47 protein-coding genes and 9 pseudogenes (2 of these 56 cut by a window edge) are annotated in these 54877 nt (G+C 70.4%); 20 read left to right on the top strand and 36 right to left on the bottom strand.

Features of this window, described 5'->3' with window-relative positions:
* The 3 genes and pseudogenes from ACFJGX_RS02080 to ACFJGX_RS02070 all read right to left on the bottom strand — a co-directional run.
* Positions 1–263, bottom strand: partial view of a hypothetical protein gene (locus ACFJGX_RS02080; protein WP_382322878.1) — the 5' portion only. Its footprint begins 616 nt before the window's first position; 263 of the gene's 879 nt are visible here — the first part of the coding sequence; the start codon lies at positions 261–263; the stop codon falls past the left edge of the window.
* 129 nt (positions 264–392) lie between these two features.
* A complete protein-coding gene (locus ACFJGX_RS02075) occupies positions 393–905 on the bottom strand; it encodes an NAD(P)/FAD-dependent oxidoreductase (RefSeq protein ID WP_382325914.1) in 513 nt (170 codons plus the stop codon).
* 133 nt (positions 906–1038) lie between these two features.
* Positions 1039–1731: pseudogene (locus ACFJGX_RS02070) on the bottom strand (NAD(P)/FAD-dependent oxidoreductase); the annotation flags it as partial.
* A gap of 155 nt (positions 1732–1886) precedes the next feature.
* On the opposite strand from ACFJGX_RS02070, the gene ACFJGX_RS02065 reads away from it, so the two are divergent.
* Positions 1887–2330: a hypothetical protein gene (locus ACFJGX_RS02065; RefSeq protein WP_382322879.1), complete on the top strand. Its 444-nt coding sequence runs from the start codon at positions 1887–1889 to the stop codon at positions 2328–2330.
* Between the two features lie 209 nt (positions 2331–2539).
* Positions 2540–4003, top strand: a complete 1464-nt coding sequence (locus tag ACFJGX_RS02060) for a rhodanese-like domain-containing protein (protein WP_382327639.1) — start codon at positions 2540–2542, stop codon at positions 4001–4003.
* A 10-nt stretch (positions 4004–4013) separates the two neighbouring features.
* Here ACFJGX_RS02060 and ACFJGX_RS02055 read toward each other — a convergent pair whose 3' ends face one another.
* The 5 genes and pseudogenes from ACFJGX_RS02055 to ACFJGX_RS02035 form a co-directional block, all read right to left on the bottom strand.
* On the bottom strand, positions 4014–4841 hold the full coding sequence (locus ACFJGX_RS02055; RefSeq protein WP_382322881.1) for an ABC transporter permease: 828 nt from the start codon (positions 4839–4841) through the stop codon (positions 4014–4016).
* Between the two features lie 4 nt (positions 4842–4845).
* Positions 4846–5661, bottom strand: coding sequence for an ABC transporter ATP-binding protein (locus tag ACFJGX_RS02050; protein WP_382322882.1), 816 nt, complete (start codon positions 5659–5661; stop codon positions 4846–4848).
* Between the two features lies 1 nt (position 5662).
* Positions 5663–6688, bottom strand: coding sequence for an ABC transporter substrate-binding protein (locus ACFJGX_RS02045; RefSeq protein WP_382322883.1), 1026 nt, complete (start codon positions 6686–6688; stop codon positions 5663–5665).
* A 106-nt stretch (positions 6689–6794) separates the two neighbouring features.
* On the bottom strand, positions 6795–7559 hold the full coding sequence (locus ACFJGX_RS02040; RefSeq protein WP_291117293.1) for a class II glutamine amidotransferase: 765 nt from the start codon (positions 7557–7559) through the stop codon (positions 6795–6797).
* Between the two features lie 5 nt (positions 7560–7564).
* Positions 7565–9071: pseudogene (locus ACFJGX_RS02035) on the bottom strand (DHA2 family efflux MFS transporter permease subunit).
* A 139-nt stretch (positions 9072–9210) separates the two neighbouring features.
* Here ACFJGX_RS02035 and ACFJGX_RS02030 point away from each other — a divergent pair.
* Positions 9211–10320 (top strand): AI-2E family transporter, encoded by a 1110-nt coding sequence (locus ACFJGX_RS02030; protein WP_382322884.1) that lies wholly within the window; start codon positions 9211–9213, stop codon positions 10318–10320.
* Here the strand turns inward: ACFJGX_RS02030 and ACFJGX_RS02025 are convergent.
* From ACFJGX_RS02025 to ACFJGX_RS02005, 5 genes are all read right to left on the bottom strand, one after another.
* Positions 10317–10550, bottom strand: coding sequence for a cysteine-rich CWC family protein (locus ACFJGX_RS02025; protein WP_382322885.1), 234 nt, complete (start codon positions 10548–10550; stop codon positions 10317–10319). The genes ACFJGX_RS02030 and ACFJGX_RS02025 overlap by 4 nt on opposite strands.
* Positions 10551–10582: 32 nt before the next feature.
* Positions 10583–11827: a PepSY-associated TM helix domain-containing protein gene (locus ACFJGX_RS02020; protein WP_382322886.1), complete on the bottom strand. Its 1245-nt coding sequence runs from the start codon at positions 11825–11827 to the stop codon at positions 10583–10585.
* Positions 11827–14106, bottom strand: coding sequence for a TonB-dependent receptor domain-containing protein (locus ACFJGX_RS02015; RefSeq protein ID WP_382327637.1), 2280 nt, complete (start codon positions 14104–14106; stop codon positions 11827–11829). Before ACFJGX_RS02015 ends, ACFJGX_RS02020 begins: the two co-directional genes overlap by 1 nt.
* 71 nt (positions 14107–14177) lie before the next feature.
* Positions 14178–15212 carry a FecR family protein gene (locus tag ACFJGX_RS02010; RefSeq protein ID WP_382327635.1) on the bottom strand — a complete coding sequence of 345 codons (1035 nt, stop codon included), beginning with the start codon at positions 15210–15212 and terminating at the stop codon, positions 14178–14180.
* Between the two features lie 4 nt (positions 15213–15216).
* Positions 15217–15729, bottom strand: a complete 513-nt coding sequence (locus ACFJGX_RS02005) for a sigma-70 family RNA polymerase sigma factor (RefSeq protein ID WP_382327633.1) — start codon at positions 15727–15729, stop codon at positions 15217–15219.
* A 67-nt stretch (positions 15730–15796) separates the two neighbouring features.
* Here ACFJGX_RS02005 and ACFJGX_RS02000 point away from each other — a divergent pair.
* Positions 15797–16608, top strand: a pseudogene (locus ACFJGX_RS02000) (crotonase/enoyl-CoA hydratase family protein).
* On the opposite strand, the gene ACFJGX_RS01995 reads toward ACFJGX_RS02000, so the two are convergent.
* Both ACFJGX_RS01995 and ACFJGX_RS01990 read right to left on the bottom strand, forming a co-directional pair.
* Positions 16595–17662: an acyltransferase family protein gene (locus ACFJGX_RS01995; protein WP_382322889.1), complete on the bottom strand. Its 1068-nt coding sequence runs from the start codon at positions 17660–17662 to the stop codon at positions 16595–16597. The pseudogene ACFJGX_RS02000 and the gene ACFJGX_RS01995 sit on opposite strands and share 14 nt — an antisense overlap.
* A gap of 35 nt (positions 17663–17697) precedes the next feature.
* A complete protein-coding gene (locus tag ACFJGX_RS01990) occupies positions 17698–19284 on the bottom strand; it encodes a gamma-glutamyltransferase family protein (protein WP_382327631.1) in 1587 nt (528 codons plus the stop codon).
* A 123-nt stretch (positions 19285–19407) separates the two neighbouring features.
* Here ACFJGX_RS01990 and ACFJGX_RS01985 point away from each other — a divergent pair, with 123 nt between their 5' ends.
* A complete protein-coding gene (locus ACFJGX_RS01985) occupies positions 19408–20157 on the top strand; it encodes an SGNH/GDSL hydrolase family protein (RefSeq protein ID WP_382322890.1) in 750 nt (249 codons plus the stop codon).
* Between the two features lie 13 nt (positions 20158–20170).
* On the opposite strand, the gene ACFJGX_RS01980 is transcribed toward ACFJGX_RS01985, so the two are convergent.
* Positions 20171–20473 (bottom strand): hypothetical protein, encoded by a 303-nt coding sequence (locus ACFJGX_RS01980; protein WP_382322891.1) that lies wholly within the window; start codon positions 20471–20473, stop codon positions 20171–20173.
* Positions 20474–20620: 147 nt separating this feature from the next.
* Here ACFJGX_RS01980 and ACFJGX_RS01975 point away from each other — a divergent pair, with 147 nt between their 5' ends.
* From ACFJGX_RS01975 to ACFJGX_RS01940, 8 genes are read left to right on the top strand one after another with little or no spacing between them, the layout of a single operon-like run.
* The gene (locus ACFJGX_RS01975; protein WP_291117322.1) at positions 20621–21799 is read left to right on the top strand and encodes an ABC transporter substrate-binding protein; all 1179 of its coding nucleotides are present in this window, start codon (positions 20621–20623) and stop codon (positions 21797–21799) included.
* Between the two features lie 25 nt (positions 21800–21824).
* Positions 21825–22682 carry a branched-chain amino acid ABC transporter permease gene (locus ACFJGX_RS01970; RefSeq protein ID WP_382162870.1) on the top strand — a complete coding sequence of 286 codons (858 nt, stop codon included), beginning with the start codon at positions 21825–21827 and terminating at the stop codon, positions 22680–22682.
* Positions 22679–23686, top strand: coding sequence for a branched-chain amino acid ABC transporter permease (locus ACFJGX_RS01965; protein WP_382327629.1), 1008 nt, complete (start codon positions 22679–22681; stop codon positions 23684–23686). Before ACFJGX_RS01970 ends, ACFJGX_RS01965 begins: the two co-directional genes overlap by 4 nt.
* Positions 23683–24444 carry an ABC transporter ATP-binding protein gene (locus ACFJGX_RS01960; protein WP_291117329.1) on the top strand — a complete coding sequence of 254 codons (762 nt, stop codon included), beginning with the start codon at positions 23683–23685 and terminating at the stop codon, positions 24442–24444. Before ACFJGX_RS01965 ends, ACFJGX_RS01960 begins: the two co-directional genes overlap by 4 nt.
* The gene (locus ACFJGX_RS01955) at positions 24437–25138 is read left to right on the top strand and encodes an ABC transporter ATP-binding protein (RefSeq protein ID WP_382322894.1); all 702 of its coding nucleotides are present in this window, start codon (positions 24437–24439) and stop codon (positions 25136–25138) included. The genes ACFJGX_RS01960 and ACFJGX_RS01955 overlap by 8 nt, the downstream gene beginning before the upstream one ends.
* Before the next feature lie 22 nt (positions 25139–25160).
* Positions 25161–25721 carry a MarR family winged helix-turn-helix transcriptional regulator gene (locus ACFJGX_RS01950; protein ID WP_291117335.1) on the top strand — a complete coding sequence of 187 codons (561 nt, stop codon included), beginning with the start codon at positions 25161–25163 and terminating at the stop codon, positions 25719–25721.
* A 3-nt stretch (positions 25722–25724) separates the two neighbouring features.
* Positions 25725–26681, top strand: a complete 957-nt coding sequence (locus tag ACFJGX_RS01945) for a PDR/VanB family oxidoreductase (RefSeq protein ID WP_382327627.1) — start codon at positions 25725–25727, stop codon at positions 26679–26681.
* 35 nt (positions 26682–26716) lie between these two features.
* On the top strand, positions 26717–27811 hold the full coding sequence (locus tag ACFJGX_RS01940) for a Rieske 2Fe-2S domain-containing protein (protein WP_382322895.1): 1095 nt from the start codon (positions 26717–26719) through the stop codon (positions 27809–27811).
* Positions 27812–27853: 42 nt separating this feature from the next.
* Here ACFJGX_RS01940 and ACFJGX_RS01935 read toward each other — a convergent pair whose 3' ends face one another.
* Positions 27854–30067 carry a malate synthase G gene (locus tag ACFJGX_RS01935; RefSeq protein ID WP_382322896.1) on the bottom strand — a complete coding sequence of 738 codons (2214 nt, stop codon included), beginning with the start codon at positions 30065–30067 and terminating at the stop codon, positions 27854–27856.
* A 379-nt stretch (positions 30068–30446) separates the two neighbouring features.
* Between ACFJGX_RS01935 and ACFJGX_RS01930 the strand changes: the two genes are divergently transcribed.
* Complete coding sequence (locus tag ACFJGX_RS01930; protein ID WP_382322897.1) at positions 30447–31532, top strand: porin; 1086 nt, start codon at positions 30447–30449, stop codon at positions 31530–31532.
* A 117-nt stretch (positions 31533–31649) separates the two neighbouring features.
* Here ACFJGX_RS01930 and ACFJGX_RS01925 read toward each other — a convergent pair whose 3' ends face one another.
* On the bottom strand, positions 31650–32396 hold the full coding sequence (locus tag ACFJGX_RS01925; protein WP_382322898.1) for an IclR family transcriptional regulator: 747 nt from the start codon (positions 32394–32396) through the stop codon (positions 31650–31652).
* A gap of 107 nt (positions 32397–32503) precedes the next feature.
* On the opposite strand from ACFJGX_RS01925, the gene ACFJGX_RS01920 reads away from it, so the two are divergent.
* The 4 genes and pseudogenes from ACFJGX_RS01920 to ACFJGX_RS01905 all read left to right on the top strand — a co-directional run bounded on the left by ACFJGX_RS01920 (position 32504) and on the right by ACFJGX_RS01905 (position 36228).
* Positions 32504–33427: a hydroxymethylglutaryl-CoA lyase gene (locus ACFJGX_RS01920; RefSeq protein WP_382327625.1), complete on the top strand. Its 924-nt coding sequence runs from the start codon at positions 32504–32506 to the stop codon at positions 33425–33427.
* A gap of 18 nt (positions 33428–33445) precedes the next feature.
* Positions 33446–34657 carry a CaiB/BaiF CoA transferase family protein gene (locus tag ACFJGX_RS01915; RefSeq protein ID WP_382322900.1) on the top strand — a complete coding sequence of 404 codons (1212 nt, stop codon included), beginning with the start codon at positions 33446–33448 and terminating at the stop codon, positions 34655–34657.
* Between the two features lie 63 nt (positions 34658–34720).
* Positions 34721–35648: pseudogene (locus tag ACFJGX_RS01910) on the top strand (LysR family transcriptional regulator).
* A 13-nt stretch (positions 35649–35661) separates the two neighbouring features.
* Positions 35662–36228 carry an NADPH-dependent FMN reductase gene (locus ACFJGX_RS01905; protein WP_382162834.1) on the top strand — a complete coding sequence of 189 codons (567 nt, stop codon included), beginning with the start codon at positions 35662–35664 and terminating at the stop codon, positions 36226–36228.
* Positions 36229–36243: 15 nt separating this feature from the next.
* On the opposite strand, the gene ACFJGX_RS01900 is transcribed toward ACFJGX_RS01905, so the two are convergent.
* From ACFJGX_RS01900 to ACFJGX_RS01840, 13 genes and pseudogenes are all read right to left on the bottom strand, one after another.
* On the bottom strand, positions 36244–36699 hold the full coding sequence (locus ACFJGX_RS01900) for an SRPBCC family protein (RefSeq protein ID WP_382322901.1): 456 nt from the start codon (positions 36697–36699) through the stop codon (positions 36244–36246).
* Between the two features lie 206 nt (positions 36700–36905).
* Positions 36906–37406 (bottom strand): hypothetical protein, encoded by a 501-nt coding sequence (locus ACFJGX_RS01895; protein ID WP_382327623.1) that lies wholly within the window; start codon positions 37404–37406, stop codon positions 36906–36908.
* A 148-nt stretch (positions 37407–37554) separates the two neighbouring features.
* The gene (locus tag ACFJGX_RS01890; protein WP_382322903.1) at positions 37555–38211 is read right to left on the bottom strand and encodes a hypothetical protein; all 657 of its coding nucleotides are present in this window, start codon (positions 38209–38211) and stop codon (positions 37555–37557) included.
* Positions 38212–38259: 48 nt separating this feature from the next.
* On the bottom strand, positions 38260–39480 hold the full coding sequence (locus tag ACFJGX_RS01885; protein WP_382322904.1) for a helix-turn-helix domain-containing protein: 1221 nt from the start codon (positions 39478–39480) through the stop codon (positions 38260–38262).
* A gap of 43 nt (positions 39481–39523) precedes the next feature.
* Positions 39524–40339: an ABC transporter substrate-binding protein gene (locus tag ACFJGX_RS01880; protein WP_382322905.1), complete on the bottom strand. Its 816-nt coding sequence runs from the start codon at positions 40337–40339 to the stop codon at positions 39524–39526.
* A 1-nt stretch (position 40340) separates the two neighbouring features.
* Positions 40341–41315: a Bug family tripartite tricarboxylate transporter substrate binding protein gene (locus tag ACFJGX_RS01875; protein ID WP_382322906.1), complete on the bottom strand. Its 975-nt coding sequence runs from the start codon at positions 41313–41315 to the stop codon at positions 40341–40343.
* Positions 41316–41343: 28 nt separating this feature from the next.
* Positions 41344–41487, bottom strand: coding sequence for a zinc-binding dehydrogenase (locus ACFJGX_RS01870; protein WP_382327621.1), 144 nt, complete (start codon positions 41485–41487; stop codon positions 41344–41346).
* Between the two features lie 190 nt (positions 41488–41677).
* A pseudogene (locus ACFJGX_RS01865) lies at positions 41678–41803 on the bottom strand (zinc-binding alcohol dehydrogenase); the annotation flags it as partial.
* 271 nt (positions 41804–42074) lie between these two features.
* A pseudogene (locus tag ACFJGX_RS01860) lies at positions 42075–42236 on the bottom strand (alcohol dehydrogenase catalytic domain-containing protein); the annotation flags it as partial.
* Between the two features lie 121 nt (positions 42237–42357).
* A complete protein-coding gene (locus tag ACFJGX_RS01855) occupies positions 42358–43167 on the bottom strand; it encodes an enoyl-CoA hydratase (RefSeq protein WP_382322907.1) in 810 nt (269 codons plus the stop codon).
* Positions 43167–44357: a CaiB/BaiF CoA transferase family protein gene (locus ACFJGX_RS01850; RefSeq protein ID WP_382322908.1), complete on the bottom strand. Its 1191-nt coding sequence runs from the start codon at positions 44355–44357 to the stop codon at positions 43167–43169. The genes ACFJGX_RS01855 and ACFJGX_RS01850 overlap by 1 nt, the downstream gene beginning before the upstream one ends.
* 13 nt (positions 44358–44370) lie before the next feature.
* Entirely contained in the window at positions 44371–45744 is a 1374-nt protein-coding gene (locus tag ACFJGX_RS01845; protein ID WP_382322909.1) for an MmgE/PrpD family protein, read from the bottom strand.
* 52 nt (positions 45745–45796) lie between these two features.
* Positions 45797–46510 (bottom strand): annotated as a pseudogene (locus ACFJGX_RS01840) (Bug family tripartite tricarboxylate transporter substrate binding protein); the annotation flags it as partial.
* A 367-nt stretch (positions 46511–46877) separates the two neighbouring features.
* Between ACFJGX_RS01840 and ACFJGX_RS01835 the strand changes: the two are divergent.
* Complete coding sequence (locus tag ACFJGX_RS01835; protein ID WP_382327619.1) at positions 46878–47810, top strand: LysR family transcriptional regulator; 933 nt, start codon at positions 46878–46880, stop codon at positions 47808–47810.
* 44 nt (positions 47811–47854) lie between these two features.
* Here the strand turns inward: ACFJGX_RS01835 and ACFJGX_RS01830 are convergent, their stop codons facing one another.
* The 4 genes and pseudogenes from ACFJGX_RS01830 to ACFJGX_RS01815 form a co-directional block, all read right to left on the bottom strand.
* Positions 47855–48454: a hypothetical protein gene (locus tag ACFJGX_RS01830; RefSeq protein WP_382322912.1), complete on the bottom strand. Its 600-nt coding sequence runs from the start codon at positions 48452–48454 to the stop codon at positions 47855–47857.
* Positions 48455–48518: 64 nt separating this feature from the next.
* A pseudogene (locus ACFJGX_RS01825) lies at positions 48519–49289 on the bottom strand (carbon-nitrogen hydrolase family protein); the annotation flags it as partial.
* A gap of 32 nt (positions 49290–49321) precedes the next feature.
* Positions 49322–50816 (bottom strand): annotated as a pseudogene (locus ACFJGX_RS01820) (flavin monoamine oxidase family protein).
* Positions 50817–51015: 199 nt separating this feature from the next.
* On the bottom strand, positions 51016–51645 hold the full coding sequence (locus ACFJGX_RS01815) for a LysE/ArgO family amino acid transporter (protein WP_382322914.1): 630 nt from the start codon (positions 51643–51645) through the stop codon (positions 51016–51018).
* Between the two features lie 112 nt (positions 51646–51757).
* Between ACFJGX_RS01815 and argP the strand changes: the two genes are divergently transcribed.
* Positions 51758–52663 carry an HTH-type transcriptional regulator ArgP gene (argP, locus tag ACFJGX_RS01810; protein ID WP_382322915.1) on the top strand — a complete coding sequence of 302 codons (906 nt, stop codon included), beginning with the start codon at positions 51758–51760 and terminating at the stop codon, positions 52661–52663.
* Positions 52664–52684: 21 nt separating this feature from the next.
* Here the strand turns inward: argP and ACFJGX_RS01805 are convergent, their stop codons facing one another.
* On the bottom strand, positions 52685–54877 hold the 3' portion of the coding sequence (locus ACFJGX_RS01805) for a molybdopterin guanine dinucleotide-containing S/N-oxide reductase (protein ID WP_382322916.1). Its footprint extends 114 nt past the window's final position; 2193 of the gene's 2307 nt are visible here — the last part of the coding sequence; its start codon lies beyond the right edge, outside the window; its stop codon occupies positions 52685–52687.

Below are 54877 nucleotides of genomic sequence, written 5' to 3'. Positions count from 1 at the left end.
CTCATGTAGTTCCAGACCCGCCACAGGTGCGGCGTGCCCTGCGCGCGCAGCAGGCGGAACAGGCGCTCGTAGAGCACTCGGCTCGCCGTCTGCAGCGGCGAGCCGCCCTCGGCCGTGGGGGCCTGTTCGGTCTCATTCAGCTCGATCACGCCATAGAGCAGTTCAGCGTTTCGGCACCAGTGGATGCCCTCGTCGCGGCCTTGGCGCAGTGGGCCGTCCACGCGCCAGTGCTCGTGCACCGCTGGCGCGCCCGCGGGCAGCACGGGCGCGCGCAGGGGCTGGTGTCGGCCAGGCCATCGGGCCCAGGTCCTTCGGTTCCCCGATCGACATGCCGCCCAGCACCTCGCCGTCGGCGGGCGCGGCGAACACGCGGCTGATGGTGTGTTGCAAGCTCACGGCGTGCGGGCCAGGGCGGCTTCGTCCGCGGGCCGGATGTTGAAGCGGCGCTTGCGCCAGGCGTTGAACGCGCGGCGCGGCTGGGTGAGGTTGGCCAGCAGGTACAGGGTCTTGAAGGCCAGCATCGACCGCCCGATCGGCGCGCCGCCATACACGTCGCCCGCCAGCGTGGACAGCAGGGCTTCTTTCACGCGGAAGATGTTGCGTGGGCCCATGAAGAAGTCGCGCATGATGGGGTTGGTCACGCGGTAGATGAACCACGAGAACGCCTTCGGTCCGTGGCGGCTGTGGCGGTCGAAACGCCTGAGCGCCGCGCGCGCCTGCGCGGGCTGGCGCAGGCAGGTGTCGATCGTCTGCGCGCCCAGCTCGCCGCCGTTCATGGCCAGCCACACGCCCGAGGAGAACACCGGGTCGATGAAGGTGTAGGCGTCGCCCAGCATCAGGTAGTTGTCGCCGTGGTTGCGCTGCGCGGCATAGGAAAAATTGCCGGTGGCCTCCACCGGCGCCACCCGGTGCGCGTCCTTCAGGCGCTCGGCCAGGCCCGCGCAGGTGCGCAGCGTTGTCCATCAGGAACTGCTCCACGCTGCGGCCGGCGCGCGTCTTCATGTGGTACGGCCAGGTCACCATGCCCACGCTGGTGACGCCGCCCGTGAGCGGGATGAACCAGAACCAGCCGTGGTCGAACCAGAAGATGGTGATGTTGCCCTCGGCCTCGCCGGTGTTGCGGCGCGCGTTCGCGAAGTGGCCGTAGACCGCCGCGCTGTTGTGGTTCGGGTTGCGTTCCTTGATCTTGAAACGGGATGCAAGAAATGTGTCGCGGCCCGAGGCGTCCACCAGGAATTTCGCGTTCCACACGCTGGTGCGGCCGTCGTCGTGCTCGGCGTGCACGCGCACCGTGCGGTCGGGCAGGAACTCCACCGAGCGCGCCTTGCAGCCTTCGTGCACCTCCACGCCTTTTCGGGCGGCGTTGCGGAACAGGATCTCGTCGAACTCGGCGCGCTTGACCTGGTAGGCGTAAGGCATGGACTTGTCCCAGGCGTCGGCGAACTCGAAGGTCTGGGTGTGCGGATGGTGCGGCGAGACGAACTCGGCGCCCGGCTTGTGCTGCCCGATGGCGCGCACCTCGTCGGCCACACCCAGGCGCTCCAGCAGAGGCAGGTTGGCCGGCAGCAGGGATTCGCCGATGTGAAAGCGCGGGTGGTGCGCCTTCTCGAGCATCACGACGCGGTGGCCCTTGCTGGCCAGCAGGGGAGAGACGGTGGACCCGGCGGGCCCGCCACCGATCACGAGCACGTCACAGGTCTGGTGGTCGGCGCCTGGATGGTCTGGGTTCATGGCCGGGATGCTCAGGCAGTGGACAGTCCAAAATTGTACGGTGTCAAACGAAGGTGGTAGCGCCCGAAGCGGCTTTGGTTACAAGCGCTTGCGCTGAACTTTTCGGAGATGAGATTCACCCAGTCGAGGCTCTTCAGTTTTCTTGCAACGACCCCATGAACACCAGCTTCCCCTCGTCCAGTGTTTCCATTCCACTCGGTGGGACGTCCCTGCACGGGGTCACGGATTTGATGAAAGACACGCAATTCAGAGAATTCACGAAAGAGATGGTGAAGAACTACGAGGACGCCCAGGAAGAGCAGAAGATCCGGGAGGTGCCGGCAGAAGATGCCTTCGCTCAGGAAGTTGTCCGAAGCGCCAGCGCCCACCAGGCCCCCGTTCGCCTGAACCTCCTTGACCGCGGCGAGAAGAAGGACCAGGACGATCTCAACGGCAGCCATCAGAAATTCATCTCTCGCCAGGGCGTGCCCTTGGTGCAGGTGCATGCCGAGCCACAGCTGTCCCCGCCACCAAGGGTGCTTCGACCGGGCCTTCTTTCGCGCCTGAGCACGGGTTGCCTGAACTTCGTCCAGCGCTGCTTCGGGCGCCCGGCCGGCTGACCCGTCGCCCCTTCCCAATGCGGCCCACGGCCGCTTCGAGCGCCCGCCACAAGCCGCACAGCGTGGCATTTCTCGCACTTCATCGGAATGGATGGGCAGCGGGGCAATGAGCTTGTTACAAAATGCCGCATCGCCCTTGCCCGTGCGCGACGCCCATGGCGCGACAGGGCCATCGACCCGATCGGAGCACCATGCGACTGCACATTCCCTTGGCCGCCGTTCTTGTTGCCGCGCTGTTCAGCGCTGGGCCTGCCGCCGCCCAATCGCGCGGCGATCGGCTGACCACGGCGGAGCAGCAGTGCCAGCCCGGGCGCGAAGCGCGCGCCGCGGTCGCCAAGGGCACACCGGTTCCCGAAGGCGCCATGCCGCTGCAGGTGCCCGGCGCGGTCACCATCTCACCGCGCGAGGCCCACTGCATGATCGAGCAGATGGGGCTCGGGCTGGCCGTGGTCGCGGCCATGCGGACGCAGGACAAGATCCCGGGCACCCTGGTCGAAATGCCCCAGGTGGCCGGTGATTCGGACGAGATCCGTCAGGCGTACGCCAAAGCCTTTCAGCGGTTCACCGGGGGCGAGAAGGACACGCCCATGCTTTTCTACTGCCACCATGACCGCTGCCAGCTGTCGGTGTTCGCCGTGCAGCGGGCCGTGGAGGCCGGCTACCGCAAGCTCTACTGGTTGCGCGAGGGCAACAGCGGGTGGGTGAATGCCGGGTTGCCGCTCGAGCGCGATCTGGCGGCCAAGGCGTCGGCCGAGAAAGCCCAGGAGGCCACGCGGTATGCCCAGGTGGGTGTGCGCACCTGCGGCTTCGACGTCACCGACCAGGATTTCGTGGCGATCGCGCTGAAGTCGCCCACGGACCTGCTGCTGACCGCCAACCTGCGTTCGGCAGCCCAGCAGAGCAGAAACGTGCGCACGGAATGCCTCAAGGGCGTGCGCGAGCAAGTGGCGAAACTCGACACGCAAAGCCCCGCGCTGGCCGAGATCGACGCCCTGGTCGCCCGCACGCCGGAGGAGGTCGACCGGGCCTACAAGGCCGCCCGAAGCCGCGTCGAGGCCTCGCCATCGGTCCACCTCAAGGCGCCGTTGGACCAGATGTTCCTGCCTGCCTTGAAGATGGCCCTGGACGAGGCGCGCGCGTCGAGATCGGCGCGTCAGATGTGCGGGTCCTTCGATCGCCCCATGCCCTCGAACCAGGCCCAATGGAACGCCGCCAAGACGGGACTCGAAGAATACCGGACCTGTCTGGATCGCCTGGAGAGCCGGGCCGAGAGCGCGTTCACGCAGGCGGCCATGGGACACACCAGCGGCGGCGACTTCAATGCCGACGAGGCCGTCGCCCTGGTGACCGGGTCGGCGCGTTACCGCTGCTCCGTGCACGCCGCCTCGGGCTGCCTGCCGGACGCCAGCTGGGACCGCGTGGCCGTGGTCGCCACGCCCGCGAACATCGCCGCCTTCGAGAAAGCCCGCAGCGACCGGCGCAACCGGTCCAGCGACATCGACACCCTGCGCGCCGAGGCCAACAACTGGGTGGATCGCTTCAATGCCCACCTCGAGCAGCAGGAGGCGTCGCGTGCCCGCTCCAGCAGCGCCGGTGGCTACAACCCGGCACCATCGAACAGCGCCCCGCCGGTGCGCCGCTCGTACAGCACCTCGGCCCCCGGGATGAAATAGACCCCCGGCCTCAGAGCTTCTCGGTCTCGCCGCTGCGCGGCTGCCATTTCATGAGCCGCTTCTCGATGCGGCCCACGGCCGCGTCGAGCGCCAGCGCGAACAGCGTGAGCACGACGATGCCGGCCATCACGGTGTTGATGTCGAAGCTGCCCTCGGCCTGCAAGATCAGGTAGCCCACGCCCTGGCTCGACCCCAGGTACTCACCCACCACCGCGCCCACGAAGGCCAGGCCCACCGAGGTGTGCAGCGAGCTGAACACCCAGCTCGTGGCGCTGGGCAGGTACACGTGGCGCAGCAGCTGCTTCTGGCTCGCGCCCAGCATGCGCGCATTGGCCAGGATCACCGGGCTGACCTCCTTCACGCCCTGGTAGACGTTGAAAAACACGATGAAGAACACCAGCGTCACGCCCAGCGCCACCTTGCTGGCGATGCCCAGCCCGAACCACACCGCGAAGATGGGCGCGAGGATGATGCGCGGCATGGAGTTCATGGCCTTGATGTAGGGCTCCAGGATGGCCGAGGCCATGGGCGAGAGCGCCAGCCACAGGCCGCCGGCCAGGCCGCCGATGGCGCCGATGGCGAAGGCCAGCACGGTCTCGGTGAGCGTCACGCCCAGGTGCTGGTAGATGTCGGCGTCGCGCACGAACCAGGTCCAGATGCGCTCGGCCACGCGCAGCGGCTCACCGAAGAAGAAGGCGGCCTGGCGGTCGTTGTCGAACATGAAGGGCGGCACCAGCCCGGGCGTGGTCATCAGGTACCAGAACACGATGAGCGCCACCAGCAGCGCCCCTTGCCACAGGCGCAGCGTGGAGGGCTGCGGTTTGATGTGCTTCCACATGGGTTCAGGCCGCCTTGAGTTGTTGCTGGTAGCCCTTGAGCACTTCCTCGCGCATCACGGCCCAGATGGCGGCGTGCAGCTCGACGAAGCGGGCGCTGGTCTTGATCTCGGCCACGTCGCGCGGGCGCGGGATGTCGATGGCGAACTCGCCGATCGGGTGGCTGGCCGGGCCGGCGCTGAGCACCACCACACGGTCGCTCATGGCGATCGCCTCGTCCAGGTCGTGCGTGATGAAGAGCACCGCCTTCTTCTTCGCGGCCCAGAGGTCGAGCACCTCGTTCTCCATCAGCTGGCGGGTCTGGATGTCGAGCGCGGAGAAGGGCTCGTCCATCAGGATGATGTCGGGGTCGAGCACCAGCGTCTGGGCGAGGCTGGCGCGCTTGCGCATGCCGCCGCTCATCTGGTGCGGGTAGCGGTTACCGAAACCGCCCAGGCCCACGCGGCGCAGCCAGTCCTCGGCCTGGGCGCGCGCCTCGACCTCGGCCACGCCACGGAACGACAGGCCCGCCATCACATTGCCCAAGGCGGTGCGCCAGGGCATCAGGCTCTCGGTCTGGAACATGTAGCCGGCGCGCGTGTTGATGCCCTGCAGCGCTTGCCCGAACACCCGCACGCTGCCGGTGCTGGGCGCGAGCAGGCCGGCCGCGACGTTGAGCAGCGTGCTCTTGCCACAGCCCGTGGGGCCCACCACGCTCACGAACTCGCCCGCGCCCACGGTCAGGGTGACGTTCTGCACCGCCGTGTAGCGCTGGCCGGGGTCGTCCTTGCTGATGAAGGTGCAGGACACGCCCTGCAGGTCGATCGCGGCTGGACTCGTCACATCAACCCTTCGGGTATTTCGCGTTGGCCTTCTGCACGAAGCTGTTGGTGTAGACGGCGTTCAGGTCGAGCTTGGCCTTGGCCAGTTCGGCGTCCACGCTGGCCAGGGCGCGAAAGGCGGTGTCCGCGCCCTTGGCCGGGAAGCTGCCGTCGGGCGAGAGCGCGCCCTTGGCGGCCATGAAGGCGTCGATGTAGACCGCGCGGTCGCCCAGCAGGTAACTCTCGGGCACGGCCTTGATGATGTCGCCCGGGCCGGCGGCCTGGATCCACTTGTCGGCGCGCACGATGGCATTGGTGAGGGCCTGCGTGGTGTTGGGGTTCTTGTCCAGGAAGGGCTGGGGCGCGTAGAGGCAGGCCGCCGGCATGGGGCCGCCGAACACCTTGGCCGACTCGGCGACGATGCGCGTGTCGGAGATGATCCTGAGGTCGCCCGAGCGCTGCAGCAGGGTGATGACCGGGTCGAGGTTGCTGATGGCGTCGATCTGGCCCGCGCGCATCGCGGCCACCGCGCCGTTGCCCGCGCCCACGCCGACGATGCTCACGTCGCTGGGCTTGAGGCCGGCCTTGGCGAGCACGAAGTTGACCATCACGTTGGTCGAGCTGCCCGGCGCGGTCACGCCGATCTTCTTGCCCTTGAGGTCGGTGAGGGCCTGGTAGCCGCCCATGGTCTTGGGGTTGACGCCGAGCACGATCTGCGGTGCCAGGCCCTGCAGCGCGAAGGCGCGCATGGGCTGGCCCTTGAACTGCATGTTGACCGTGTGCTCGAAGGCGCCGGAGACCACGTCGGCGCTGCCACCCACCACCGCGGCCAGGGCGCGCGAGCCGCCCGCGAAGTCGACGATGGTCACGTCCAGCCCCTCGGCCTTGAAGTAGCCCAGCTGTTCGGCGATGGTCAGCGGCAGGTAGTACAGCAGGTTCTTGCCGCCCACGGCGATCGTGACCTTGGGTTTCTCCAGGCCCTGCGCGAATCCGAACGGGGGCAGGACCGCGGCGGCCAGGCCACCGGCCATCAGGTGTCGTCTTTGCATGGGTGTCTCCTTGGTTGCGAGCGCCGCCAGGGCTGCGCGAAATGCCCCTGGGGGTATGTTGGAAACACCATGGTAGCCCGGGGCCCGGCCCCGCGCATCCGGGAAATCACGGCAGGGGCAGGCCGTCCACGAACACCTTGAGCTCGTTGGGCTCGAAGGCGGTCCATTGTTCGTTGCTGGTCAGTGGCGTGGTCACGACCACGGCGGCGCGGTCGCCGGGGTGGTTGAGTTCGGCGAAGTTCACCGTCCAGTCCTGGTCCATCAGCGTGGCCTGGGCGAACGGGTGCTGGCGCACCAGCCAGTGCAGTTTGGTGCTGCAGTGGGCCCACAGGGCCTCGCCGTTGGAGAGCAGGAAGTTGAAGGTGCCGAACTGGCGCACCTGCGGCACCAGCTCGCGCAGCGTGAGGGTGAGTTCGCGCACGTCGGGCAGGCCGGCGTGCGACTTGGCGAGTTCCTGCATCAGCCAGCAGAAGGCGCGCTCGCTGTCGGTGGTGCCCACCGGGCGGAAGTGGCTGTGCAGCGTGGGCGCGTAGTCCTTCAGGTCGCCGTTGTGCGCGAACACCCACTGGCGGCCCCAGAGCTCGCGCACGAAGGGATGGGCGTTTTCCAGCGCCACGGCGCCGATGGTGGCCTTGCGCACGTGGGCGATGATGTTGCGGCTCTTGAGCGGGTACTGCTGCAGGAAGGCGGCCATCGGCGAGTCGGACGCGCTCTGGTGGTCCACGAACAGCCGCAGACCCTTGCCTTCGAAGAAGGCGATGCCCCAGCCATCGGCGTGGTGGTCGGTCTTGCCGCCGCGCTGGCAGAAACCGGTGAAGCTGAAGGCCGCGTCGGTCGGCGTGGCGCAGTTGAGTCCGAGCAGTTGGCACATGGTGTTTATTGTGACGCCTGGGCCTTGGGCGCCGCCTTGAGTCTCAGCGCGGCGGTCAGTGCCAGCGCACAGATGGCCGCGAGCATCAGAAAAGTTTCCTCGAACGCCGCCACGCGCGCCGGGGTGCGCAACGCCGCCGGTGGTGAGCTGCGCGCCGTGCGCGGCCAGGCGCCATTCGAGCACGATGCCGCACAGGCTCACGCCGGCCGCGCCGCCGAGCATGCGCAGGAAGTTGATGACGCTCGCGCCCTGTGCGATGTCCACGCGCTCCAGCCCGCGCATGGCGCCGATGTTGAGCGAGGGCAGGATGAAGCCCAGGCCGATGCGGCCCACGATGGCCCAGGTGACCAGCAGCGGGATGATCTGCGCCGGGCGGCTGGGGTCGATGGTGGCGATCAGGCCGAACGACGCGGAGAGCAGCACCAGGCCGATGCTCACCAGCCGGTGCGTGGGCTGCTCGTCGGCCAGGCGCCCCACCACCGCGATGCGCCACCGCCAGCACCAGCCCGGCCGGCAGCAGGATGGTGCCGACGTGGGAGGCCGACAGGCCCAGGCCGCTCTGCATGTACACGGGCAGCAGGTAGGTGGAGCCGAACAGGGCGATGCCGTAGATGAAGGCCACGATGCTGCCCATCGCGAAGCGCCGGTCCTTGAACAGCGTGAGGTTCATGAGCGGGTCCGTGCCCTGGTCGGGCTGGTGCCGGCGCGCGCGCAGCGTGCGCCGCTCCAGCACCACGAAGGCCAGCAGCGCGAGGAACGCGCCACCCAGCAGCAGGGTGGCCGTGGTGGCGGTGCCGCCGTGCAGCTCGACCAGGCCGTTGAGCAGGCACAGCGTGCCCACGGCGGCCAGCAGCAGGCCGCGCCAGTCCAGCCCGCCGCCCTGCGGGTTGGCCGCGGCGCCGCCCGGCGAGGTGGTGGGCACGAAGCGGTGCGCGAGCCAGAGCGAGGCCAGGCAGAACGGCACCACCATGAAGAAGATCGAGCGCCAGCCGAAGCCGTCCACCAGCAGGCCGCCGATGCTGGGCCCGAGCGCGGGCGCGAGCACCACGCCCATGCCGAAGATGCCGCTGGCCCGGCCCTGCTCGTGCGGCTGGAAGGCGCGCAGGATGATGATGGCCGGGATCGGCTGCACCACGCCCGCGGCCAGGCCCTCGGCCACGCGCGCGGCCAGCACCACCGGGTAGTCGTTGGCGAAGCCGCCGGCCATGCCGCCCGCCATCAGCAGGCACATGCAGCCCACGTAGGTGCGCCGGTAGCCGTAGCGCGCCAGCAGCCAGGGGGTGGTGAGCATGGAGACCGTCATGGCCGCCATGAAGCCCGAGGTGACCCACTGCGCGCGCTCCTGGCCGAGCGTGAAGTGGTGGCTCATGTCGGGGATGCCACGTTGATGATGGTGGACGACATGATGGCCGCCATGGTGCCGACCATCACCGAAAGCAGCAGCAGCCAGCGGTAACGCTCGCCGTACCGTTCGCGCAAAGCGGGCAGGGAGTGGTCGGGCGGTGGGCTCATGGGGTGGGTGCCGTGGTGACGGTCAAGCTTAGCGCCTTTGCGGGCCGGACCGCGAACGGGCGCGTGTCATCGGGCACCGTAGGGGGGTCGGGTATATTGCCCCAGGTCTTTTTGTCTCTCTCCGCGCCCTTCTCCCTCCATGCCACCTGTCCCGAACGCTTCACTGATCATTCGCGGCCTGCTGCTGCTGATCGTGGCGGCCGGTGTCTACTTCTTCCGTGGTTTCCTGGTGCCGGTGCTGGCCGCGCTCATCATCGGGTTCGCCAGCTGGCCGCTGTACCGCCGGGGCGTGCGCGCCTGCGGCGGGCGCACCGCGCTGGCGGCCAGCCTGGCCCTGGTGGTCGTGGTCGTGGTGCTGGTGGTGCCGCTGAGCCTGGCCCTGCACTACGCGCTGAAGGAGGCGGGTGGGCTGGTGGCCTGGCTGCTGGACGTGAACCGCTACGGCGCCCCGCCGCCGCAGTGGATCGAAGCCCTGCCCTGGGTGGGCGAGACGCTGGCCACCTACTGGCGCGAGCACCTGGGCGAGCCGCACGCGCTGGGCGACTGGATCCAGCTGCTCAGCGGCCAGCACATCGGCAACATCTACCGCATGGTGCTCAGCGCCACGGGCGATGCCGTCAACCTCGCGCTGACGGTGCTGTTCATGCTGATCACGCTGTTCTTCGTCTACAAGGACGGCGCGCGCATCGCCGGCCAGCTCGACACCATCGGTGAGCGCATCCTGCCGCTGCAATGGCAGCGTTTCTCGCGCGTGGTGCCGGCCACCGTGAGCGCCACCGTGACCGGCCTGGGCCTGATCGCCATCGGCGAGGGCGTGGTGCTGGGCGTGGCGTACTGGGTGGCGGGTGTGCCCTCGCCGGTGCTGCTGGGCGTGCGCACCGGTTTCATGGCGCTGATCCCCGGCGGCGCGCCGCTGTCGTTCAGCCTGGTCTCGCTCTACCTCGTGGGCTCGGGCCACCTGTGGGCCGGCGTGGGCCTGTTCGCCTGGGGTTCGATCGAGCTCTTCATCGTGGACAAGACCCTGCGCCCGCGCCTGGTGGGCGGGCCGGTGAAGCTGCCCTTCCTGCCGACCTTCTTCGGCCTGGTGGGTGGCGTGAAGACCATGGGCCTCGTCGGCCTGTTCGTGGGCCCGGTGCTGATGGCGCTGCTGGTGGCGATCTGGCGCGAGTGGCTGCACAGCCTGAGCGCGGCGCCCGCGCCGCCGCTGGTGCCGCCGCCCGAGGCGGACCAACCGCCGCGCGAGCCCTAGCCGGCCGCTTCGCGCGCCGCGCGCAGGGCCTGGGCCGCGCAGGCCGCGCAGATGCAGGCCTGGCCGCGCGCGGCCTCGGGGATGCGCTTGAACAGATCGGGGCTGAAGGTCGCGCCCACGCACCAGCAGGGCGGCTGGGGTTCACCGGTCTCGCGCTGGATTTCCATCGCGCAGCGGTTGTCGGCGCCGCAGAGCGGGCAGCGGCCGGGGTCGATCGTGGGGGCGGACATGGCGCATAGGGTACTCGCCCCGCGCCGCCGCGTCAGCGCTGGGCCTGGCGCTGGCGCGCCGCGGTCTGCCGGCCGGCCCGCTTCTTCCACCAGATCCAGACGCCCGTGCCGCTGAGCCCCGCGCTGGCCAGGCCAAGCAGGAACACGGCGAGCTTGAAGGGCTGGCCCCACACGTCGGCCATGTGCAGCGCGAGCAGCCAGGTGGTGAAGGTGTCACCGCCCGATTCGCCGGTGGGCACGTAGCTGCCCAGTCGCGCGCCGGTGGCGGCGTCGAAGTCCAGCGAGGTGGTGCCGCGCCGGTCGCGGATGTCGCGGTCGCTGCGCACGCGGTAGTGGAAGCTGCCCCGGTGGGGGCTGTACGACAGGCGCTCTTCGTTGAGCACGCTGAAATCTTTTTCGCGCGCGAGCTCGGCCATGAGCGCGCGGCCCCGCGCCAGCCCGGCGTGCCAGCCCATGGCGGGTTCGTCGCGCGGCACGGGTTTCACGGCCGGCGCTTCGGTCCGCTCCTGCGTGCCCGCCAGGCTGTGCATGGTGGGGTAGTAGACCTCGCGCAGGTTGAAGGCCACGCTGGACCAGGCGAACACGAACATCCAGGCCCACAGCCAGAGGCCGCCGGCGCGGTGCAGGTCGAACCAGCGCTTGTAGCGGCCCTGCGCCCAGCGCACCCGCCAGGCCGGTGCCCAGCGCGTCCACCAGCCGGTCGCCCGCGTGTCGGCGCGTGGGCCGCGCGAGCGCGGCAGGGTGAGCGCCGCGCCCACGAAACAGTCCAGCGTCCACAGCAGCGCGATCACGCCGAAGGCGTAGGTGCCCACCGTGCCCAGCGCCACCTGGTAGTGCAGCCGGTAGATGAAGGGCATGAGGTTGCTCCAGCCCTGGCTGATGTCGCCCCAGCGCCGCCCGCCCAGCACCTCGCCGCTGTAGGGGTCGACGAAGACCTCGTCCTCCTCGATCGGCCGGTGGCGGCCGGTGGCCGGGTCTTCCGGCCCTTCGATGAAGAACACGGCCGGCGCGCCGGCGGGCTGCGTGAGCGGCACGAAGTTGACCTCGGCCTGCGGATGGCGCGCGAGCACCTGGTCGCGCAGCACCAGGGCCGGCAGCGGCTGCGCGCCGGCCGACGGCGGCACCACGCGCAGCCACTGCGGGTTGATCGCCGCGTCGAAGGCGTGGTACCAGGCCAGCACGGCGCCGGTGAGGCCGGCCAGGATGAGGAAGGCCGCCATCACCAGCCCCACGTACCGGTGCAGCCACACCAGGCCGTTGCGCAGGTCGACCGGCATCAGAAGCGCAGGGTCGCGGTCAGGCGCAGTTCGCGGCCGGGTTCGCGCGAGCCCACGATGCCCTCATAGCCCGGGATGCGCTGGAAGTCCTCGTTGCTCGCGTGGTCCAGGTAGTCCTTGTCGAACAGGTTGCTGATCGCGAAGGTCAGCGTGAAGCTGTCGCGGCCGGTCGGGCGCCAGTTGGCGTAGAGGTCGTGCACCGCGTAGCCGGGCTTGCGCACGCGGCCCACCGGCGTGTCCAGCGAGCCGATGCCCTGCACGAAGCGGCCGGCCCAGCCCACGTCCACGCGCGAGGTCACGCGCCAGTCCACGCTGGTGGTGAGGGTGTTGCCCATGCTCGCGCCCAGGCCGTTGTGGTCGTACACGTTGAGCCGCTGGCCGTTGAGCGTGGCGCGGTTGTGGTGCAGGCCGGCGCCGAGCTGCACCTGCTTCCAGTCGTAGGTGGTGTGCAGCAGCGCGCCGCGCGAGCGCAGTTCGCCCACGTTGAAATAACGCGCGGGATTGCCGATGGGGTCGGCGATCACGTCGCGGATGGTGGTGTCGTAGACCTTGCCGTTGAAGCGCCAGGCGCTGCGCGTGTACTCGAAGCCGAGCTCCGAGGTGCGGGCGCGCTCGGGCCGCATGTTGGGGTCGTTGGTGATGGTGTCGAGCTTGAAGGCGTCGCGGATCTTGGGGCCGCGCAGCGCGCGCGAATGCCCGGCCAGCAGGGCCAGCTGCGGGGTCACGGCGTAGCGCACGCTGGCGTTGGGGCTCGTGCCGCTGTGGCTGAACGACAGGCCGTTGGTGTCCTTGAGCGTGTAGCGGTCGTGGCGCGCGCCGAGGTCGAGCGTGAGCTCGGGCGTGAGGGTGATGCGGTCCTGCACGTAGAAGCCGGTCACGCCGCCGCGCTCGCGCTCGGACGTGGGGTTGGTGGCCGGGCCGGCGCTGCTGCGGTCCTTGCGGTGGTCCACGCCGTAGGTGATCTCGTGCCGCTCCAGGTGCGAGGTGTTGCGCAGGTCGAAGCCGGTGGATTCGATGCTGCCCCGGTAGCGGCCCCAGCGGCCGATCACGTTCTGCTCGATGTCGGTGTCGGTCTGGTAGAGGTTGAAGGCGACGTCGAACAGCGGGTTGGACGCCGGGCGGTAGGTGTAGCCCAGGTTCCAGGTCTCGCGCTCGCTCTGCAGCGGGTAGGCGCGGTTGAAGCTGCTCGCGATCCACTGCGGGCGCTGGGTGCGCAGGCCTTCGTCCTCGTGCCGGTCGTAGCTCAGGCGCACGGTGTGGTCCTGGGCCAGCTTGCCCACGAGCTTGAAGAAGCCCAGCGCCTGCTGCGAACCGGTGTTGGCGACGCGCCGGCCCGCGCCGTCCTGGTAGTCCTTGAAGTCCTGGTCGGTGAGCGCGGCCATGGCCGACCAGTTCTCGGCGAGGCGGCCGTACACGCTGGTGTGCAGCTTGAGGCCTTCCGAGTTGCTGAAGTAGCTGCCCTTGAGCAGCGCGCCCACCGACTGGCCTTCGCGCAGCAGGTCTTCGGGATCCTTGGTGACGAAGCGCACCACGCCGCCGAGCGCGCCCGGGCCGGCGGTGGCGTCGCCGGTGCCGGGGCGCACCTCGACGCGCTTGATCAGCTCGGGCTCGAGCTGCACGCGTCCGGTGTGGTGAAAGGCCTGGGCCACCTGGCCCGCGCCGTCGATGGTGACGTTGAGCAGCGTGTCCTCGACGCCGCGCAGGTAGATCTTCTGGGCAATGGCGTGGCCGCCGCCCACGGCCATCTCGGGCTGGCTGGCGAACACGTCCTCGAGGTCGTTCGCGGCGTGGCGCTCGAGCGTGCGCGCGGTCACGATGCCGGGTTCGACCGGGCCGGGCTCGCCGTCGAGCCGAAAGGTGCCGGGGCTGGTGCGCTCGGCCACCACGCGCACCTCGCGCAGGGCGCGGTCGGCCGCGGGCGCGGCCGAGGCCGGGCGCAGCACCACGCTGCCGCCTTCCAGGTGGGCGTCCAGGCCGCTGCCGGCGAGCACGCGCTCCAGCGCCTCGCGCAGGCTCATGGTGCCGCTGAGCGCGGCGGCCGACTTGCCGGCGACCAGTTCGGCGTTGACCGAGATCGCCACGCCGGCCTGCCGGGCCAGGGCATTGAGGGCCTGGCCGAGCGGCTGCGCGCCGAGGTTGAAGGCGTGCGGCGCCGCGAGGGCGGCCGACGAGGCGCCCTGGGCCAGGGCGGCGGAGGCCCCCAGGGTGGCGAGGGCGGCGGCGCAGGCCAGCACGGTGGCGCGCCAGCGGCGCGGGGCGGAGGGCAGGGAACGGGGCATGGAAAAAGGTCCTTTCAGCAGGGTGGTCTGCTGTGAAGACGCGGCCCGCGCCCGGAACCGGACAATTTTTTTCAGCGCCGCGCGGCGGCGATGCGCACGCCGCCGTCGGCCAGGCGCTCGGTGCGCACCGGCAGGCTGGCGGGCAGGCTGTCGACGAACACGCCCGGCGAGCGCAGCGGGAAGCTGCCGGTCAGGCGCAGCCGCGCCAGCGCCGGGTCGTCGTCGAGCCGCAGCGGCGCGCCGAGGTAGTGATTCCAGCGCGCGACGGCCTGGGGCAGCGGGGTGTTGTCGAACACCAGCCAGCCCTGGCGCCAGGCGGCGATCTCCGCCGTGCGCACCGGGAGCACCGGGCCCAGGGCCTGCGCCTCGGTGAGCACCGCCTGGCCGGCGCCGAGCACGGTGTCCACCGGCCGGGCCAGCGCGGCGCCCACGCCGCCTTCGGGCAGGGGACCGGCCCACACCGCCACGCGGCCTTGAGAGACGGCCACGCGCATGCGCGACTGCCGCGCCTCGACGGTGAACACCGTGCCCAGCACGCGGACCTGGCCCCAGCGCGTCATGACGAGGAAGGGGCGGTCCGCGTCGGCCGCCACGCTGAACTGCACCTCGCCCTCGTCCAGCCAGGCCTCGCGGCGGTCGCGGTACAGCGCGATGCGCACGCGCGTGTGGGCGTCCAGCGCCAGGCCGCTGCCGTCGGGCAGGGTGGTGGTCTTGATCTGGCCGCGCGGCGTCTGCAGCGCCACCTCGTGCAGCGCCTGCCGCCAGTGCCAGCGCGCCAGCGCGCCCGCGCCCAGGAAGAGGGCGCCCAGGCCCAGCACCGAGAGGGCCTTGCGCCGGCCGGCGCGCAGGCGCTCCTGGTGCGAGGCCGGCAGGGGCAGTTCGCCGCGCAGGGCATCGGCGCTGGTGGCGTCCCAGCCGGCGCGCGCGGCGCCGTAGGCCGATTCGTGCGCCGGGTGGGCGCTGCGCCAGTGCGCCAGGGCCTCGCGCGCGGTCTCGGCGGTGCGCGCGTCGCCGCCGTGCACGCGGGCGATCAGCAGCAGGGCGTGTTCGAGTTGCGCGCGCGGCGAGGCCGCGGGCGCGTGAGGAGGGGTGCGGGTGGCGGGCATCGGCTCAGGCGGCGTGTGCCGTGGCCAGATCCATCAGGTCGCAGACCGCGCGCACCACGTGCTTTTCGATCGCCTCGACGCTCACGCCCTGGTGCTCGGCCGCCTCGGCGTGCGTGTGGCCGTAGACGCGCACCAGGATGAAGGCCTCGCGGCGGCGGCGCGGCAGCGTCGCCAGCCGCACGGCCAGCCGCGAGAGCTGCTGGCGCGCGCTGGCGATGCGGTCGGCCGAGGGCGCTTCGTCGCGGTGGATCAGGCCCAGCGTCTCCAGCATGCCGGCCTCCACCCGGCGGCGGCGCGCGTCGTCGATGACGATGTTCTTGCCCGTGCGGTACAGCAGGGCGCGCATGTCGCGCACCAGCGCCTGGCCGTCCATGCCCAGCACGCGGGCGTAGCTCTCCTGCACCACGTCGGCCGCCGCTTCCCGGTTCTGGAGCGCGCGCGAGAAGTAGTTGAGCAGCTCGGCGTAGTAGTGCGTGCGCCACGGATGGGAAGATGTGTAAATGAGAGTTATTCGCAATTATGCACGGTGTGCCGCCGTGCGCAGGCGACAGCCCGTCGGTGCGCGCGTGGCTACCATGGGCCGCATGAGCGCCGACCCCACCCTTTCCGAAGGCCGCATCCGCACCGAGGTGCAAGGCCCCGTGCTGCTGATCGCGATCGACCGCGCGGCCAAGCGCAACGGCTTCACGCCGGCCATGCTGCAGGCCCTCGCCGAGGCCTACACCCGGCTCGACGACGACCCCGCGCTGCGCGTGGGCGTGCTGCACGCCGAGGGCGACCACTTCACCGCCGGACTGGACCTGCCCAGCTTCGCGCCACTGATGCAGCGCGGCGAACGCGCCATCGCCGAGGGCCTGGTGGACCCGCTCAACCTGGGCCGCCCCGGCCTGCGTCGCCGCACCAAGCCGATGGTGGTCGCGGTCAAGGGCATCACCTACACGCTGGGCATCGAGCTCATGCTGGCGGCCGACATCGTGGTCGCGGCCGACGACTGCCGCTTCTCTCAGCTGGAGGTGCAGCGCGGGCATCATGGCCACGGGCGGCGCCACGCTGCGCATGGCCGAGCGCGCGGGCCTGGGCAACGCCTTGCTGCACCTGCTGACCGCCGACGTGTTCGACAGCGCCGAGGCGCTGCGGCTGCACTTCGTGCAGCGCGTGGTGCCCGCCGGCAGCGAGCTCGACGAGGCCCTGCGCATCGCGCAGGCGATCGCCCAGCAGGCGCCGCTGGCGGTGGTGCGCAGCGCGGCTCAACGCGCTCAAGGCGGTGGAGGAAGGGCCGACGGCGGCGGCCGACGAATTCGAGGCCACGCAGCAGCGCCTGGCGAACAGCGAGGACGCGCGCGAAGGCGTGTTGTCCTTCCAGGCCAAGCGCGCCGCGCGCTTCACCGGGCGCTGAGCGGCGCCGTCCCGGCCAGGGCCGGCTCGCGCCGGCGCCCGAGGCGGCCCAGCGGCTGTTCCACCGCGTGGTGGAACAGGGCCCCCGCCACGTTGCACGCGAGCCAGGCCAGCAGCACACCGAGCGTCTGCACCTCGGCGTCGGCGCTGCCGTAGCGCGTGAACAGCGCGTTGACCACCAGCGCGATGGGGAAGTTGAGCAAGAACACCGCGTAGGAAATGCGGCTCAGGTAGGCCACCACGCGGTTGCGCGGCCAGGTGAACAGCCAGCCCTGGCGCTGCGAGCAGGCCAGCGCCAGACACACCGCGAGCGCCAGCGCGATGCGCTCGCGGAAGTCGATCGCCAGCGCCAGCAGCGTCATCGCCACCAGGGCGCCGAGCAGCCAGCGGCCGCTGCGCCAGGCCTCGTCGCTGTGGGTGGCCCACCAGGTCAGCGCGCCCAGGCCGTAGGCGCCGAAGAAGTACAGCGCCCAGCTGTCCCAGTCGCTCTCGCGGTTGAAGTGCAGCAGCGAGGCCGCCACCACCACCACCACCAGCGCCTGCGCCCAGGCGCCGGCCGCGTGCTGGCGGCGCGCCAGCCAGAGCAGGCCCAGCAGCAGGGCGTAGAGCTGGAAGTCGATCGCCACGTACCAGACGCCGGCCGAGAGCGAGTCCACGTCCAGCAGCGTGTGCAGCAGCAGCGCGTGCGAAATGAACTGCCACAGCCCGGGCGGCGCGGAAAGCGAGTCGTGCGCCATCCACAGGCGGGCCAGTTCGGTGCACAGCATGGCGATCAGCAGCGAGGCGATGTAGGGCAGGGCGGTGCGCACGTAGCGCTGGCCGACCTGGCCCAGCGGCGAGGCGGCGCGCAGCACGCCGTCGGGCGCGAGGCTGCGCGCCGCGAGGAAACCCGCGACCACCAGGAAGACCTGCACCGCCATGCGCGCGTCCTGGCTGAACCAGGTCACGAGCTCGGGCGCGAGCCGGTGCGTCCAGTCCGACATGGGGCCGTAGAAGGCGAGGTGGTGCAGCACGATCAGCTGCGAGCCCACGGCCTTGAGCAGGTCGATGAACATCAGGCGCTCACCCGCGCCGAGGCTTGCAGCGGCCCTCACAGCGCCGCCACGCCGCCGTCGCTGCGCGGGTCGGCCGCGCCCTCGATCACCCCGTCGGGGTGGCGCACCAGCGCGCCCGCGTGGCCCATGGTGTCGCTGAAGGCCTCGGGCAGTTCCTCGATCACGTGGCCGGCGTCGCGCAGGGCCTGCACCAGGGCCGGGTTGAAGCGGCTCTCCAGCTTGAGCGTGGTGCTCTTGTCGCCCCAGGTGCGTCCCAGCAGCCAGCGCGGCGCGCTCACGGCCTGCTGCAGCGGCTGGCCAAAGCGCGCGTAGCGCGTGAACACCGCGGCCTGCGTCTGCGGCTGGCCTTCGCCGCCCATGGTGCCGTAGGGCATCACGCGGCCGTCGTCGAACAGCGCCAGCGAGGGGTTGAGCGTGTGAAAGGGTTGGCGGCCCGGCTCGAGGTGGTTGAGCGCCTGCGGGTCGAGCGAGAAGCTGGTGCCGCGGTTCTGCCAGCAGATGCCGGTGTCCTGCAGCACGGTGCCCGAACCGAATTCCCAGTACACGCTCTGGATGAAGCTGACCGAGCGGCCCTGGGCGTCGATCGCGCCCATCCAGATGGTGTCGCCCGGCGCGGCCGGGTCGGGCCAGGGCAAGGCCTGGCGCGGGTCGATCTGCGCGGCCAGGGTGTCCAGCGAGGCGGCCTCCAGCAGGCTTTGCGGGTCGGTCGGCAGGCGCCCCGGGTCGGTCACCACGCGGTCGCGCACGCGGAAGGCGCGCTTGGTGGCCTCCACCAGGCCGTGCAGGTGCTCGAAGCCCTCGCCTTCGCTCACGCCCAGGCGGTCGAACAGGCCGAGGATCATCAACGCCGACAGGCCCTGCGTGGGCGGCGGCAGGTTGTAGACCGTGCTGTCCTTCAGGCGCACCACGAGCGGTTGGACTCGCTTCGCGCGGTAGGCCGCGAGGTCTGTGGTGCGCAGCGGGCTGCCCAGGCGCTCCAGCTCGGCACCGATGCGCCGGCCCAGCTCGCCGCGGTAGAAGTCGTCCAGGCCGCGTTCGGCCAGCGTCGCCAGGGTCTGGCCCAGCGCGGGTTGCCGAAGCAGGTGGCCGGGCTCGGGCGGCTGGCCGTCCACGAGGTAGGTGGCGGCGAAGCCCGGCGCGTCCTTCAGGCCGTCGAGCTTCTGCCGGGTCAGGGCGGACTGGCTGGTGGTGACCACCACGCCGTCGCGCGCGTGGCGGATCGCGTCGGCCAGCAGGCGCGCCAGCGGCAGGGCCTGGCCCCAGGGCGCGGCCAGGTTCAGCGCTTCGGCCCAGCCGCCGAGGGTGCCGGCCACGGTGAGCGCGGCGGTGGGGCCGCGCGCGGGGATCTCCTGCGCACCGGCATAGAAGTCGCGCGTGGCCAGCGCGGCGGCCGGTCCGCTGGCGTCGATCGCCACCACCGGCTGCCCGGGTTCGTGGATCAGCCAGAAACCGTCGCCACCGATGGCGTTCATGTGGGGGTAGACCACGGCGATGGCCGCGGCGGCGGCCACCATGGCCTCGACCGCGTTGCCACCGTCGCGCAGCACATCGCGCCCGGCCTGTGCCGCCAGGTGATGGGGTGCGACCACCATGCCGCCCAGGGCCTTGTGGGTATGGATCATCGGAAACGGTCTCCTGCGCGTCGGGAAATGAACATGGGGCAAACCCGTTATTGTCGCGGCGCCGCGAAGGGCCAAATCCGGGTCGTTGACGCGCCAGCGACGCCGGGGCATAGACTGGGCCGCATGAGTTCCCCGTCCTGGCCTGTGCTGCCCACCCTCATCGCCGTTCTGCTGGTGGTGCTGCTCGCGACCTCGGGCTGCGCGGTCTGGCGCATGGGCCAGGCCCGGGAGCTGGCCCAGCGCAGCGAGCCGCTGCAGCAGGCCCCCGCGGACGCCACGCTTCGCCTGCTCATCGTGGGCGACAGCACCGGCGTGGGCACCGGTGCCAGCGACCCGCGGCACAGCCTGGCCGGCCTGCTGGCGCAGGCCTACCCGAGGCTGCACATCGACAACCGCGCCAGCGATGGCGCGACCTTCGCCCAGGTGATCGGCCAACTCGAGGCCGCCACCGCGCGCCACGACCTGGTGCTGGTGCAGGCCGGCGGCAACGACGTGATCCGGCTGCGCGCGCTCGACGGCGTGCGCGCCGACATCGAGCGCGTGGCCGTGCTCGCCCACGCGCGCGGCACTCGCGTGCTGCTCATGCCGGCGGGCAACGTGGGCAACGCGCCCTTTTTCTTCGCACCGGTGTCCTGGCTCATGAGCTCGCGCGCCCGTTCGATGCATGGCTTCGTGCGCGAGGCCGCGGCGCGGCACGGGGCGGTGTACGTGAACCTGTTCAAGGAGAAGGCGGACGACCCGTTCGCCCAGCGGCCTGAGCTCAACGCGGCCGATGGCCTGCACCCCAGCGACGCGGGCTACCGCGTGTGGTTCGACGAACTCATGGCGCAAGGCCGGCTCGAGCCCGTGCTGGCGCCCGCGAAGGCGCGCTAGCGCTGCGGGGTCTTCAATCGGCTGGCGCGAAGTGCGCCAGCAGGGCCTCGCCCCAGCCCCAGGGGCCGGTGACCGTCAGCGTCACCGTGGTCCATTCACCGTCCGCCCGCACCTGCTCGTCGGCGTCCCACGCGCCGCCCTCGTCGAGCGGGCCGCGCGGGCCCGGCGCGTGGGTCTCGGCCCAGTCCAGCACGGCGCGCACCTCGGTCATCACGTCGGGCAGCTGCGCGGCGCGCACGCTGGCCATGGCGTCCCAGGTGCCGGTGCCTTCGCCGTCGTCGCTGGCGTCAAAAAGCAGGTAGTTCATTGCGGGCATGGCGGCGAGCTTAGCCGGTCCGCCGAACGCTGTTCAGGGTAAACCCGCATTTGGTTGATATTGCAACTGGTTGGCAATACAACCATAATTCGAGCCGTCAACACCGATGCCATTTCCCCCGAGTGGCGCAACAACCAGGAGACAGACATGTCCATCTCACGACGCGTTCTCTGCGGCACGGCCCTGGCGGCCGCCGTCCTGTCCACCGCGCCCGTCCACGCGCAGGACCCGGCGATCAAGGTGGGCGTCATCGGCCCGTTCTCCGGCCCGTTCGCGCACTACGGCACCTTGTTCAAGGCCGGTGTGGAGGCCTATGTGGCCAGCCAGGGCGGCAAGCTCGCGGGCAAGTCGGTGGAGTTCATCTACCGCGACACCGGCGGCCCGAACCCCGCGCAGACGCGGGTGCTGGCGCAGGAGCTGATCGTCAAGGACAAGGTGGACTACCTGGGCGGTTTTGTCTTCACGCCCAACGCGCTCGCGGTCGCACCGCTGATCCAGCAGTCGCAGACGCCCACGGTCATCTTCAACGCGGCCACCTCGTCGATCACCGAGAAGTCCGAGTACTTCATCCGCAGCAGCTACACGCTGTGGCAGGTCACGGTGCCGCTGGCCCAGTGGGCCGCCAAGCAGGGCATCAAGAAGGTGGTGACGGCGGTGACGGACTACGGCCCGGGCCTGGACGGTGAAGCGGCGTTCAAGAGCGAATTCGTCAAGCAGGGCGGGACGGTGGTCGAGACCATCCGCATGCCCATCGCCACCACGGACTTCGGCCCGTTCGCGCAGCGCATCCGCGCCAGCGGCGCGCAGGCGGTCTACACCTTCCTGCCAGGCGGCCCGCCGAACCTGGGTTTCGTGAAGGCCTACAACGAGAACGGCCTGGCCAAGGCCGGCATCCAGTTCCTGGGCACCTCGGAAACGGACGAGTTCGACCTGCAGAAGTTCGGTGACTCGGCGCTCGGCCTCACGACCGCGTTCCACTATTCCGGCGCGCACGACTCGCCGGCGAACAAGGCCTTCGTCGCCGCGCTGAAGAAGCAGAACCCGGCGGCGGTGGCGAACTACGCCTCGGTCGGCGCGTGGGACGGCATGCACGTCATCCACAAGATGATCGAGGCCACCGGCGGCCAGAAGAACGGCGCCAAGGCCCTGGCTGCGGCGCGCGAGCTGCAATGGGAAAGCCCGCGCGGCCCGGTGCGCATCGACGCCAAGACGCGCCACATCACCCAGAACGTCTACCTGCGCAAGGTGGAGAAAGAGGGCGGCGTGCTGGTCAACAAGGAAGTGCAGAGCTTCGGACCGCAGACCGATCACGGCCTGAACCCCTGATGCGGCGGCTGATGGACGAAGCGACGTGATCACGTTCTCCAACATCCTGATCGACGGCCTGGCCTACGGCATGGTGCTGTTCGTCATCGCCGTGGGCCTGTCGGTCACGCTGGGGCTCATGCGCTTCGTGAACCTCAGCCATGGCGCCTTCGCCATGGTGGGCGGCTACTGCGTGGCCCTGCTGACGCGCGAGCTCCAGTGGAGCTTCTGGATCGCCGTGCCGCTGGCGGTGCTGGCCACCGGCCTGCTGGGCGCGCTGCTGGAAGCGCTGGTCCTGCGGCACCTGTACCAGCGCAAGGAGCTGGACCAGGTGCTCTTCACGATCGGCCTGACCTTCGTGCTGATCGCCTCGACCAATGCCCTGGTCGGCCCGCAGGTGCAGATGGTCCAGCTGCCGCCCTCGCTGTCGGGCTCGGTGGACCTGGGTTTCCGCACCCTGCCGGCCCAGCGCCTGCTCGTGATCGGCGTGGGCCTGGCCGTGGCCGTGCTGGCCGCGCTCACGGTGACGCGCACGCGCTTCGGCATCTGGCTGCGCGCGGCGGTGGACCACGCGGGCACGGCCTCGACGCTGGGCATTCCGATCCGCCGCGTGCAGTGCCTGACCTTCGCCGCCGGCGCGGCGATGGCCGGCCTGGGCGGTGTGCTGGGCGCGGAGGTGATGCCGCTGGAGCCTTACTACGCGCTGAAGTACCTGGTGCTGGTGCTGGTCGTCGTGGCCGTGGGCGGCATGGGCAGCATCGCGGGCTCGCTGTGCGCGGCCATCGTGCTCGGCCTGATCGAGACCGCGAGCAAGTACCTGGCCTCGGACTGGGGCAGCCTTTTCTTCTTCGCCGCCATGGCCCTCTTCCTGGCCTGGCGTCCCAACGGACTGTTGAAACGATGAACGCCCTGTCCTTGTTCAAGACGCGGGCGCTCGCGGGCCCGCAAGACGGCGATGCCGCTTCGCCGCGCTGCGCGCCGGCCTGGCGCGCGCCGCTGGTGATGCTGGCGCTGGGCCTGGCGGCCTGCCTGCTGCTGCCCGACCAGCTGGGGCTGCTGACGCGCATCTTCATCATGGGCCTCTTCGTGCTGTCGCTGGACCTGGTGGTGGGCATCGCCGGCCTGGCGCACCTGGGACACGCCGCGATGTTCGGCGTGGGTGCCTACGCGGCGGGTGTGTTCGCCTTGCGCGTGATGCCCGACCCGCTGGTGGGCCTGGCCGTCGGCGTGCTGGCGGGCGCCGTGCTCGCGGCGGCGACCGGGGCCTTTCTGCTGCGCTACCAGGGCTTCACCTTCCTCATGCTCACCGTGGCGGTGGCGCAGATGGTGCTGTCGCTGGCGCACAAGGCGCGCGACTGGACGGGCGGCGACGACGGCCTCTCGGGCTACGTGATGGGCCCGCTGCTGGGGCAGTTCCAATTCGACCTCGAAGGCCGGCTGGCCGCGTTCTACGCGCTGGCGGTGCTGGTGGTTTGCTTCTATGCCGCGCGCCGCCTGGTGGACTCGCCGTTCGGCATGGCCGTGCGCGGCATCCACGAAAACCGCGCCCGCATGGCCGCCCTGGGCACGCCGGTCTACCGCCGCCTCTGGGGCATGTACGCCGCCGCGGGCGCGCTGGCCGGCGCGGCCGGGGCGCTCTCCGCGCAGACCACCGCCGTGGTGGGCCTGGACAGCCTGTCGTTCTCCCTCTCCGCCGAGGCCCTGGTCATGCTGATCCTGGGCGGTGCCGGGCGCCTGAGCGGTGCCCTGGTGGGCGCGGCGGTGTTCCTGGTGCTGCACCACACCGCGGCCTCCATCAACCCCTACCACTGGCTGTTCGTGGTGGGGGGCCTGCTGATGCTGGTGGTGCTGGTGTCGCCCGCGAAGGCCGTGGCCTGGCTGCGCAACCGCTGGGGAGGCCGCGCATGAGCCACCTGCTCGAACTGCGCCACCTGGACAAGCGCTTCGGCGGCATCCACGTGACGCGCGACGTCTCCTTCCAGCTCGCGCCGGGCGACCGCCTGGCCCTCATCGGCCCCAACGGCGCCGGCAAGACCACGCTGGTGAACCAGATCAGCGGGGTGTTCCCCGCCGACAGCGGCGAGATCTGGCTGCGCGGCGAGAACGTCTCTCGCCTGAGCCAGGCCCAGCGCGTGCGCGCCGGCCTGGCCCGCACCTTCCAGATCACCACGCTGGCGCCGCACTTCCCGGTGCAGCGCCAGATCGAACTCGCCCTGTTCGAGCGCGAAGGACTCGGCGGGTGCTTCTGGCGCGGCATCGACAGTTTCCCCGCGCTCCAGGCCGAGGCCCGGGCGCTGCTGGCCCGCTTCGGCCTGCAAGGGCAGGCCGCCACGCCGACGCAGGACCTGGCCTATGGCGAACAACGCCTGATCGAGATGGCGCTGGCGATGGCGCTGCGGCCCCAGGTGCTGCTGCTGGACGAGCCCATGGCCGGCGTGCCCAAGGGCGACGGCGAGCGCCTGCTCGCCGCGCTCGATGCCCTGCCGCGGGACCTCGCGGTGCTGATCATCGAACACGACATGGACCTGGTGTTCCGCTTCGCCAGCCGCATCCTGGTGCTCGCCGAGGGCGCGGTGCTGGCCGACGGCACGCCGGACGAGATCCGCCGCGACCCCCTGGTCCGCGCGGCCTACCTGGGCCATGGAGAGGCGACACGGCATGCTTGAAGTCAAAGACGCCACGGCCGGTTACGGCCCCACGACGGTGCTCAACGGCCTGTCGTTCGAGGTCGGCGCCGGCGAGCGCCTGGCCATGATCGGGCGCAACGGCGTGGGCAAGACCACGGCGCTGCGCGCCGTCATGGGCCTGGTGCCGCTGCGCGCCGGCACCATCACCTTCCAGGGCGAGGACGTCACGCGGCTGTCCGCGCACCAGCGCGCGCAGCGCGGCCTGGGCTACGTGCCCCAGACCCGCGACGTGTTTCCCTCGCTGAGCGTCGAGGAGAACCTGCTCGCCGGCCTCAAGCACCGCCCGCGCGCCGCGCTCAGCGAGGCCTACGAGCTGTTCCCGCGCTTGGCCGAGCGCCGCCGCAACGGGGGCGCCCAGCTCTCGGGGGGCGAGCAGCAGATGCTTTCGGTGGCGCGCGCCCTGCTGGGCCAGCCCCGGCTGATCCTGCTGGACGAGCCCCTCGAAGGCCTGGCGCCGCTGATCCGCCTGGACCTGCTGCGCGCCTTCGGCGAGATGAGCCGGCAGACCGGCATCGCGGTCGTCATCGTGGAACAGCAGGTCGACGAGGCCCTGGCCTACGCGGGCCGGGCGGTGGTGCTGGACCACGGCGTGGTGGTGCACGGCGCACCCGCCGACGAGCTGGCGCGCGACACCGCGGCGCTGGAGCGCTGGGTCGGGATGGCGGTGCACTGACATGCGTGTCCAGAATAGAGGCATGAAAACCTCCAAATCCCTCCCCGCCGTCAGCGATCCGCTCAAGCAGATCGACCTCGACCACTACGTCCCGGCCTACCTGACCTGGACCGCCAACAAGCTCTCGCGCGGTGCGTCCCAGCACTACCTGAAGATCTTCGGGGTGGGCATCGAGACCTGGCGCTGCCTGGTGCTGCTGGCCATCGAAGGTTCGATCTCCGCGCAGCAGGTCTCGCGCGTCATCGGCATGGACAAGGCCTCGGTCAGCCGCTGCTTCAAGTCCATGCAGGAAAGTGGCTTCATCCGCATCGAGCTGGACCCGCGCGACGGCCGGGCCCGCATCGCGGTGCTGACCACCAAGGGCCGCGCCATGCACGATCAGATCCGCGAAGTGGCGCTCGAACGCGAGCGCGCTTTCCTCGAGGTGTTGTCCGCCGACGAAGCCGAGACCCTGCTGGTGCTGCTGCGCCGCCTGCACGAAAACCTGCCGGCCGTGGAAACCGCGACCCAGCGCTTCGTGGAGCAGAAGTACGCCAAAACCCGCAAACCGCCGCGAAAGCCGGCGCCCCCCGAAAGCGACTGAGACATGGTGGAACTGGACGTCAGGGTGCGCGCGCGCCAACCGGAGGCCGACGGCATCTGCAGCTTCGACCTGGAGCCCATCGGGGCGAACGAGCTGCCCGCCTTCCGCCCCGGGGCCCACATCGACGTCCAGGTCGCGCCCGGCCTGATCCGCCAGTACTCGCTCTGCGGCCACCCGCAGGAGCGGCGCAGCTGGCGCATCGGCGTGCTGCGCGAACCGCAGTCGCGCGGCGGCTCGGCCGGCATGCACGACCGGGTGCAGGTGGGCGCGGTGCTCAAGGTGAGCGCGCCGCGCAACCTGTTCGAGCTGGTCGAGGCCCCGCACAGCGTGCTGGTGGCCGGCGGCATCGGCGTCACGCCCATCCTGTCGATGGCGCAGCACCTGCAGGACACCGGCCGCTCTTTCGAGATGCACTACTGCGCGCGCTCGCCCGGGCGCATGGCGTTTCGCGGGCAGATCGAGGCCGGGCCGCTGGCCGGGCACACGCGGCTCTATTTCAGCGACGCGCCGTCGCCCCAGGCCTTCGACGCCCCGGCCCTGCTGCGGGCCGCGCCCGAGGGCGCGCACCTCTACGTGTGCGGCCCCGCCGGCTTCATGGACTTCGTGCTCTCGGCCGCGCGCGCGGCCGGCTGGGCCGAGGCGCGCCTGCACCGCGAGCACTTCGCGGGCACCGTGGCCGACAGCACCGCTGACCAGGCCTTCCAGATCCGCCTGCAGCGCAGCGGCGCCACGCTCGACGTGCCGGTGGGCGTGAGCGCGCTCCAGGTGCTGCTGGACCACGGCGTGGACGTGAACTACGCGTGCGAGGCCGGTGTCTGCGGCAGTTGCCTCACCCGCGTGCTCGAGGGCACGCCCGACCACCGCGACAGCTGCCTGATGGACGCGGAGCGCGCCGCCAACGACCAGTTCACGCCCTGCTGTTCCCGCTCGAAATCCCCCACGCTGGTCCTCGACCTGTGAGACCGACCGCCTGACCGTCACCCAAGGAGACCCCCATGAACGCCGATTGCATCGCCATCCAACCGATCCCGCCCGCCGCCGCCAGCCGCGGTCGCTTTCCGCTGAACCAGTGGTACATGGCCGGCTTCTCCAGCGACCTGACCGACAAGCCCGTGGGCCGCACCTTCCTGAACCAGAAGGTCGTGCTGTTCCGCACCGGCGAAGGCCAGGTCGCCGCGCTGGAAGACCGCTGCTGCCACCGCTCGCTGCCGCTGTCGTGCGGCACGGTCGAGGCCTCGGGCGTGCGCTGCGGCTACCACGGCATGTTGTATGCGCCCACGGGCGTGTGCATCGAGATCCCGGGGCAGGACCGCATTCCGGGCAAGGCCCGGGTCAAGGCCTACCACGTCGCCGAGAAGAACCACATCCTCTGGATCTGGATGCCGAAGGAAGAGGGCGGCGCACCCACCGTCGAGGCGCCCGACTACCCCTGGCACGACGACCCGCGCTACAAGTTCGGCTCCGGCCAGTACCACTACAACGCGCCCTGGCAGCTGATCCACGACAACCTGCTGGACCTGAGCCACCTCGGCTACGTGCACCTCAAGACCATCGGCGGCAACGCCCGGCTGCACATGAGCGCCAAGATGAACGTCACGCAGGACGGTGACAAGGTCAAGGTGGTGCGCCTCATGCCCGGCTCCACGCCGCCGCCGACCTACAAGGCCGCCTGGCCTTTCGGCGAGACCTGCGACCGCTGGCAGGAAATCGAGTTCGAGCTCTCGCACCTCAGGATCTGGACCGGCGCCGTCGAGCCCGGCACCGACGCCATCGACGACCCCGAGCGCGGCGGCTTCCACATGCGCGGCCTGCACGGCATCACGCCCGAGACCGAGGAGAGCTGCCACTACTTCTGGAGCATGTCCAGCACCCGGCACCCCGACATGCCGGAGAACATCGAGGCCGTCATCGAGCAGACCGCCTTCACCTTCGACGAAGACCGCGTGGTGATCGAAGAGCAGTACCGCAACATCCAGCGCTTCGGCGGCAAGCCCAGCTGGATCGACATCCACGTCGACGTGGGGGGCAACCGCGCGCGCCGCATCGTCGAGCGCCTGACCGCGGCATCGGCCGATCCGCAGCCGGCCTGAGTTCCATCAAAAAAAGCCCGCCGGGTGGCGGGCTTTCGGGGGTCAGGCCGCGGCCTTGACCTTCAGGCGCCAGGCGTGCAGCAGCGGCTCGGTGTAGCCGCTGGGCTGCTCCTTGCCCTTGAACACCAGGTCCAGCGCGGCGAGGTAGGCCTTGCTGGTCTTGAAGTTGCCGGCCATCTTCTTGTACAGCGGATCGCCGGCGTTCTGGCCATCCACCACGGCGGCCATGCGCTCGAAGGTGTCGCGCACCTGCTTCTCGCTCACGATGCCATGGTGCAGCCAGTTGGCGATGTGCTGGCTGGAGATGCGCAGCGTCGCGCGGTCTTCCATCAGGCCCACGTTGTGGATGTCGGGCACCTTGGAGCAGCCCACGCCCTGGTCCACCCAGCGCACCACGTAACCCAGGATGCCCTGCACGTTGTTGTCCAGCTCCTGCTGCTTCTCGGCCGCGCTCCAGTTCGGGTTGCTGCTCACGGGCACCGTCAGCAGGCCGGTCAGCAGGTTGTCGCGTTCGGCGTTGGCGTCGATCTTCTCCAGTTCCTTCTGCACGTCCGACACCAGCACCTGGTGGTAGTGCAGCGCGTGCAGCGTGGCGCCGGTGGGGCTGGGCACCCAGGCGGTGTTGGCGCCGGCCTTGGGGTGGGCGATCTTCTGGCGCAGCATCTCGGCCATCAGGTCGGGCATGGCCCACATGCCCTTGCCGATCTGCGCCTTGCCGCGCAGGCCGCAAGTGAGGCCCACGATCACGTTGTTCTTCTCGTAGCTCTGGATCCAGGCGCTGGCCTTCATGTCGCCTTTGCGCACCATGGGGCCGGCCAGCATGGCGGTGTGCATCTCGTCGCCGGTGCGGTCCAGGAAGCCGGTGTTGATGAAGGCCACGCGGCTCGCGGCCGCGCCGATGCAGGCCTTGAGGTTGATGGAGGTGCGGCGCTCCTCGTCCATGATGCCCAGCTTGACCGTGCTGTCCTTGAGGCCCAGCACCTTTTCCACGCGGCCGAACAGCTCGGCGGCGAACTCGACTTCGCGCGGGCCGTGCATCTTGGGCTTGACGATGTAGACCGAGCCCTTGCGCGAGTTGCGGATCGCGTCCTTCTTCGTGCGCTTGAGGTCGTGCAGGGCGATGGTGGTGGTCACCATCGCATCCAGGATGCCTTCGGGGATTTCCTTGTCGTCCGCGCCCCAGAGCACGGCGGGGTTGGTCATCAGGTGGCCCACGTTGCGCACGAACATGAGCGAGCGGCCGTGCAGGCGCACGCCGTTCTTCTTGCCGTTGGGCGCGGTGTACTCGCGGTCGCCGTTGAGGCCGCGCGTGAAGGTCTTGCCCGCCTTGCTGACGGACTCGGTGAGCGTGCCCTGCAGGATGCCCAGCCAGTTGCGGTAGGCCAGCACCTTGTCCTCGGCGTCCACGGCGGCCACGGAGTCTTCCAGGTCCAGGATGGTCGAGAGCGCGGCTTCCACCACCAGGTCGCTCACGCCGGCGGCGTCGCCCTTGCCGATGGCCGTGCTGCGGTCGATCTGGATCTCCAGGTGCAGGCCGTTGTGCGCGAGCAGCACGGCGCTGGGGCTCTTGGCCTCACCCTGGTAGCCCACGAACTGCGACTTGTCGGCCAGCTTGCTGGTGCCGCCGTCGGCCAGCGTCACCACCAGCTCGCCGTCCTTGTTGACGCGGTAGCCGATCGAGCCCACGTGCGAGCCCTTCTTCAGCGGCGCGGTGCGGTCCAGCACGTAACGCGCGTACTCGATGACCTTGGCGCCGCGCTTGGGGTTGTAGCCGCCCTTGGGACCGGCCTTGCCGCAGCCCTTGTCTTCCGAAATCACGTCCGTGCCGTACAGCGCGTCGTACAGCGAGCCCCAGCGCGCGTTGGCCGCGTTGAGCGCGTAGCGCGCGTTCAGGATCGGCACCACCAGCTGCGGGCCGGCCTGCACGGCCAGCTCGTCGTCCACGTTCCTGGTCGTGGCCTTCACGCTCTTGGGTTGCGGCACCAGGTAGCCGATGGTTTCCAGGAACTTGCGGTAGCCCGCCATGTCGCGGATCGGGCCGGGGTTGGCCGCGTGCCAGGTGTCCAGCTCGGTTTGCAGGCGATCGCGCTCGCCCAGCAGGGCCGCGTTCTTGGGCGCCAGGTCCGCCACGATGCCGTCGAAGCCCTGCCAGAAGTTTGCTTCGCTCACGCCGGTGCCGGGCAGCACTTGCTGGTTGATGAAGTTGAACAGTTCGGTGGCGACCTTCAGGCCGTGAATCTGGGTGCGTGCGGTCATGGAAAGCTCCGTCTGGGCGAAAAGTGGGGGTGCCCGCACTGGCGCGGGCGTGAGCGAACTGTATTCCATACCCACGTCAGCATTAATTCGATTTTTCGTCACGGATCAGTGACTTGACTGTGGGTAATGGGCCTCGAATGGGCGCATCGTGCCGCTTTGCCTTGATCGGATGAATTCTTTTGGTTGAAGAATTTCTGCACTTCGATCCTGATTCGAGCTGCCTAATTCCTTGTTTGTAATTCTTTGAGTCTAAATCCCTAGATTCCGGGTTCTTCCGAAATTCGGCGCGCAACACCGTGTGCGTGTCCGTTAAGAGGCCACCGGTGGCTCACAAGGCGCTCGCTGGTGGCATGTGTTGAACCCATCTCAAATCTCAAAAATGACACTCTTGAAAAAGACGGCGGTCGCCCTGGCCGCTTTCGGTGCCCTGACCGGGGTCGCCCACGCCCAATCCAACGTCACGCTGTATGGCCTGGTGGACCTCTATGTGGGCAAGAACACCACCAAGACCACGGTGGCCGGCGTCAGCACCCGCACCGGCCCAGGCACGAGCCTGACGAGCGGCGGCCTGAACGGCAGCCGTTGGGGCCTGCGGGGAACGGAAGACCTGGGGGGTGGCCTGAAGGCCACGTTCCAGCTGGAGTCCGGTTTCAACGCCGACACCGGCACCAGCGTCGCGCCCGGTGGCTTCAACCGCACCAGCAAGGTGGGCCTGAGCGGTGGCTTCGGTTCCTTTGAAATGGGCCGCCAATACACGCAGATGTTCCTGCTGATGGACCGGTTCGATGCCCAGGGCACCTCCAGCTTCTCCGCCACCAACGCCATCTTTGGCCCGGCGCCTGCGGGCGCGCTCCCCGGCACGACACCTGCGGCGGTCGGCGCGCTGTCCCCGGCCCTTCGCCGTGACAACATGCTGCAGTACACCACGCCGAACATGGGCGGCTTCACCGGCGCCCTGCAATATGCCTTCGGCGAAAACGGTGGTCCCGGCGTCTCGGCCGGCCGCACGATGGGCCTGTCCGCCCTCTACGAAGGTGGTCCGGTGGCGGTGCAGGGTGTGTATGAGGCCGTCAAGAGTGCCGGTCCGGCCGCCACGACGGCCAAGTCCACCGGCCTGGGCGTGAGCTACGACTTCACCGCGGTGAAGGTGCTGGCCCAGTTCGTCAACCAGAAGAACGGCCTGACCAACGGCATCAAGGACAGCGGCTTTGTGCTGAGCGTGGCCGTTCCGGTGGGCTCGGCGGGCAGCCTCAACGCGGGCATCGGCAGCGAGAAAACCAAGGCGGTCGCGACCGGCCTGCGCGTCGGCAAGACCTCCTCCGCCAGCGTCGAATACCGCCACGATCTGAGCAAGCGCACCACCGTGTACGCGGGCCTGACGAACGTGAAGTTCGAGAGGGAATCGGCGCCGGTCAGCACGTTGAAGGACCAAACCTACGGCGTGGGCCTGCGTCACCGGTTCTGAGCAAGACAAGGGTCAACACCTGGCCGCAGGGGGCCAGGTGCTGGAATTGCCCACCGCCATCCGGCGGTGGGTTTTTTTTGTTCTCTTTCCGGTCCGCGTCGATCCGGCACCCGGTGATCAACCGACCCGCCCGTTCAGCTGCCGCGCCGCCGCCAGCACCTTGCCCACGTGCCGCTCATCGAAACGGTGCGCCGGCATCGTGAGCGTGAGGGAGGCGGCGATCGAGCCGTCCGCGTGGAACACCGGTGCCGAAATGCCGGCCACCTCGGCCAGGCGGTCGCCCACGGCGGTCATGAAGCCATCGGTGCGGATGCGCGCCAATACGCGCTTGTCGGCTGGCGTGGGCTTGCGGCTGTCATCGCCCGCGCCGAACGCCGAGAGCACGCGCCCGCCCGTGCCCTGGTGCAGCGGCAGCACGTCGCCTGCGCGGATGTGGTCGCGCACCGGATGGGGCGAATCCACGCGGTAGAGGCACAGCCGCGTCTGGTTCGGCGCTTGGCCCTGGCGCACGTGGTAGGCCGCGCTCTCGCCGGTGGCCGACACCAGCTGGCGCAGCACCGGCATGACGACCCGGTCCAGCGAAAACGAGGCCGCGTAGATGCCGTGCAGCCGCGCCACCTCGCCGCCCAGGGCGTAGCGCCCGTCGTCCAGCCGCTGCAGCAGGTGCGCGTGTTCGAGCGAGGCGAGCAGGCGCAGCGCGGTGCTCTTGTGCAGCTGGGTGCGCTCGGCCAGCTCGGCCAGCGACAACGAGGCGTCGCCCGCGTGGAACGCGCCCAGCAGCGAGAGCGCGCGGTCCACCGCGGCGGTGCCGCCGGTGGCGGCGTTGGCATCGGCCAAGGAAGGGGTCTGCGCTTTGCGGGGCATGAAGGAGGAGGAAGGGGCTTGGTTGACAGGACGGAAGTGATCTGCGATTCTTTTACTAGAAAGAATATCGTTCTATCTTGTAAAACGCAAGCAACCCGGCTTCTTCCATGCAAAACGCCCCCGAAGTCCTCATCAGCGAAGTCGGCCCGCGCGACGGCCTGCAGTCCGTGAAGGCCACCATGCCCACGGTCGACAAGCTGCGCTGGATCGATGCGCTCGTGGCCGCCGGCCTGCGCGAGATCGAGGTCGGCTCCTTCGTGCCCGCCAAGCTGCTGCCGCAGATGGCCGACGTGGTCGACGTGGTGCGCCACGCCCTGCGGCACCAGGGCATCACCGTGATGGCCCTGGTGCCCAACCGGCGCGGGGCCGAGGCCGCGCTGGCCTCGGGCGTGCACAAGATCACCCTGCCGGTGTCGGCGAGCGAGGCGCATTCGCTGGCCAACGTGCGCAAGACGCGCGAGCAGATGGTGGACGAGCTGCGCGAGGTGCACGCGCTGCGCCGCGATACCGCGCCCGGCGTGGCGATGGAGGTGGGCCTGTCCACCGCCTTCGGCTGCACGCTGCAGGGCGTGGTGGACGAAGACGAGGTGATCCGCCTGGCCGTGGCCTGCGTAAAGGCGGGCGTGGACGAGGTGGGCCTGTCCGACACCACCGGCATCGCAACCCCGCGCAGGTGCGCCGCCTGTTCACGCGCCTGCGCGCCGAGCTGGGCGAGCGCGCGGGCGCGGCCCACATGCACAACACGCGCGGCCTCGGGCTGCGCCAACTGCCTGGCCGCGTTCGACGTGGGCGTGCGCACCTTCGACGCCTCGCTCGGCGGCCTCGGCGGTTGCCCCTACGCGCCAGGGGCCTCCGGCAACGTGGTCACCGAAGACCTGGTCTTCATGTTCGAGGCCATGGGCGTGCGCACCGGCATCGATCTTTCGACCCTCATCGCCGCGCGCGATCCCCTGCGCGCCGGCCTGCCCGGTGAGCCGGTGTACGGCATGACGCCCGAAGCCGGCCTGCCCAAGGGCTGGCGCGCCGCCTGAAACTTCTCCACCCCTGCCATGCCAGACACCCAAGACACCCCCCGTCCCTTGCCCTTCGAAGGCATCCGCGTCGTCGAATTCACCCACATGGTCATGGGCCCCACCTGCGGCATGGTGCTGGCCGACCTGGGCGCCGAGGTCATCAAGGTCGAGCCACCCGCCGGCGACAATACGCGCCGCCTGCTCGGCTCGGGCGCGGGCTTCTACCCGCTGTTCAACCGCAACAAGAAAAGCCTGGTGCTGGACCTGCAGTCGCCCGAAGGCCGGGAGGCCGTGCTCAAGCTGATCGCCACCGCCGACGTGGTGAGCGAGAACTTCAAGCCCGGCACCATGAAGAAGCTGGGGCTCGATCACGCCAGCCTGAAGAAGCTCAACCCGCGCCTCATCTATGTGAGCCACAAGGGCTTCCTGCCCGGCCCGTACGACCACCGCACCGCGCTCGACGAGGTGGTGCAGATGATGGGTGGCCTGGCCTACATGACCGGCCGCCCCGGCGACCCGCTGCGCGCGGGTTCCTCGGTGAACGACATCATGGGTGGCCTGTTCGGCGCCATCGGCGTGATGGCCGCGCTCAGCGCGCGCGAGAAAACCGGCGAAGGCTGCGAGGTGCAGAGCTCGCTGTTCGAGAACAACGTCTTCCTCGTCGCGCAGCACATGATGCAGTTCGCCGTCACCGGCAAGGCCGCCGCGCCCATGCCCGACCGCATCTCCTCCTGGGGCATCTACGACGTCTTCCAGGTGAAGGACGGCGAGCAGATCTTCCTCGCCGTGGTGAGCGACACGCAGTGGGCCATCTTCTGCAAGGCCTTCGGCTACCAGGACCTGCAGGCCGATCCGCGACTGCTGGGCAACAACAACCGCGTGCGCAACCGCGACTGGCTCATTCCCCTGCTGCGCGAGCGCCTGGCCCAGCAGAGCGCGGCCGATCTCGCCGCGCTGTTCGAGCGCCATGGCCTGCCGTTCGCGCCCATCACCAAACCCCACGAACTGCTGGACGACCCCCACCTCTGCGCCACCGGCGGGCTCGCGCCCATCACCCTGCCCGATGGCGAGCGCGCCGGCCAGGCCGCGCAGACCGTGTTGCTGCCGCTGGCGCTCGACGGCGAACGCCTGGGCGTGCGCCGCAGCCCGCCGAAACTCGGTGAACACAGCGCCGAGCTGCTGGCCGAGCTGGGCTACGGCGCGGAGGACGCGGCGCAACTGAGCCGCACGGTCGTCAAAACCGCCTGAAAAGTCATCAATCGGCCCAAATTTATCATTGATTCGCTCCTGCAGGTGGGGTAATCTGCCCGGGTGGACAAACTCAAGCAACTCGAAACCTTCGTGGCGGTCGCCACGCGCGGCAGCCTCACCGCCGCCGCCAAAGCCGAGGGCGTGGCCCCGGCCATCATCGGGCGCCGGCTCGACGCCCTCGAAGCCCGGCTCGGCGTGAAGCTCATGGTGCGCACCACGCGGCGCATCACCCTCACCCACGAAGGCAGCGCCTTCCTGGAAGACTGCCAGCGCCTGCTGGTGGACATCGCCAACGCCGAAGCCAGCGTGAGCGCCGGCGGCGTCAAGGCCAGCGGCCACCTGCGCATCACCGCGCCGGCCGGTTTCGGCCGCCGCCATGTGGCGCCGCTGGTGCCGCGCTTTCGCGAACTGCATCCCGAGGTCACCATCTCGCTGAACCTGAGCGACCGCGTGGTCGACGTGGCCGGCGAGGCCTACGACTGCGCCGTGCGCGTGGGCGATCTGCCGGACTCCTCCCTGGTCAGCGTGCGACTGGCCGACAACCGCCGCCTGTGCGTGCGCAGCGCCGCGTTACCTGCAGCAGCACGGCCGCCCGCAGGTGCCGGCCGACCTGGTGCGCTTCGACTGCCTCACGCTCTCCAGCGACGCCTCGCAGACCCGGGGCTGGGCCTTCACCGTGCCGGCGCCCGGCGGCCTGGGCGAGGTGGAGATCGTGCACCTGCGCCCCAACGGCCCGCTGGACTGCACCGACGGCCAGGTGCTGCGCGAATGGTGCCTGGCCGGTTATGGCATCGCCTGGCGCAGCACCTGGGAGGTGGAGGCCGACATCGCCGCCGGTCGGCTGGAAAGCGTGCTCGACGACTTCGCCGCGCCGCCCAATGGCATCTTCGTGCTGTTCCCGCAACGCAAGCACCTCGCGCTGCGCGTGCGCCTGTGGATCGACTTCCTCAAGCACGAGTACGCGCGGCCCGACTTCTGGAAAACCTGAACCCCTCACACCCATGACCACCAAGCTCCTCGGCCTCTCCGGCAGCCTGCGCCAGCTGTCCTTCAACACCTCGCTGCTGCGCGCGGCGGTTCCGCTGGCGGGCGACGCCGCACAGCTCGACGCCGCCACGCTGCACGGCATCCCGCTCTACGACGGCGACCTGGAGCAGCGCGAGGGCACGCCGGCGGCCGTGCGCGAACTCAAGGAAAAGATCCTCGCCAGCGACGGCCTGCTGCTCGTCACGCCCGAGTACAACAACGGCATTCCCGGCGTGTTCAAGAATGCGGTGGACTGGCTCTCGCGGCCCACGCCCGGCCTGCCCGACGTGTTCCGCGACCGGCCCGTGGCCGTCATCGGCGCCTCGCCCGGGGGCTTCGGCACCATCCTGTCGCAAGCCCACTGGTTGCCGGTGTTGCGCACCCTGGGCACCCACACCTGGCAGGGCGGGCGGCTCATGGTTTCGCGCGCGTCGTCCGTGTTCGGCCCCGACGGCGCGCTGCTGGACGACAAGGTGCGCCAGCAGCTCGGCGAATTCGTGCAGGGCTTCGCGGCCTTCGTCGCGGCCGCGAAAAAGCCCTGAAAGGGCGGCGGCGGTTCAGCCGGGGATGTCCGGCTCTACCAGGTGCGCCAGCTGGGCCAGCGACTCCTGCCAGCCCAGGTAACACATCTCCAGCGGGATCACGTCGGGGATGCCCTCCTGCACCACGTGGAGCTCGGTGCCGCAGGACACGGCCTTCAGCTGTACGTCCACCGTGATGAGTCCGGGCAGGTTGGGGTCGTCGAACTTGTCGGTGTAGCGCAGGCGCTGATGGGGCACGAGTTCCACGTACTCGCCGCCGAACGAATGGGCGTGGCCGGTCGAGAAATTGCGGAAAGACATGCGGAACGTGCCACCCACCCTGGCGTCCAGGTGCTCCACCTTGCAGAGAAAACCGTAGGGCGGCAGCCAGCGGGCGAGGGCGTCGGCGTTGAGGAAGGCGCGGTAGACCTTCTCGGGCGGGGCTTTGAGGACGCGATGGAGGCGAACGGCGCGGGAAGAGGAAGTGCTCATGGTGAGGGTCCTTTCTGGTGAGGGTCGAGGGACATGGGCAGGGCCGGGCTTGTGCGCCCGGCTCCTCATGCTCGACGATCGAGGTGACGCCGTTTCGACAAGGCGGTGGGGTTTCGAGGCGGTTTCAGCCGCCCCGTCCCCTCTTTCTGCTCATGAATCGATCGTGGGCTTCATTCAACAGGTCTCCCGCCGAGTTGTCGGTAGGTTCACTGACGTCGCTGTCGGTATCGTCGGGAATGAAAGCCGAAAGCACGTTCAGGAGGCGTGTTCTGCGCAGCGCGGTGGCGCAACTCCGGAGCCGTCGAACCCTGATGGTTCTCTTGTTCCCAATCGATGTCTGCGGCGAGTGTGTTCAGGAAGTCGTCCAGGCCGTCGGCCCAGGCACCGCCTTGCATGGTGCGATTCGTCAGGTGCAGTGCCAGGTGGTGCAGCACCGTGTTGCCCTGTTGATCGACCTCGTTGACCCGATGCGGTTGGAGCGATGGCGCCAAGGCATTGAAGGCGCCCGGGTCCGCTTGCCTCGTCGCGAACATGAGCAGCGTTTCCCCGTTCGCGGTTCGCGTGGCGGCATGGACATGGTGCTGCTCCACCAGGAACCGCAATTCCTCGTGATCGCCTTCGGTGATGGCGTGTTGTGCGGCCTGAGCGGGTGTGAAAGGCCGGATGTGGGGGGCCTGGAGGCCCGCTGGCTGGAGATGGTTGATCATCAGTTGTCGGTTGCTGTGCAAGATGGAAGAAGGGCCCAGGACGGGCCCAGAACCACAGTGAGTCAAGGCCGAAGGTGGTTCGCCCATGCCGCTAAATCGCGGGGCAGACCTGCGGCATAGGCGCGGCGCGCGAGCAGCCAAATCCCGCCTATGCGGCCTTGGGCCGGCGCACCGCGCGCACCTTCCCGCTCGGCCCGCCGCCGCAATAGAACAGGTCCGCGCCATCGGATTCGAGGCCGCTCACGCCGAGGCCGGCGGGCATGTCGAGGCGTTCGAGCACCTTGCCACTCTGCGGGTCGATGCGGCGGATGTCGCTCTCGTCGCCCTCCCAGGTGCCGTGCCAGAGTTCGCCATCGACCCAGGTGACACCGGTGACGAAGCGGTTGGATTCGATGGTGCGCCGGATCGCGCCGGTGGCCGGGTCGATCTGGTGGATCTTGCGGTCGCGGTACTGGCCGACCCACAGGCTGCCTTCGGCCCAGGTGAGCCCGGAGTCGGCGCCGCCGCCGGGCGCGGGGATGGAGGCGAGCACGGTGCCGGAGGCGGGGTCGATCTTGTCGATGCGCGCCTCGGCGATCTGGTACAGGTGCTTGCCGTCGAAGGCGGTGCCGGCATCACCCGCGCGTTTCAGCGTGCGGGTGACCTCGCCGCTGGCGGGGTCGAAGGCGACGATGCCTTCGTCGGTGGCGGCCCACACGCGCTGGCCGTCGTGGGTGACGCCGTGCACGCGCTCGGAGCCGAGGAAGGGACCGTACTCGCGCACGACTTCGGCGGTGCGCGCGGTGGGGGTGGTCTGACGGGTCATGGTGAATCTCCTTGTGGCAGCACCGGGTGTCGGCGCTTGAGGGTCACTCTATTCAATCGGCAGCGAAGCAGGGAGTAACAAGATCGTCGCGAATCCGGCCAGCGGCGGCGCCAGCCAGCGCCGCGCCCGCGCCTGGCCGATGGCGCGCACGCGGCCCTCGGCCTCCAGCTCGGCGAGCGCGCGCTGCACGGTGCGCTGGCTCGCGCCCAGCGCGAGCGCCAGGGCCGAGGTGGACCAGGCCGCGCCGTCGGCCAGCAGCGCCAGCAACGAAGCCTGTTCGCCGTCGATGGGCGGCGCGAGCAGCACGAGGGAGCGCCCGCCCGAGGGCTGCAGCGCGAAGCCGCGCGCGGTGGCCTCGATGCCCGCGAGGGGTTTGACGAGCGCGCGCAGGCGGCCGATCTCGACGCGCAGGCGCGCGCGGTGCGTCTCGTCCGGGCGGCGGGTGCGGAACGCCTCGGCGATCAGGGCCTCGCGCTCCACGTCGCCCGGCCAGGCCTGGGCGAGCGCGCGCGCCAGCGCGAACAGCACGGGCCGGCGCGCGAGCGATTGCCACGCGGCGCCTGTGCCCAGGCCGCGGCGGCAGGCGTCCACCACCAGCGCGTCGGAGGCCAGCAGGGCCGCCACGTCGGCCAGCCGCAGCGCCTGCTCGCTGCCGTTGCCCAGGCGGCGCGCGGCCGGTTGGTTCAGCGTGGCCTGGGCTTGTGCGACTTCGGCCTGAAGGGCGGGCACGCCGGCCCGTGTGGCCGCATCGCGCGCGCGGGCCAGGGCCGCGCGCCCGGCCTCCACGCGCAGCGAGCGCAGCGCGAGCTCGGCCGCGACCAGCTCGGCCACCGCCGCGAGCGCGGGTGGCAGGCGGGTGGTGTCGATGGCCGCGAGCACGGCTTCGGCCTCGGTCAGGCGGCCGAGCAGCAGCAGGCGCCGCGCCGCGATCAAGCGGGCCTGGCGCGCGTTGGCGTGGTCGGCGTGGGCTTCCAGGGTGGCCGCGGCGGCGGCCAGCGGGCGCGTGGAGCCACCGAGGTCGCGCATCGCCAGCGCCACCTCGGCCTCGGCCACCACGCAGCGGGCGCGCGCCAGGGTTTCGTGCGCGCCGAAGCCTCGGCCGGCGCGCCGCAGCAGGTCGCGTGCGCGCGGATGTTCCCCGAGCTGGGCCATGGCGATGCCGCGCAAGGCCAGGGCCGGCGGGTCGTCGCGCAAGGCCACGCGCTTGAGCGCGCCCAGCGCGTCGCCCGCGGCCAGGGCGCGCGCGGCGGCGGTGATGAGGGAATCCATGCCGACAGGCTACCCCAGCCGGCGCAGGGGCGCCTCGCCGTGGTCAGCGGCTGGCGCGCGCGGGCGCCACGGCGGCGCCCTGGATCTGGTGCCGTTGCAGGCCCTGGGTCACGAAGCCGCTGGCCTTCATCTCTCCGATGAACCCGCTGAGCCAGGCTTGCGCCGCCGTGCGGCCCTTGGGCACGCCCATGGCCTGCTCGATCACCATGAAGCGCCCGGGCAGCAGGCGCACGCCGCCCACGCGCTGCGCGTCCGCCTCCAGCTGCTGCTTCACGCCGGCGGCCACGTCCAGCTTTTCGGCGAGGAACAGGTCCGTCACGGCGGGCGAGGTGGGCGCGCGCACCAGGGTGGCGGCCTTGATCTCGCGCGTGAGGAACAGGTCGTACGCGCTGCCGCGCCCGACGACCACGCGCGTGCCGGCGCGGTCCACGTCCTCGTTGCGGCGCAGCGGCGAGTCGTTGCGCACGAGGTAGGCGCCTTCGATGATCACGTAAGGCGCGGTGTACTCCATGTCGGCCGCGCGGACCGGGTCGATGGCGACGAAGGCGAGGTCCACCTGCCGCGCCTTGACCGCCTCCACCACGTTGCCGGCCGAGTTGAACAGCACCAGTTCGATGGGCACGCCCAGGCGCCGTGCGGCCTCGCGCGCGAGATCGACCGACACGCCCTGCGGCTCGCCCGAGGCGCTGCGCGTGGCCAGGATGGGGTTGCCGAAATTGATCGCGGCGCGCAGCTTGCCGGTGGACGAGAGTTCGGCGATCGCGGCGGCCGGCGGGGGCGTCGAGGCGGGTCCGGGCGCGGCGCAGCCGGCGAGCGCCAGGGCGCTGGCGGCGCACAGGGTGCGGCGAAAGCGGTCCATGTCAGTCCACCTTCACGTTGGCGGTCTTGACCAGGTTGACCCAGAACTTGCCGTCCTCCACCAGGAAGCTGGCGAACTGCTCGGGCGAGCCGGAGAGCGAGACCTCGGTGCCTTCGCGCTCCAGCGCGGCCTTCACCGAGGGCTGCTGCATGGCGGTGCGCACCGCGTCGTGGATGGTCTTCACGGTGGCCGGCGGCGTGCCCACGGGCGCGAACATGCCGTACCAGAACTCCAGGTTGTATTCGGGCAGGCCGGCCTCGCGCATGCCGGGCATGTCGGGCACCAGCGGCGAGCGTTCGCGCGTGCTGACGGCGATGGCGCGCAGCTTGCCCGCATTGGCCTGGGGCAGCACCGAGGGCGAGGTGCCGAAGGTGAGCTGCGTCTCGCCGGCCATCACCGAGGTGATGGCGAAGGAGCCGCCCCGGTAGGGCACGTGCGTCATCTCGGTGTTGGTCAGCAGGCTGAAGAGCGCGGCGCCCAGGTGCGGCGCCGAGCCGTTGCCCGAGGTCGAGTAGTTGAGCTTGCCGGGGTCCTTCTTCGCCGCCGCGATCAGGTCGGGCACGGAGCGGATGCTGCTGCTGGGGTTGACCGCCAGCACCAGCGGCGAGGTGGTCATCTTGCCCACGGGCAGCAGGTCGCTGGGCTTGTAGGTCAGCTTGGGGTTGAGCGCGGGGTTGACCGAGATGGCGCTGGGGCTGGCGATCAGCAGCGTGTAGCCGTCGGGCGCGGCCTTGGCCACGATGTCGGCCGCGATGCTGGAGCCGTTGCCGGGCTTGTTGTCGATCAGCACGGTCTGGCCCAGGGCCTTGCTGAAGGACTCGCTCATGGCGCGCGCCACGTAGTCGGCCGCGCCGCCCGGCGCGAAGCCGATCACGATGCGGATGGGCTTGTTCGGGTAGGGCGCGGGCTGCGCCCAGCCGAGGGAGGCCAGGGTGCCCAGCGCGAGCGCCAGGACGAATTGTTTGCGGTGCTTCACGGGGTTGTCTCCTCTTGCGGGTGGTGGTTCAGCTCGCGTCCGCCGGCATGCGCAGGACGATTTTTCCGATGTGCGCGCCGGCTTCCATGCGCGCCTTGGCTTGCTCGAGTTGCGAGAAGTCCATCACCCGGTCGATGTGCGGCTGGATGCGGCCGGCAGCGATGAGGGGCATGACCTCGGCCACGAAACGCGGCAGCGCGGCCGCCCGCTGTTCCTTGGTGCGCAATTTGTTGGAGACGCCGAACAGCACGAGGCGTTTGGCGTGCAGGGCTTCGAGGTCGATCTCGGCGCGCACCACGCCATCCACATAGCCCACGGTGCGCCAGGCGCCCTTCGAACGCGAGCGCGCGCAGGCTTTCGGCGAACACCGTGCCGCCCACGGTGTTGATGACCAGGTTCACGCCCTGCTGGTCCGTGGCCTTGAGCACGGCGGGCGCGAAGTCCGCCGCGCGGGTGTGCAGCGCCACGTCCAGACCCAGCGGCTGCAGCGCCGCGAGCTTGTCGGCCGAGCCCGAGGTGCCGATGACGCGTGCGCCCAGGGCCTTGCGCCAGCTGCAGCGAGGCCACGCCCACGCCGGAGGACACGCCGTTGATGAGCAGCCACTCGCCCGCCTGCAGCCGGCCTTGCAGCACCAGCATGTCGAACGCGACCAGGAAGGTGAGCGGCACGGCGGCGGCCTGTTCCCAGCCGAGCGCCACCGGCACGGGCATGGCCTCGATCTCTTCCATCAGCGCGCACTCGGCGAAGGCACCCGGGCAGCGGCCCATCACGCGGTCACCGGGTCGGAAGGTGGTGACCTCGGCGCCGACGGCGATCACCTCGCCCGCGCCTTCGCCGCCGATGGCTTTCCAGGTGCCGGGCGCGCCGTGCAGGCCATGGCCGAGCAGGAACTCGCCGCGGTTCAGCGCCGCCGCGCGCATGCGCACCAGCAGTTGCCGCGCGCCGGGCGTGGGCACCGGCGTCTCGCGCAGGGCGAGCTCGGTGGCGGTGTCGGTCATCTGCATCCAGTAGGCCTGCATGGTGGGGGGTTCCTGGTGTGGCTCAGCGGCCGGTGAACACGGGTTTGCGCTTCTGCATGAAGGCCGTGCGGCCTTCGGTGTAGTCGGCGCTTTCGAAGCAGCCGCGGATGAGCGAGGCACACAGCGCGCTGTCGAGTTCGGGCGAGGGCTTGAGGATTTCGCGCGTGATCGCCTTGCCGGCCATCACGGTCAGCGGCGCGTTCTCGGCGATGCTGCCCGCGTACTCCGCCAGCAGCGCGGGCAGGGCCTCGGGCTCGCAGGTCCGCGAGACCAGGCCGAGCGATTTCGCTTCGGCGGCGTCGATGCGCCGCGCGGTGAAGAACAGGTCCTTGGCTGCACCCGGGCCGATCAGGTCCACCAGGTTTTTCATGGCGGAATAGCGGTAGCCCAGGCCCAGGCGCGCGGCCGGAATGGAGAACACCGAGTCGCTGGCCGCGATGCGCAGGTCGCAGCTGATCGCCACGTTCACGCCGCCGCCGATGCAGTAACCCCGGATGCAGGCCAGCGTGGGCTTGGGGAAGTCGTGGATGCCCATCAGCGTGGTCTCGGCCATCTTCTCGTAGTAGGCGACGGCCTCGCGCGCGGCGCGCATGTCCTCGAACTGCGTGATGTCCGCGCCCGAGACGAAGGCCTTGTCGCCCGCGCCGGAGAACACGACCAGGCGCACGCGGTCATCGTCGCGGGCCAGGGCCAGCAGCGGCGGCACGGCCTCCCACATGTCGACCGAGAGCGCGTTGTGGCGCGCCGGGTTGTTGAAGCGGATGTACAGCGTGCGCCCGTCCAGCCAGGTCTGCACGCGCTCGGTGGGGGAGGTGTAGGTGGGATCGGTCATTAATAGACTCCGGCGGCTTTCATGCGGGCGAGGTCCTCGGGCCCGAGGCCGAGTTCGGCCAGGATTTCTTCGGTGTGTTCGCCCCGGCGCGGCGCGGCGCGCGCGATGGTGCTGGGCGTGCGCTCCAGCTGCATGGGCTGGCCCACCAGGCGCTGCGGGCCCTGCCACTTCGACACCACGTCCTTGATCATCCCGAGGTGCTGCACCTGCGGTTCTTCCAGCGCTTCCTGCATGTTGCTGATCAGGCCGCAGGCCACGCCGCCGTCGTTGAGTTGCGCGATCCAGTGGCTGCGGTCGTGTTCGGCCAGGCGGCGGTTGATCTCGGCGTTGAGCGTGTCGCGGTTCACCGAGCGCGAGGGTTTGTCGTGGTAACGCTCGTCGGTGATCCATTCGGGCGCGCCGAGGATGTGGCAGAAGCGTTCCCAGATCTTGGAGCCGAACACCGCGATGTTCATGTAGCCGTCGCGCGCCTTGTAGACGCCGGTGGGGATGCTGGTGGGGTGGAAGTTGCCGGCCTGCGTGGCGACCTCGCCGTCGATCAGGTAGCGCGAGGTCTGGAAGTCCAGCATGTAGACCATGGACTCCAGCAGCGAGGTGTGCAGGAACTGGCCTTTCCCTGAGGCTTCGCGCTCCAGCAGCGCGACCAGGATGCCCTGCGCCGCGAAGATGCCGGCGCACAGGTCGGCGATCGGAATGCCCACGCGCATCGGGCCGTCGCCCGGCGTGCCGGTGACGGACATCAGGCCGCCCATGCCCTGCGCGATCTGGTCGAAGCCGGGGCGCGAGGCGAGCGGGCCGGTCTGGCCGAAGCCCGAGATGCTGGCGTAGACCAGGCCCGGGTTGCTCGCGGCCAGCGAGGCGTAGTCGATGCCCAGGCGGAACTTCACGTCGGGCCGGAAGTTCTCGACCACCACGTCCGCGCCGTCGATCAGGCGCTTGAGCGTGGCGATGCCTTCGTCCGTCTTGAGGTTGAGCGTGATGGAGCGCTTGTTGCGGTGCGTGTACTGGTAGTCGGAGCCGTCCTGGCCGCCGAGCGTGTCGTCGCCGCGCATGCTGTCGGGCATCTGCACCTGGACCACGTCGGCGCCCCAGTCGGCGAGCTGGCGGCAGGCCGTGGGGCCGGCGCGCACCTGGGTCAGGTCGATGACGCGAAAGCGCTGCAAGGCGGTGGAGGCGGGCAGGTGGGGCATGGCGCGCCTCCAGTCACTGCGGGCGGCACAGCGCGGTGAGCGCGCGCACGTCCGGCAGCGAGGCCAGCGAGGCGCAGGCGGCCGTGATGTCGCGCGCCTTCGCCTCGCCCAGCACGGGCACCACCAGGGCCTGGAATTTCGCTTCCAGCTGTGCGTCCGACAGCGGGTTGCGCAGCGAGCCGATGGCGTCCTCCACGCGCACTTCCACGCGCCGGCCGTCGAGCAGCACGGCCGTCACATGCACCGCCGCTTCGGCGATGCTGTCGTCCACCGTGGCCTGCACCTTGTCGCGCAGGGCCACCACCTGCGGGTCGGTGACGACCGCGTCGGAGAACTCTTCCTCGCCCGCGCGCCCGTGGATCAGGCCCACCGCGCAGCCGTGGTAAACGCTGAACTTGCCCTGCAGGCCGTCCTTCGGCGCCTTCTTGCCGGTGAGTTCCAGCACCAGCGAGTGCACGCGCAATTCGATGTGCTTCACCTGATCCGGTGTCACACCCTGGTCGCGCAGTTGCACGCAGGCGTCGATGCTGGGGTGGATGACGATGCCGCAGGCGAAGGGCTTGTAGGTGTTGAAGGAGATCTCGAAGCGCTCGCCGAGTTCGTCCGTCGCTTCGTTCCAGGCGCGTTTGTCCGAGGCCACCTGCACGAAGCCGCGCGGTGCCTCGAGCGCGCGTGGGCTGGCGGTGAAGCCCTGGCTGGCCAGCAGGGCCGACATGAGGCCGGCGCGCGCCGCGCCGCCGGGGTGGAAGGGCTTGGTCATGGTGCCGAACTGCTCGCGCAGGCCGACCGGTTGCGAGGCCGCGATGCCGATGGCCATGGCGGTCTGCGCCTCGTCCAGCCCGAGCAGGCGCGCGCAGCCGGCCGCCGCGCCCAGCATGCCGGTGGAGCCGGTGATGTGCCAGCCGCGGTCGTAGTGGTCGGGGTACATCACGTTGCCGATGCGGCAGGCCACGTCGATGCCCAGCACCAGGGCGTCGAGCACCTCGCGCCCGCTGCTGCCCCGGTGCTCGGCCAGGGCCAGCACGGCCGAGGCCACCGGGCCGGCGGGGTGGATGATGGTCTTCAGGTGCGTGTCGTCGAAGTCGAAGGTGTGCGAGGTGATGCCGTTGACCAGCGCCGCGCTGGCCATGTCCACCTGCTCGCGGCGGCCGAGCACGCTGGCCTGGGGCGCGGGCTGCAGCAGCTGCACGGCGGCCACGGCGGCGTCGGCGGCCTCGTGCCGCGCCGCGCCGATGGCGCAGCCCAGCCAGTTGTAGAAGGTGCGGTGGGCCTCGCGCTCCACGGCGTCGCTCCAGCCGCGCGAGGGGTGGCGGGCGACGAAGCGGGCGAGCAGGGTGGTGATGGGCGGGGCCGTGAGGTCGGCGGGGACTTGGGTGTTGCGGGTCACGGGTTCGGGGCTCTGAGGTTGGAGAAGAGAAAGAAAGAGCGGGCGCCGGGCGTCACTCGTCCAGGCGGATGTTTCGGGCCTTGGCCAGCGCGGTCCAGCGCGTGACGTCGGCCTTGATGTACTGGCCGAACTGCTCGGGCGTCATGGGCCACGGCTCCACCGCCTCGCCCGCGAGCTTCTCGGCCAGCTCGGGCGCCTTGAGCACGGCGACCTGGGTTTCGTTGAGGCGGCGCACGATGTCGGGCGGCATGCCGGCCGGGCCGACCACGCCGTACCACTGCATGGCGTCGAAGCCTTTGAAACCGACCTCTTCCATGGTCGGCACGTCTTTCAGTTGCGGGCTGCGCTGCTTGCCGGTCACGGCCAGCGCGCGCATGCGGCCCGAGCGCAGGTGCGGCAGGGCCGCGGCCAGGCCGGGGAAGACGGCCTGGGTCTGGCCGCCGAGCAGGTCGTTCATGGCCGGCGCGACGCCGCGGTAGGGGATGTGCAGCAGGAACATGCCCGTCTCCTGCTTGAGCAGCTCCATCGTGAGGTGGGTGAGCGAGCCCTGGCCGGCCGAGCCGTAGCTGAGCTTGCCCGGCTGGCGCTTCACGTAGTCGATGAATTCCTTGATGTCCTTGACCGGCACGCTGCTGTTGACCACCAGCACGTTGGGCGTGGCGCCGATCATGCCGATGGGGGTGAAGTCGGTGACGGCGTCGTAGCTGACGCGGCGCGTGGCGGGCGTGGTGCCGTGGGTGGCGACGTAGCCCTGCAGCAGGGTGTAGCCGTCGGCCGGCGCGCGCGCGGGTGAGCTGGCAGGCCACCACGCCGCCGCCGCCGCTCTGGTTGTCCACGACGAAGTTCTGGTTGAGCAGCTTGCCCCAGCGCTCGGTGACCACGCGGGCGATCATGTCGCTGCCGCCGCCGGCCGCCACCGGGACGATGTAGCGCATGGAGCGCGCGGGGTAGGCCTGTTGGGCCATGGCGAGCTGCGGCAGGGCCAGGGTGGCCCCCGCTGCCTGCAAGAGGTGGCGGCGTTTCATGTGGCTTGTCTCCTTCGTTGTGGGCGCATGTTGACAGTGGGACAACCTGCTGTAAATTGCATCTTTCTGAGGTCTTGATGCATTGCTTGCAAGAATGAAAGGCACCCCATGGGCACGCTCAAACCCACGCTGGCGGACCTGCGCGCCTTCGTCACCGTGGGCGAACTGCAGAGCTTCGCGGCCGCCGCCAAGGCCCTGCACCTGTCGCAGCCGGCGCTCTCGCGCCGCATCTCGCACCTGGAGGGGCTGCTGGACGTGCGCCTGTTCGACCGCACCACGCGCAGCGTGGAACTCACGCAGCTGGGCCAGCGCTTTCTGGGCCAGGTGCGCAGCGTCATCACCGACCTGGACCGCTCGGTGGTCGACCTGCACGACGTGGCCCACATCGAGGCGGGCGACGTGACGGTGGGTTGTGTGTTTTCCGCGGTGCACCATTTCCTGCCCGGCGTGATCCGCAGTTTTCGCGACCAGCACCCGCACGTGCTGGTGCGCATCATCGAAGAGGGGGCCGACGAGGTGCTGGCCAGCGTGAAGAGCGGCGAAGCCGACTTCGCGCTCAACTACACCGGCATGCAGGACCCGGAGGTGGCGTTCACACCCTTGCTGAAGGAGCGTTTCGTGCTGGCCTGCCCGGTCGGGCACCCGCTGGCCAAGCGCCGCTCGGTGCGCTGGGAGGAGATCGTGGACTACCCCTACGCGCTGGTGTCGCACGCCAGCCGCAACCGCGTGCTGATCGACCAGGCGCTGGCCGAGGTGACGCCGCTGCCCCGGCCGGTGTGCGAGTTCCGCCACATCTCCACGCTGATTGGCTTCGTGGACAACGGCCTGGGCGTGGCGATCGTGCCGCAACTCACGCTGCCGCACCAGCCGGCCTCGGTCGTGGGCGTGCCGCTGGAGCACCCGGTCATCAGCCGCACCATCGGTCTGACGCAGCGCACCGGGCGCAGCCTCTCGCCGGCGGCGGCGGCCTTCGCGCGCCTGCTCACGCAGGCCAGCCGCGCCACGACGCGGCGCGGCCTTCGGCGTTCAGGCGTGGGCTGACGCGCTGGCCGCTTCAACGCGAGCGGCTGTCCGGGTGGCGCCTCTCAGACCAGCAGGCCGTGGCCTTCAACGTCCGGATCGCCCGGCCCATCCGAACCGCTGCGGAACGAATGGTCGGACTCGAGGTCGCTGCTGGCCGAGGTGTCCACGCCCGGGACTTCGTAGGTCGCCAGGAAGCCGAGAAGGTTGTCTTTGTGCACCGTTTCGGCCAGCTCGACCGCAGTGAGGCCTCGGATGTTGTGGCGTTCCCAGTCGAAGAACAGGTGGAATTCGTGGAAGAAGTCTTCCAGCAGGTTCGCGAGCACCGGTTGGTCCGAGGGTTCGTCAAACCAGGCATCTGGCAGGTGCATCGCCATGTCGTGCAGCACCGTGTTGCCCTGGTCATCGTGGTGCATCAGTTCGGGTTCGATCGACCGGATCGCCACGTCGGCGAGCAGCAGGTACAGGGCGTTGGCGTTGCGGTGCCTCACGGTCTCCATCAGCAGGGTGACGCCCTGGGCATTCCGCGTATTCAGGTTGACGTTCTGTTGGGCCAGCTGCCACATGAGTTGGGGCAGGTCGTGGTTGGCGATGGCCTGGCGCGCCAGATCGCCGGGATCGACGGCTGCCTGTGGACGAAGGCCGGTACCAAAGATGGAGTGCACGGGGGGCTCACTTTCGCTTCAAAAAGGATGAAGCAGAAGCAGTGGGCGCGGTCCCGCGCTCGGTTCAGCTCCAAGCGGAAGGGAGATCGCCGCGCCGGTCGCGCAGCTGCGAGTGCTGCCGCGCTTCGGCCAGCGCGCCGCGCGCGAGGGTGGCGAAGCGCAGGGCTTCCTCGCGCCCACCCTGGTCCATCACGGCGCCGTCCGGCGCGCAGACCGTGCTCAGGCCGCCGTAGGTGGTGTGGCCTTCCTGGCCGCAGGCGTTGGCGTAGGCCACGAACACGCGGTTCTCCAGCGCGCGCGCGGGCAGCAGCACGCGCTGCACCTGGTCGAAGTCGATCATGTTCGCGGTCGGCACGAGCACGGCATCGGCGCCCTGCAGCGCGAGGCCGCGCGCGGGTTCGGGGAACTCGATGTCGTAGCAGATCAGCAGGCCGAGCCGCCAGCCTTGCCAGGCGAACACGGCGGGCGCCTGCGGGCCGGGGCTGAACTGCGCGCGGTCGATGTCGCCGAACAGGTGGGTCTTGCGGTAGTTCGCGAGGCGCTGGCCGTCGGCGTCGATGAACTGCACCGCGTTCCAGGGCTTGCCGTCGGCGTTCTGCTCGGGGTAGCCGTAGACGATGGCGATGCCATGGCGCTGCGCGATGGCGGCCACGGCCTGCGCGAGCGCGCCGTCGGCCGGCTCGGCCAGGGCCGCCACGCCGGCCGCGCCGATCTGGTAGCCGGTGAGCGACATCTCGGGGCACAGCAGCAGCCCGGCGCCCTGGTCGCGCGCCTGCGCGGCGGTGGCGTCGAGCAGCACCAGGGCCTGGGACGGGCTGCCCGCGTAGGGGCATTGCCAGAGGGCGAGGGTGAGGGTGTCGTCCATGCTCAGTCCGGCAGGGCCATGGGCCCGAGTTCGGCGAACACGTCGCCCGGCCCGGGGTTGGCCGCGTGCGTGTGGCCGCCCAGGTGCTTGACGATGCCCCACACCGCGTTCAGCGAGGTCTGCACCGCGCCCTCGACCCAGGCGGGCGTGAAGGACACGTCGTCGCCCGCGAGGAAGATGCCGCGCTCGGTGGCCGCGAAGCCGTCCTGCATGAAGTGGCTGTACATGCGGTGGTTGTAACGGTAGTGGCCCGGCAGCGCGCCCTTGAAGGCGCCGAGGAAGTGCGGGTCGGCCTCCCAGGAGACGCTGATCGGGTCGCCGATGATGTGGCTGGCGATGTCCACGTCGGGGTAGATCTTCTGCAGGGCCTGCAGCGCGAGCTGCACGCGCTTCTCGGGTGCCGTGCGGCAGCATCTTGAGCGCATCGCCCATCCAGGCGTAGCTCAGGCAGATCACGCCGGGCTGGTCGGGCCCGTTGTCGAACAGGTAGGTGCCGCGCGTGAGGCGGTCGGTGAGGGTCATGCCCATCAAAGGCCAACCATTGGCCCGCAGGTCGTTCCAGAACGGGCGGTCCACCATCACGAAGGTCTTGGACGACTGCATGTAGCGCGTGCGGTCCAGCGCCATCCAGTGCTTCTGCGAGAACAGCGCCTCTTCCACCGCGATCTGCGTGGTCAGCAGCCAGCTCTGGCAGGTGGTGAGCACGGCCGGGTAGCTGCGCGTGTTGCCCCAGGTGTCGGTGACGGCGAGTTCGTTGCTCGCCGCGCGCGCGATGGCCGTGACGCCGGGGCGCGGCGCGCCGTGGTGCAGGCTGGCCAGGGTGGTGCCGGCGGGCCAGTGGCGCAGCTCGTTTTCGGCGGGCGCGTGGTGCCACAGGCCCAGCGGCACCTGCTGCACGCCACCCACGATGAGGTGCTGGTTCTCGTCGCAGCCGGTGAGCACCACGCGCAGGATCTCGAGCATGGAGTTGGGGAAGTCGGAGTCCCAGCCGCCGGTGCCGAAGCCGACCTGGCCGAACACCTCGCGGTGCTGGAACGGCAGGCGCGAGAAGGCTTTGGAGGTGGCGACGAAGTCGTAGAAGGTGCGGTCGTCCCACAGGGGCACGAGGCGGTCCCACAAGGCCTTGAGCTTCACCGCGTCGCGCTCGCGCAGCGCCTGCTGCAGGCCGGTGAAGCCAGCGCCTTCCTCCAGCGCCTGGGCCCAGGCCTCGGCCACCTCGCCGAACAGCGGCGGCAGGTCGGCCAGGGTGCGGCCCCAGTGGGTCTGGCCTTCGAGGTCGATCACGGTGCAGCCGGCGGCGGGCGTGAGCGGGTTGGGGAAGGGCTGGGTCTTGAGACCGAGCCGGTTCACGTAGTGGAAGAAAGCGGTGCTCGACGCGGGAAAGCGCATGCCCCCGAGCTCGGCGATCGCGCCCTGCGCACCTTCGAAGGCCTGCGAGCGCAGCCGCCCGCCCATGCGCGAGGCCTCGTAGACCACGGGCTTCAAGCCCAGCTTCATCAGCTCGTAGGCCGCCACCATGCCAGCCATGCCGGCGCCGACGATCGCCACTTCCTGCCCCAGTCGCTCGGCGGGCAGTTCGCCCAGGCCTTGCGGGTGGGCGATCCAGTCGTCGAAGGCGAACGGGAAGTCGGGTCCGAACAGGGTCACGGGCGCATCGGCGCCGCGTTGGGGGGTGGACATGGTGAAACCTCCGGGGTCAGAACAGGCTGGTCAACAACCAGGCGGCCGTGCCCCACATCATCAACGCAACCAGGCCATCCAGCACGCGCCACACGTGCAGGGAGTTGAGCCGGCGGCCGAGCCAGAAGGCGGCCGCGCCCAGCGCGATGAACCAGACCAGCGAGCCGGTGGCCGCGCCCAGGCCGAAGACGGCGCTGCCCTGGCCGTAGGCGAGCGAGGCGGTGCCGATCAGCACGGCGGTGTCGAGCCAGGCGTGCGGGTTCAGGAAGGAGAAGGCCAGGGCGGAGAGCACGGCCTGGCGCGGCGACACCGGCTCGGCGGTGAGGCCGCCGTCGGCGCTGAAGGGCGTGGCGCGCGGGCGCAGGAAACGCTGGAAGGCCTGCCAGCCGTAGACGCCGAGGAACAGCACGCCCGCGCCGATCATCGCGCCGAGCAGCTTGTCCGACAGGCCGCCGAGCTGGGCCAGGCCCAGCACGCCCAGGCCGATGAGCACCACGTCGGCCAGCGCGCACGTGATCACGGTGAGCCACAGGTGCTGGCGCTGCAGGCCCATGCGCAGCACGTGGGCGTTCTGCGGGCCGATCGCCATGATCAGCGACATGCTCAGCACCATGCCGGCGGTGAAGGTGGGAAAGGCGAGGGTCATGCGAACTCCGGAAACCAAAACGGGTGAATGGCCGGCAGTGTGCGCGCAAAACCGCTTCATTTAAATCAAGTTAACTTAAACTCAGATCGATTGAAAATAACTTGAGTGAATGATGCTGGACGCCCGCCAACTCGACGCCCTGGCCGCCGTGGTCGAACACGGCGGCTTCGGCCCGGCCGCGCAGGCCCTCTCGCTCACGCTGGCGGCGGTGTCGCTGCGCATCAAGTCGCTGGAGGACACGCTGGGCCAGCGCCTGCTGGTGCGTGGCAAGCAGGTGCGCGCCACCCCGGCCGGGCAGGCGCTGCTGGCCCATGTGAAGCAGGTGCGGCTGATGGAGGCCGACCTGCTCGACGGCCTGCAGGGCGGGGCGCCGGCCCCGGGCGGCGTGCGCTGGCAGAGCCTGTCGGTGGCGATCAACGCCGACTCCGTGGCGGGCTGGTTCCTGCCCGGCGTGGCCCCGCTGCTGCGGCGCCACCACCTGCTGCTGGACATCATGATCGACGACCAGGACCACACGCACAGCGCGCTCAAGAGCGGCGACGTGATGGGCTGCGTGACCGCGTTGTCCACGGCCATGCGCGGCTGCGTGGCCGAGCCGCTGGGCGTGATGCGCTACCACTGCGTGGCCTCGCCGGCCGTGGTGCAGCGCTGCCGCACGCCCAAGGGCGCGGTCTCGGTGCACAAGCTGCTGGCGCAGCCGGCCATCATCTTCAACCGCAAGGATGCGCTGCAGGACGCCTTTCTGGAACAGCACTTCGGCCTGCGCCAGCCGCGCTACCCGCGCCATTTCGCGCCGGCGGTGGAGGCCTTCGAGACCGCGATCGAGCTCGGCCTGGGTTGGGGCATGGTGCCCGAGCAGCACCTGCAGAACCGCCCGGCGTTGCAGGAAATCCTGCCCGGCGCCACGGTGGACGTGTCGCTGTACTGGCAGCACTGGGCGCACGAATCGCTGTCGGCGCAGCGACTGACCGAAGCGGTGAAGGCGGCGGCGCGCGCGCACCTGGCGGCGCCGGGCTGAGCGCCCGGGCGGCGGTGGCGCTCAGGCGGGGGTGAGGGTCGGCGGTTCGAAGGCGCGCACGGGTGCCGCCTCGCCGTGCCAGAGCGCCACGTCCACGAGCGCGGTCATGGCGCTGCTGCCCTGGGCCAGGCGCGAGGTGCCGAGGTCGATCGTGAGCACGTTCGGGTTGCCGTGGCGCTCCGGCTCGCCACCGTCGCTGTCGAACCAGGCGCCGGTGGAGATCACGACCACGCCCGGCATCACGGCCTCGTCCAGCGTGGCGCCGCCCAGGCAGGTGCCGCGGGCGTTGAACACGCGCACCAGGTCGCCGTCGGCGATGCCGCGTGCGCGGGCGTCGTCCGGGTTCAGTCGAACGCGCTGGCGCTCGCGCAGCTTCTGCTCGCGCGAGACGACCCCGGCATCGAGCTGCGAGTGCAGCTTGTCGGCCGGTTGCGAGCTGATCAGGTGCAGCGGCCACTGGCGCGCGCTGTCCGCGCCCAGCCACTCGGCGGGGGCGAGCCAGCTCGGGTGGGGCGGGCAGTCCGCGTAGCCGAAGCCCGCGATGGCGCTCGAGTGCAGCTCGATGCGGCCCGACGGTGTGCCCAGGGGCGCGGCCTGCGGGTCCTGGCGGAAGGCTTCGAACAGCACCATCTCGCGCTCGGGCTCGGGCAGCTCGGCCACACCCTCTTCCCAGAACCGGTCGAAATCGGGCAGCGGGAAGCCGGCGGCGCGCCAGTTCTCGGCGGTGCTGTCGTAGAGGGCGCGCACCCAGGCGGCCTCGTCGCGGCCCTCGGTGAACGCGGCCTCGTGCCCGGCGCGCGCCGCCAGGTCGCGGTAGATGTCGAAGTCGTTGCGGCTCTGGCCCACCGGCGCGATCGCCTGCTTCATCGCCAGCAGGTAACGGTCGCGCGAAGAGCCCCCGACGTCGTTGCGCTCCAGCGTGGTGGTGGCCGGCAGCACGATGTCGGCACGGCGCGCGGTGGGCGTCCACCAGCTGTCGTGCACGACGATGGTCTCGGGCTTCTGCCAGGCGCGCAGCAGGCGGTTCAGGTCCTGGTGGTGGTGGAACGGGTTGCCGCCGGCCCAGTAGACCAGCTCGATGTCGGGGTAGGTGCCGGTGCGCCCGTTGAAGGCGTAGCTCTCGCCGGGCTGCAGCAGCATGTCGGCCATCCGCGCCACCGGGATGCTGCGGCCGATGGGGTTGGGGCCGGCCGAGAGCCGGGGGGCGGCGACATCGGGCCGGGGCGTGGCCGCGCCATTGATGGAGCCATGGCCGAAGGCGAATCCGCCGCCGGGCAGGCCGATCTGGCCCAGCACGGCGGCCAGCGCGATGCTGGCCCAGTAAGGCTGTTCGCCGTGGTGCGCGCGCTGCAGCGACCAGGTGCAGTTGATCATGGTGCGCTGGCGCGCGGCGCTGCGCGCCAGCTCGGCGATGGTGAGGGCGTCGACGCCGCAGAGGGCGGCGGCCCAGGCCGCGTCCTTGGGTTGCCCGTCGTCCGTGCCGCGCAGGTAGCGGGCCCAGGCGTCGAAGCCGTTGCAATGGGTGCGCAGGAAGCCGGTGTCGTGCAGGTCCTCGGCCAGCAGGGTGTGGGCCATGCCCAGCATCAGCGCGGTGTCGGTGTTGGGCCGGATCGGGATCCAGCGCGCGTTCAGGCCCTCGGGGACGTCGGCGCGCGTCGGGCTGACGACCACGAACTCGATGCCGGACTGGGCGGCCCGGGCGATCCAGGCCGCGCTGCTGTGTTCGCCCGCGCCGCCGGAGGTGACCTGGGTGTTGCGCAGCGGCAGGCCGCCGAAGGCGATGAACAGCCGGGTGTGGGCCAGCACGCTGCGCCAGTCGGTCACGCGGCCGGTCACGGGGGCGTAGGTGCCGATCACGTGCGGCAGCAGGAACTGGGCCGCGCCCCAGCTGTAGTTGCCGGCTTGTCCGACGCAGCCGCCGCCGCTGTGCAGAAAGCGCTGGGTGAGCGTGCGCGCGTGGTGCAGGCCGCCGGCCGACGACCAGCCGTAGGAGCCGCCGAAGACGGCGTCGTGGCCGTGTTGCCCGCGCACCCGGGCCAGTTCGCCGGCCACCAGGTCCAGCGCCGTGTCCCAGTCGACCTCGACGAAGCGGTCGTGGCCGCGCGCGGCGCGGTCGCTGCCCTCACGCTGGCGCAGCCAGCCCTCGCGCACCGCCGGGCGCGCGATGCGCAGCGGCGAATGCACCATGCCCGGCATGGAGCGCAGGATGGGCGA

Source organism: Hydrogenophaga sp. UC242_50, from assembly GCF_042697355.1.
GTDB lineage: Bacteria > Pseudomonadota > Gammaproteobacteria > Burkholderiales > Burkholderiaceae_C > Hydrogenophaga.
This window is presented reverse-complemented; position numbering and strand designations above follow the sequence as displayed.

Excerpts from the sequence above, each read along its gene's own strand:
- ACFJGX_RS02065 (WP_382322879.1), top strand. The coding sequence starts at position 1,887 with ATGAACACCAGCTTCCCCTCGTCCAGTGTTTCCATTCCACTCGGTGGG.
- ACFJGX_RS02055 (WP_382322881.1), bottom strand. The coding sequence starts at position 4,841 with ATGTGGAAGCACATCAAACCGCAGCCCTCCACGCTGCGCCTGTGGCAA.
- ACFJGX_RS02045 (WP_382322883.1), bottom strand. The coding sequence starts at position 6,688 with ATGCAAAGACGACACCTGATGGCCGGTGGCCTGGCCGCCGCGGTCCTG.
- ACFJGX_RS02040 (WP_291117293.1), bottom strand. The coding sequence starts at position 7,559 with ATGTGCCAACTGCTCGGACTCAACTGCGCCACGCCGACCGACGCGGCC.
- ACFJGX_RS02030 (WP_382322884.1), top strand. The coding sequence starts at position 9,211 with ATGCCACCTGTCCCGAACGCTTCACTGATCATTCGCGGCCTGCTGCTG.
- ACFJGX_RS02025 (WP_382322885.1), bottom strand. The coding sequence starts at position 10,550 with ATGTCCGCCCCCACGATCGACCCCGGCCGCTGCCCGCTCTGCGGCGCC.
- ACFJGX_RS02020 (WP_382322886.1), bottom strand. The coding sequence starts at position 11,827 with ATGCCGGTCGACCTGCGCAACGGCCTGGTGTGGCTGCACCGGTACGTG.
- ACFJGX_RS02015 (WP_382327637.1), bottom strand. The coding sequence starts at position 14,106 with ATGCCCCGTTCCCTGCCCTCCGCCCCGCGCCGCTGGCGCGCCACCGTG.
- ACFJGX_RS02010 (WP_382327635.1), bottom strand. The coding sequence starts at position 15,212 with ATGCCCGCCACCCGCACCCCTCCTCACGCGCCCGCGGCCTCGCCGCGC.
- ACFJGX_RS01995 (WP_382322889.1), bottom strand. The coding sequence starts at position 17,662 with ATGTTCATCGACCTGCTCAAGGCCGTGGGCTCGCAGCTGATCGTGCTG.
- ACFJGX_RS01990 (WP_382327631.1), bottom strand. The coding sequence starts at position 19,284 with ATGATCCATACCCACAAGGCCCTGGGCGGCATGGTGGTCGCACCCCAT.
- ACFJGX_RS01985 (WP_382322890.1), top strand. The coding sequence starts at position 19,408 with ATGAGTTCCCCGTCCTGGCCTGTGCTGCCCACCCTCATCGCCGTTCTG.
- ACFJGX_RS01980 (WP_382322891.1), bottom strand. The coding sequence starts at position 20,473 with ATGCCCGCAATGAACTACCTGCTTTTTGACGCCAGCGACGACGGCGAA.
- ACFJGX_RS01975 (WP_291117322.1), top strand. The coding sequence starts at position 20,621 with ATGTCCATCTCACGACGCGTTCTCTGCGGCACGGCCCTGGCGGCCGCC.
- ACFJGX_RS01965 (WP_382327629.1), top strand. The coding sequence starts at position 22,679 with ATGAACGCCCTGTCCTTGTTCAAGACGCGGGCGCTCGCGGGCCCGCAA.
- ACFJGX_RS01960 (WP_291117329.1), top strand. The coding sequence starts at position 23,683 with ATGAGCCACCTGCTCGAACTGCGCCACCTGGACAAGCGCTTCGGCGGC.
- ACFJGX_RS01955 (WP_382322894.1), top strand. The coding sequence starts at position 24,437 with ATGCTTGAAGTCAAAGACGCCACGGCCGGTTACGGCCCCACGACGGTG.
- ACFJGX_RS01950 (WP_291117335.1), top strand. The coding sequence starts at position 25,161 with ATGAAAACCTCCAAATCCCTCCCCGCCGTCAGCGATCCGCTCAAGCAG.
- ACFJGX_RS01945 (WP_382327627.1), top strand. The coding sequence starts at position 25,725 with ATGGTGGAACTGGACGTCAGGGTGCGCGCGCGCCAACCGGAGGCCGAC.
- ACFJGX_RS01940 (WP_382322895.1), top strand. The coding sequence starts at position 26,717 with ATGAACGCCGATTGCATCGCCATCCAACCGATCCCGCCCGCCGCCGCC.
- ACFJGX_RS01935 (WP_382322896.1), bottom strand. The coding sequence starts at position 30,067 with ATGACCGCACGCACCCAGATTCACGGCCTGAAGGTCGCCACCGAACTG.
- ACFJGX_RS01930 (WP_382322897.1), top strand. The coding sequence starts at position 30,447 with ATGACACTCTTGAAAAAGACGGCGGTCGCCCTGGCCGCTTTCGGTGCC.
- ACFJGX_RS01925 (WP_382322898.1), bottom strand. The coding sequence starts at position 32,396 with ATGCCCCGCAAAGCGCAGACCCCTTCCTTGGCCGATGCCAACGCCGCC.
- ACFJGX_RS01920 (WP_382327625.1), top strand. The coding sequence starts at position 32,504 with ATGCAAAACGCCCCCGAAGTCCTCATCAGCGAAGTCGGCCCGCGCGAC.
- ACFJGX_RS01915 (WP_382322900.1), top strand. The coding sequence starts at position 33,446 with ATGCCAGACACCCAAGACACCCCCCGTCCCTTGCCCTTCGAAGGCATC.
- ACFJGX_RS01905 (WP_382162834.1), top strand. The coding sequence starts at position 35,662 with ATGACCACCAAGCTCCTCGGCCTCTCCGGCAGCCTGCGCCAGCTGTCC.
- ACFJGX_RS01900 (WP_382322901.1), bottom strand. The coding sequence starts at position 36,699 with ATGAGCACTTCCTCTTCCCGCGCCGTTCGCCTCCATCGCGTCCTCAAA.
- ACFJGX_RS01895 (WP_382327623.1), bottom strand. The coding sequence starts at position 37,406 with ATGATCAACCATCTCCAGCCAGCGGGCCTCCAGGCCCCCCACATCCGG.
- ACFJGX_RS01890 (WP_382322903.1), bottom strand. The coding sequence starts at position 38,211 with ATGACCCGTCAGACCACCCCCACCGCGCGCACCGCCGAAGTCGTGCGC.
- ACFJGX_RS01885 (WP_382322904.1), bottom strand. The coding sequence starts at position 39,480 with ATGGATTCCCTCATCACCGCCGCCGCGCGCGCCCTGGCCGCGGGCGAC.
- ACFJGX_RS01880 (WP_382322905.1), bottom strand. The coding sequence starts at position 40,339 with ATGGACCGCTTTCGCCGCACCCTGTGCGCCGCCAGCGCCCTGGCGCTC.
- ACFJGX_RS01870 (WP_382327621.1), bottom strand. The coding sequence starts at position 41,487 with ATGCCCCTCATCGCTGCCGGCCGCATCCAGCCGCACATCGACCGGGTG.
- ACFJGX_RS01855 (WP_382322907.1), bottom strand. The coding sequence starts at position 43,167 with ATGACCGATCCCACCTACACCTCCCCCACCGAGCGCGTGCAGACCTGG.
- ACFJGX_RS01850 (WP_382322908.1), bottom strand. The coding sequence starts at position 44,357 with ATGCCCCACCTGCCCGCCTCCACCGCCTTGCAGCGCTTTCGCGTCATC.
- ACFJGX_RS01835 (WP_382327619.1), top strand. The coding sequence starts at position 46,878 with ATGGGCACGCTCAAACCCACGCTGGCGGACCTGCGCGCCTTCGTCACC.
- ACFJGX_RS01815 (WP_382322914.1), bottom strand. The coding sequence starts at position 51,645 with ATGACCCTCGCCTTTCCCACCTTCACCGCCGGCATGGTGCTGAGCATG.
- argP (WP_382322915.1), top strand. The coding sequence starts at position 51,758 with ATGCTGGACGCCCGCCAACTCGACGCCCTGGCCGCCGTGGTCGAACAC.